The sequence below is a fragment of the Paraburkholderia ultramafica genome (assembly GCF_902859915.1).
In the GTDB taxonomy this organism is placed as follows: domain Bacteria; phylum Pseudomonadota; class Gammaproteobacteria; order Burkholderiales; family Burkholderiaceae; genus Paraburkholderia; species Paraburkholderia ultramafica.
This window is the reverse complement of sequence record NZ_CADIKK010000001.1, coordinates 115344-170161: the sequence shown is the minus strand read 5'-3', so window position 1 is coordinate 170161 and position 54818 is coordinate 115344. Positions and strand designations below refer to the sequence as shown.

The following is a 54818-nucleotide window of genomic DNA, read 5'->3' as shown; positions in this document are numbered from 1 at the left end:
AAATTGCAGTTGCGATTTCACCCTGAGGATCTCCTGATCACACCGGACCCGACGCCGGTTCCCAACTAACTAGCGGCCGTGAACTGAACCGCCCCGGGAATCGTGGAGGCTGGTTGGTTTAAGTTAATGCGGGTTCGGCGACCGGTGTTTCAAGTTGCCGGTAGTAGTTTGCCTCAGCTTCAGCAGGCGGGATGTAGCCGAGGGGTTCCATCAATCGATGATGATTGAACCAGGCCACCCATTCCAGCGTTGCCAACTCGACGGACTCCCGTGTTTTCCAGGTGCAGCGATGAATCAGTTCGGCCTTGTACAAACCGTTGATTGTCTCTGCCAGTGCGTTGTCGTAACTGTCGCCACGGCTACCAACCGAGGGCTCGATGCCCGCTTCGGCCAGTCGCTCGCTATAGCGAATGCTAACGTATTGGGCGGATTCAACCGGTCGTCGCAACACCCCCGAAATCGAAAGGGTGAAATGGCAAAGAAACACGGGCGGTGCCGCCGGGGAATCCGGCCGTTGGTAGGCTCTATCGGGCGCCCTGGCGTCAATCAGAAGCAGAACCTGCAACGGTTCTGGAAAGCAATTGCACAGGGTCTGTCAAGCGAGGAAGCGGCAGCCATAGCCGGTGTGTCTTCAGCGGTCGTTCGACCGTGCAGCGAGCCACCGCGATACGCTCCCGGTTCATCTGCTTCCAGACTTTATCCGCTCCGTAGACCCGCATGTTGGCCTGCCAGACACGCTGGATCTCGGACCGCAGGCGTTCATCGCGTATCGCACGAGCGCAGCGGCGCGACGGATCGCGAAGCTGTGCTGCATGGCGCCGGTAGCCCGACGGGGCAATCCGCAAGACCTTGCAGATCGGCTCGACCCCGAAGGTGCCGCGATGCTGATCGATGAAGGCCTTCAGGACTTCAGGCGGCGGTCAAGCTCCGCCTGGGCGAAAAACGCACTCGCCAGTTTCAGAATCTCGTTGGCGCGGCGCAGTTCCTTGACTTCGCGCTCCAGTGCCTTAAGACGTTCGCGTTCCGACGTGCTCACGCCCTCGCGCTCGCCGCTATCGACTTCATCTCGTTTGACCCACCCCAGCAATGTCTGGCTCGTGCAGCCGATCTTGGGGGCGATGGATTCGATCGCCGCCCACTGTGACGGATACTCGCCCCGATGTTCTTGCACCATGCACACTGCACGCTCCCGGACTTCAGCAGAAAATTTGGTCGACTTGTTCATGGCTCCATTTTCTCAAGAGTTGGAGCCTCCACCAAATCCGGGGCGGTTCATTGAATAGTAAGGGATGGTGCGTTAAGAAGACAAAAAGGGGGATAGGACCATCATTTGATTTCGTCGATGCCGCGATCTTCGATACGGTCCGTGAATGTGGCGACCGCCAACTTGAACAGACGCGAGTAGTGGCGGTACGAGTCGAAGTCGGTGGGCAGCAGGATCGCGTCGGGCGCGAGCGCGGCCGCCTTCATCATGCCCATCGCCGAGAACACGCCAAGTGCGCGCGCTTCGTAAGTGGACGTGGTCACCACGCCGCGGCCCGCATAATCGCGCAGCTTCGCGAAGCGGCGGCTGCCGTCTTCGAGCGTTTGCGGCACGCCGCTGCGGCCGCCGCCGATCACCACCGCGAGGCCGCGCAGTTCCGGATAGCGCAAAAGCTCGACGGACGCGTAGAACGCGTCCATGTCGAGGTGCGCGATGTGGCGGACTGGAGAACTCATGGGTGGCGAAAACGGATGACGGCAACGGCAGCGGACAGTTCATTCTAAGCGCGTGCCGTGCTGCCGCGCGGTATGGCCTGCTGCGTCGGGCCTCGGCCTGCGCAGAACACGATGCGCCGCGCGCCGGCTGCCAAACCGTAATAGTACCTTGCTCCGTCTTCGCCAGCGCGCTGTACGTCGTGTTGCGGCAACGTCGACCCGTTGCCGCAACCGCGTGAGGCGAGCTTGCCTAAGACCGGCGCTTACTGCTTGATGCCTTCAGCCTGAATGTGCAGCGTAGTCAGCATCTTGAAGCCGTAGGTCTTGCCGAAGTCGACGCCGAAATCGTCGCGATTGAACGTCGCGGTCGATTCCGTGCCGCAGACTTCGCGCTTGAGCATCGGGTTCACGAAGCACTTGAACGAATCGATCTTCAGATTGACCGGCTTGGTGATGCCGTGCATCGTCAGCGTGCCGATCACTTCCACCGGCTTGTCGCCGTCGAAGCGGATCTGCGTGCCCTTGTAGGTGGCGCTCGGGTACCTGGCGGCATCGAAGAACTTGTCGGTGACCAGTTCCGCGTCGAGCTTGTCGTTGCCGATATCGACCGAGTTCATGTCGATCGTCACGTCGACCGTGCCGGTCTTCGCCAGGCGATCCAGCACCACGGTGCCGCTGCCCTTCCTGAACTTGCCGCGCCAGGTCGAAATGCCGCCGAAGTGGTCGGTCTCGAAGCTCGGCGACGTGTGGGTCGGGTCGAGCTGATAGGTATCGGCTGCCATCGCGTTGAACGACAATGCAGCGGCCAGCGCGCCCGCGGCGAGCAAAAATTGATTCTTCAAGGTGTTCTCCAGGTTTCAGAAAGTGCTGTGAAGCTTCGGTGTTGTGCGTTACTTCTTTGAAGCGACGAGATGAAATTTGATGACGACTTCGTCGGCGACGACCGACGTGTCTTTCCATTCGCCCGTGCCGACGTCGAACTGCGAGCGCTTGATCGGCAACGAGCCGTCGAAGCTTTGCGTGGCGCCCTGGCTCGCGATGACGACCGGCACCACGACGGTTTGCGACTTGCCCTTGATGGTGAGCTTGCCGGTGATCCTGTACTGGTTGCCGCCGGCCGGCGCGATCGCGCTCGACACGAAGGTCGCGGCAGGCCAGCTTGCGCTATCGAACCACTCCTTGCCTTGCGCCTGCTTGTTGTAGTCGTCGGCGCCGAGGTCGTAGCTGCCGGTGTCGATCGACACGTTGGCGCTGCCCGCGGTCGGCCTGGCCGGATCGAAATTCAGTTGCGCCGAGAACTTCCTGAACTTGCCGTCGACCGGCACGTTCATCTGCTTCGTCGTGGCAACGACGGTGCTCTTGCTCAGGTCGACGTCGGCGTGCGCGAGGCCCGCGCCGGACAGCGCAAGGGCGGCGAGGCCGGCGAGCGTCGCGCGATGAACGGATTGAAAAGTGGTTGATTTCATGGTGGTACGCATCCTATCGAATCCGCGTGCGTTGATTGCACACCGCTGGGAATTAGATTGCCAACAAGTCGTGGCCAATTGACGGCCACGCGTATGTCGGTTGATCGTGACGATCGTTACTTGAGGAACGGAATCATCCGGGCGAGCAAGCCGTCGCGATCGACGAACTGATGCTTGAGCGCCGCCAGCACGTGCATGACGACGAGCGTCAGCAGCGTGTAGTTGAGCAGCACGTGGACCGTGCGCAGCGTGGCCTTGAGCGCCTGATCCGGGCCGATGAGCGTGGGCAGCGGCACGATGCCGAGATACACCACCTGAATGCCGGACGCTGAACTGTAGAAGTAGCCGGACAGCGGGATCGCCAGCATCAGCAGGTACAGCACGCCGTGCACCAGATGGGCGGCAGCCTTCTGCCACGCGGGCGTTGCGCTGTCGAGCGGCGGCGCGCGGTGGCTGGCGCGCCACAGCACGCGGGCCACGGCGAGCACGAGAACGGTCACGCCGATCCACTTGTGCCACGAGAAGTACTTCAGCTTGGTGGGCGTGAAGCCGGGGATATCGGTCATGATCCAGCCGATATAGAAGCCGCAGACGATCAGCGCCGCGATCAGCCAATGCAGCGCAATGCTTGCGCCGTGGTAGCGTTCAGAACCGGAAGGACGTGATGGCATGTTTTTGTGCTCTTGTGCTCGTTGATTGCGAGGTGTCGCGAGTGAATGCGGATGGTAGGGAGGCCAATGAAAACTGAATAGGCGGGCAGAAGGGAACAGATTGTTGTAGCGGTGACGCTAATGTGATTGAAATACGCGCGCTGTGGTAATTTTCCGGCTGAGTCGCAAACGCCTCGTCACCACACCGCGCGGCACCGCGCTCGCGCACCACCAACCATCCAGGGCCTATGTTGTGAATTCCGTTTTCCTGTCTTGGGGCATCGCCGCAATCGCCACGGCCGGCGTGATCACCCGGCCGTTCAAATGGCCTGAAGCCGTGTGGGCCGTCGCCGGCTCGCTGTTGCTGGTGTCGCTCAGGCTGTTGCCGCTGCATCTGGCGATCGAGGCGATCGGCAAGGGCACCGACGTCTACCTGTTCCTGTTCGGCATGATGCTGCTGTCGGAAGTCGGCCGCCGCGAAGGTCTGTTCGACTGGGTCGCGGTGCTCGCGGTCAATCACGCGCAGAGTTCGCCGCGCAAGCTCTTCGTGCTGGTGTACCTGGTCGGCGTGGTGATCACCGCGTTTCTGTCCAACGACGCCACCGCGGTCGTCCTCACGCCGGCCGTGTTTGCCGCCGCCAAAAAAGCGAAGACGCCGCCGCTGCCGTTGCTGTTTATCTGTGCGTTCGTCGCCAACGCGGCGAGCTTCGTGCTGCCGATTTCGAATCCGGCCAACATCGTGCTGTACGGCAATCACACGCCCGCGCTCGGCGCCTGGATGATGCGCTTCACGTTGCCGTCGTTGCTGTCGATCGTCGCGACCTACGTGATGTTGCGCTGGACCCAGCGCGACGCGCTCGCCGGCATCTGCGAGGCGAATCTCGAAGCGGTCGAACTGTCGTCGAGCGGGCGGGTCGCGCTTGCGGGCATCGCGGTGACCGCGGGCGTGTTGCTGACGGTCTCCGCGTACGATATCGCGCTCGGCATGCCCACCGCGATACTCGGCACGCTGACCGCGCTGGTCGTGCTGATTCTGGAGCGCAAGTCGCCGCTGCCGATGATCCGGGAAATCTCGTGGAGCGTGCTGCCGTTGGTCGCCGCGCTGTTCGTGCTGGTCGAGATGCTCGATCACACGGGTGTCATCACGACGCTGGCCACGACGCTGCGGCGCGCGACCGGGCACAACGAACTGGCGACGGCGGGCTGGGCCGGCGCGCTCATCGCGTTCGGCAGCAATCTGATGAACAACTTGCCGGCCGGGCTGATCGCCAGTTCGACGGTGATGCAGGCGCAGAGTCCGGAGCGTGTGATCGACGCGCTGCTGATCGGCGTCGACCTCGGCCCGAATCTGTCGATCACCGGCTCGCTCGCGACCATCCTCTGGCTCAACGCGATTCGCCGCGAAGGCGAGGACGTGAGCTTCCTGAAGTTTCTGAAGGTGGGCGCGCTGGTGATGGTGCCGGCCCTCGTGCTGGCGCTCGGCGCGCGGCTGCTGACCGGTTAAGCGGGGCGGGCGCGGCTGCCGCCGGATGGCTTGCGGGCCGCCGCGTCGTTGCGTGGCAAGCGGCTTGGCGTCATGACTGCGTAGCTGCCGCGCACTGCGGTGGCGCCGCACTGCGCGTTTCTTCCGCCGCGTGTAGCGAGCGTAGCGTCGCTTCGAGCCGTTCGACGCGCACGCGTTGCGCCTGCATCATCGACGAGCGGTACAGCACGCGCAGCCGCTGGTGCCAGTACGACAGAGGAAAGCGGTCGCGCGTGGAGATCAACCCGAAGACGACTTCGAGGTGGGCTATTTCCTTGTCTATGTCTTGATAACTCATCTGATGTTTCCCTTAAGTGTGGACGACGCTAGCCAACAGCGATCAGCAAACGACGTTCCCAGCCGGGCTGACGCGCGCCGGCGGCGGGCTGTCTTGCCGCCGGATCAAATCTTCAGCAGTTTGCCGGAGCCCTGCATTCATCGGCATTGCGCGGCAGGTCGGCGGTGTTTCAGGACAATGGGAATTCAGCATGCATTCGTGTGTAACGCATGTTCTGTGCTGGTCCGGGGACCTTTGTCTTTGTTGCAATCAACTTATCGAATTGGGACACGCTGAGCGCACTTTGTGACCGGTCTGCCTGCGGGCAGCGCTCAACACGCTTGGTGCGCTTCGCGCCGCGCAATCAGCGCGGCATCGTCATGAGCGGCTGCGCGTAGGTCACGGTTGGGGCAGGCACGACCGCGTAGTTGGTTGGCGGGGGCACGACGACGGTGGTGTAAATGGGCACGGGTATCATCGGCGGCACGGTGACGGTTGCCGTGACCGGAACCGCCAAGGGAGCGGCAACCGGCGGGGGCGCCGTCACATACACCGGATTGACCGGCACGGAGTAATAAACCGGCCGCGGCGGCGGTGCGTAGACCACGGCAGCGGGCATATACACGACGACCCCGGCGAATGCGGTCGATGAACAGGCGAGACCGATGGCGGTAAAAGTAGAGGCGCAGGCGAGACGGATAGTCACTTGGTACTCCTGAAGCGTTGAGTGGCGCGTCTGCTGTCGAAGCAGCGGGCCGGGTGGTCCGGATTCGCGTGGAAGCTCGCCCGTTCCGTGGATGCGCTGGTGGCGCTGATGCTGCTGGCGGCACATGCGGTGCTTGCGATGCCTGCTGCGCCGGCAGACGAAAGATACGCAAAGCGCCGTCAAAACGGCACGACAAACTCATTTCATTCGATGTCACGACGAAGCGGTGTCCGTCATGTGGGCGGTGCGCGTATGTATGAAGTACTTGTTGCGTCTCGCGGGCGAATCCGCGTGACGGCCGGCGCGGGTACTCGCGAAGACTCATGACATAAGTCGACATGATTCTGCATTTGCCAGCCGGCGACGCATCCACAAGAATTCGGCCTGTCATCGAAACGGATCGCGGCATCAGCAGGCGACGCACGATGGCTCAATCGAAGGAGTCAGTCATGAAGAAGTTGTTCGCCGCCGTGCTGCTGTGCTGCGCTTCCACCGTCACGTTCGCCCAGAGCGTCGCGCCGCAAGGCGGCAACCCGCAGCGGATGGAACGCATGGTGCAGCAGTTGCAGGTGCGCTTTTCGAATGCCAACACCACGCACGACGGCAAGCTCACGAAGCAACAGGCCGAAGCTGGCATGCCGATGGTCGCCAAACATTTCGACGAGATCGATACGCAGAAGGCGGGCTACATCACGTTGGCGCAAATCGAAGCATTCATGCAGGAACGCGGGGCGGCGCACTGAGCCGCGCGGGCATCGGCGGAATCATAGGGGCGTGGCGCGGCGCAACGTGCCGGCTGGGCCGCTTGCGCGCGAGCCCCAGCGCCGGCACTCAGCGCCGCGAGCCCATCCGGTCGAACCATCGGCCGTACCTTGATGCCTGAAAGAACGCGCGATGAAACCTGCCACGTCCCGCCGTCTGCGCATCGTCAGCGTGTCACTCATCGTCTCGCTCTGTACTTCGCTGACCGGTTGCGTGACAGTCGGCCCGGATTTCAAACAGCCGGACGTGACGCTCGAAGACCAGTGGTTCGAGAGTTTGCCGCACGGTGCGCAGACCACGCCCGCCGCGCAGGCGGCCTGGTGGACCGCGTTCAACGACCCCGTGCTCACGGCGCTCGAACAGCGCGCATATGAACGCAACCTGACGTTGCAAGTGGCCGGCCTACACATCTTCAAGGCGCGCGCGCAGCTCGCGATCAGCGAGCAGAATCTGCTGCCGCAGTCGGGCACCATGTCGGTGGGTGCGAGCCATATCAACACCAGCGGCGTCGGCCCGATTCCGCCGGCGCATCTGTGGGCCGAGCATCTGCACGTGAATGCCGGCTGGGAGCTCGACTTCTGGGGCAAATATCGCCGGCAGATCGAATCGGACCGCGCGCAATTGCGGGTGTCGGAAGCTGCGTACGACAACGCGCTGGTGTCGCTGTTCGCGGACGTCGCCAATGCGTACATCGACCTGCGCGCGCTCGAACAGCGCATCACGGTCGCGCAGCAAAACCTGAAGTCGGTGCAGCAGAGTCTCACGCTGACCCAGGCGCGCTATAAGAGCGGCGCGTCGAGTCAGCTCGATGTCGAACAGGCCGCCACGCTGGTGGCCGAAACCGAGGCGCAAATCCCGCCGCTCATCAAGGCGCGCGCGCAGGATCGCGACACGCTCGCGGTGCTGCTCGCCGATCCGCCCAGCGTGGTCGACGCGCAGCTCAAAGGCGGCACGTCGATCCCGGTGCCGCCGACGCAGATCGACGTCGGCATTCCCGCCGATCTGCTGCGGCGCCGGCCCGACGTGCGTCAGGCCGCGCTCAACGCGGCCGCGCAATCGGCGCTGATCGGCGCGGCCAAGGCGAAGCTGTACCCGTCGCTGTCGTTGACCGGTTTGTTCGGTCTGACGTCGGGCGGACAGCATGGCATCGGTCTGACGCAATGGGGCAGCAAGACGATCGGCCTGTTTTCCGCGGTCATCACGTTGCCGATCCTCGATCGCAGTCAGTTGAAAAACGCGGTGCGGATTCAGGACGCGACGTTCCAGGAAGCCGTGTTCGATTATCAGAACACGGTGCTGCAAGCGCAGAAGGAAGTGGAAGACGCAATCTCGGGGCTGCGCACCACGCTCGATGCGCTGGCCGCTTCGTCGCGTGCGTTGGATGCTTCGCAACGCGCGTTGACGCTCGCCAACGCACAGTACCGCTCGGGCTCGGTCACCTACGACTCGGTACTCGACGCATCGCGCTCGGCATTGCGCGACGGCGATTCGCTCGCACAGAACCAGGGGCTCGCCGCGCTCGCGGCGGTGTCTGCGATCACAGCGGGTCTTAACGCGAACGATCAGGTCGTGACCGGCGGCGCGCTGGCGGTGTCGCCCGGCGTCAAGGTGCAGGTGGTCGCCGCGGCGGCGCAGGGCCACTCATGATCCGCTTCTTCGTCGAGCGTCCGGTCCTCGCCAATGTGATCGCGTTGATCGTGATGCTGCTCGGCGCCGTCGCGCTGATCAATCTGCCGATCGCGCAATATCCGCCGATCACACCGCCGACCGTGCAGGTGGTTGCGCGTTTCCCCGGCGCGAGCGCCGCGACGCTGATCAACCGGGTGGCGCTGCCGATCGAAACGCAGGTGAACGGCGTGGAAAACGCGCTCTACATGCAGTCGACCAACACCAACGACGGCACGTACACGCTCACCATCACCTTCGCCGTCGGCACCGATGTCGACAAGGCCCAGGTGCTGGTGCAGAACCGCGTGCAGGCCGCCACCGCGCAACTGCCGCAAGCGGTGCAGCAGCAGGGCGTGACCGTGCGCAAGCGCTCGACCGCGATCCTGCAGCTGTACACGCTGGAGTCGCCGGACCCGCGTTACGACTCGTTATTCCTCAGCAACTACGCGGTGATCAATCTGCGCGACGCGCTCGCGCGTTTGCCGGGCGTCGGCGACGTGACCGTGTTCGGCACCGGCCAGTACAGCATGCGCGTGTGGCTCGATCCGCGCAAACTGAGCCAACGCAATCTGAGCGCCGCCGACGTGATGCAGGCGATCCAGAGCCAGAGCAAGGATGTCAGCGAGGGCCAGCTCGGTTCGGAGCCGAACGCCGGCGGCCAGGCGTTCCAGCTCACGGTGACGATGCAGGGCGCGCTCTCCACGCCGTACGAATTCGACAACATCATCATCAAGGCCGATCCCAACGACGGCGGCCATTTCGTGCGGATTCGCGACGTCGGGCACACCGAGCTCGGCTCGTCCAGCTACGGGCAGTTCTTCAACCTCGACGGCAAGCCGGCGGCGGGCATCGCCATTTATCAGTTGCCCGAAGCGAATGCGCTGCAAGTCGGCAACGCGGTGAAGGCGACCATGGCGCGTCTCGCGAAAGACATGCCGAAGGGCATCAGCTACCAGTTGCCGTTCGACACCACCACCTTCGTGCGGCAATCGGTGATCGACGTGTACAAGACGCTGTTCGAAGCAGCCTTGCTGGTGCTCGCGGTGATCCTGCTGTTTCTGCAGAACTGGCGCGCGATGCTGGTGCCCGCCACGACGATTCCGGTGACCATCATCGGCACGTTTGGCGCGATCTACCTGCTCGGCTTCTCGATCAATCTGCTGACGCTGTTCGCGATCGTGCTGGCGATCGGCATCGTGGTCGACGATGCAATCGTGGTGGTCGAAGGGATCACCCAGCACATCGAGCAGGGCAAGACGCCGAAGCAGGCCGCGATCGACGCGATGCACGAACTGCTCGGGCCGATCGTCGGGATCACGCTGGTGTTGATTTCCGTGTTCCTGCCGTCGGCGTTTCTCGGCGGCGTCACCGGCCAGATGTACCGGCAGTTCGCGCTGGTGGTGGTGGCGACCACCGTCATCAGCGCGATCAACGCGGTGACGCTCAAACCGGTGCAAAGCGTGCGCTGGCTGCGGCACGCGCGGCCCGGCAAGCCGAACGTCGTGTATCGCGTGTTCGACAAGGGCTATGCGCGGGTCGAAAGCGTCTATGTGCGCGTGGTGTCGTGGTTCGTCCAGCGTTGCGGCCTTGCGCTCATGATTGCGCTGGTGCTCGGCGCGGCGTCCGCGTTCCTGCTGACACGCGTGCCGACCAGTTTCATTCCGCTCGAAGATCAGGGCTACATGCTGATCGCCGCACAGCTCGCCGACGCGGCGTCGCTCGAACGCACCCGCGAGGCGAGCAGGCAGATCGAAAAGCGCATCGGCGCGATTCCCGGCGTGAGTCACGTGGTGTCGATCGGCGGCATCTCGCCGCTCGACAACAACGCGTCGCTGGCGAATTCCGCGCTGATCTACGTGACGCTCGACGACTGGAGCGCGCGCGGCAAGGGCGAAGACCTGCGCTCGCTGTATATGCGCATGAATAGCGAACTGGCGAAGCTGCCCGACATCCGTTCGCTGGTGATCGTGCCACCGCCGATCCAGGGCCTGGGCAATAGCGGCGGTGTGCAGATGCAGGTGATGCTGACCGACGGCACACAGAACTACCGGCGTTTGCAGGACACCACCGACACGCTGATCGCGAGCGTCGCGAAACGGCCCGAATTGCAGCGCGTGTTCAGCCCGTTTCGCGCAGCGGTGCCGACCGTCGAGCTCACGCTGGATCGCGCGAAGGCCGAGTCGCTGCAAGTGCCGGTCGGCAACGTGTTGGGCCGACGGCGCGTTTCGCCGTCAGCCCGACGACATTCGCCGTTTGCAGATTCGCAGCAACAGCGGGCATATGGTCGAACTCGGCACCTTCATCGACGCGCATCCCGGCGTCGGCCCGGCGGTGGCGACGCTGTATAACCTCGCGCCGGCCGCGGCCATCAACGGCAATCCGGCGAACGGCTACAGCACCGGCGACGCGATCGCCGCGTTCGAGCAGGAAGCCGCGCGCATCCTGCCGGCCGGCATCGGCTATGAATGGACCGCGATGTCGTATCAGGAGAAGCTGGTCGGCAATTCGGCGTACTGGGTATTCGTGATGGGCGTGTTGCTGGTGTTCTGCGTGCTGGCCGCGCAATATGAAAGCTGGCTGCTGCCGTTGGCCGTGGTGCTCGCCGTGCCGCTCGCGTTGCTCGGCACGGCCGGCACGCTCGCGCTGCTCGGCGCGGCCAACAACCTCTACACGCAGATCGGCCTCGTGTTGCTGATCGCGCTGTCGGCGAAGAATGCGATCCTGATCGTCGAATTCGCGCGGCATCTGCGCGCGCAAGGCGTGGGCATCGCCGAGGCCGCGGTGGAGGCGGCGCGGCTGCGGTTCCGGCCGATCATGATGACCTCGTTCGCCTTCATTCTCGGCGTGGTGCCGCTCGTGATCGCGACCGGCGCCAGTGCGAGCGCGCGCCGATCGCTCGGGATTGCGGTATTTTCGGGGATGCTCGCTTCCACCTGCATCGCCGTGCTGTTCATTCCGTCGTTCTACGTGCTGTTGCAGCGTCTTGCCGAACGGCATGCGGCGCGCGAGACGCCGCGTGGGACGCCGCCTGAGACGTCGCCCGACGCTTAAACCGAGGAGCTTTCGCATGGATCGCCCCGCCAAGATCATCGTGCTCGATGACGAAGTCGAACTGCGCAACATGCTGCAGCGGTTTCTGCGCAGCCACGGCTTCGACGTGCGTGTCGCCGAGGACGGCAAGCGTCTGGACCGCTATCTGGAACGCGAGCCGTTCGATCTGCTGGTGCTCGATCTGATGATCGGCGCCGAGGACGGCCTTGAGATCTGCGCGCGTTTGCGCGCGCAAGGCCAGACCTTGCCGATTCTGATGCTGACCGCGAAGGGCGATCCGCTCGACCGGGTGGTCGGCCTCGAAACCGGCGCCGACGACTACCTCGCCAAACCGTTCCTGCCGCGCGAACTGGTGGCGCGTATCAATGCGCTGCTGCGCCGCCAGAAGATCGCCTCGGGCGATGTCACCGTGACCTCGCAAAGCGTGCGCTTCGGCGACTTCAGTCTCGACGTCGGCAAGCAGCAACTTTCGCGCGCGGGTGCGCTGCTGGAGATTCATTCGGCGCAGATGCTGCTGCTGGTTGCGCTCGCGTCGTCGCCGAACCGGCCGGTGAGCCGTGACAACCTGCTGGCGCGCGCGCGCGGCCGCGATCACGATGCGCTCGATCGCAGCATCGACGTGCAGGTGCTGCGCCTGCGGCAGATCGTCGAGGACGATCCGTCCAAGCCGCGTTTCATCAAGACCGTGTGGGGCGTCGGCTACATGCTGGCCGCGGACGTCGAGTGATGGCGCGCTCGCTGCTGCAACGGGCGCTGCCGAGAACGCTGCTCGCGCGCAATATCGCGTTGCTGATCGTGCTCGTAATGCTGAGCCAGGTGTGCGTGCTCGGCGTGTTGCTGCATTACGTGCAGCGGCCTCGCGTGGAGCGCGCGGCCGCCGTGTTCGCCACCTACGTGACCACGCTCGACAACCTGCTGGCTGCCACACCGGCTGGCGCGCGCGCCGCGCTGACCGCGCGTCTCGACGCGCACACGCAACTGCCGGCCGAAGCCGTCGCCGCGCCGCCGCCCAGTCTGCTGCGCGCGTATCGCACCTATCAGCGCAACGTGTTTCTCGACAGCCTGCGCGCGCATCTGCCCGCCGACATGCCGGCGCGCTGGCAAACCGAAGGCGGGGAGCGCCTGTGGATTCGCATGCACGCGCCGGCCGATGCGCCGCACACGCCGTACTGGATCGCGTTGCCGCTTCCCGAGGACGCGCAGGGCAACGGGCTCGAAGTGGCGATTTTCCTGTCGCTCGGTTTGGGCGTGCTGGCCGCGCTGGCCGGCTACGCGATCCAGCTGCACCTGAACGAGCCGCTTCAGGAGTTGACGCGCGCCGCGCGCCGCGTGAGCGCCGGCGAAACGCCCGCACCGCTGCCGACCGACGGCCCCACCGAAATCGCCGCGGTGAGCCGCGCTTTCAATCAGATGACGCAGGCGTTGCAGGAAGCCGACGCGACGCGCGCGTTGATGCTGGCCGGCATCTCGCACGATATCCGCACGCCGCTCACCAAGCTGCGCCTGTCGATGGCGATGGCGATGCCGAACGGCAGCGACAGCAGTTTCGTGGTCGCCGCCGAGTCGTATCTGGACCAGATCGAGACGATCCTGCAGCAGTTCATGGATTACGCGGGCAGCGGCGAACGCGAGGCGCCGCAGCCAGGCGATCTGAATGCGTTGATCGAACGGCTCGCGGGTGATTTCGCGGGACTCGGGCACGAGTTCGAACTGTCGCTCGCGAACCTGCCGCTGCTCGCGTATCGGCCGATCAGCATGATGCGGCTCTTGATGAACCTGATGCAGAACGCGATCGTGTACGGCGGCACGGGTCTCGCCGTGCGAACCTGGACGGCCGGGGGCGCGGTGACGGTCGCGGTCGGCGATCGGGGCAAGGGTCTGTCGGCGCAGGAACTGGAGCAGTTGAAGGCGCCGTTTCAGCGCGGCCGCAATGCTCGCGCGCATAGCGGCGGCACGGGGCTGGGGTTGTCGATCGTCGAGCGGATCGCGCGGCTGCACGGCGGCAGCTTGCAGTTTCATCCACGCGACGGCGGTGGGCTGGAGGTGTGGGTGGTGTTGCCGGTGGCGGCTATTTGACGGCGGTGCGTTGCGACGACCGGTTCATCGGTGCGTCGCCGTCGCCGCCGCCGTCGCGCCCGCCGAATCTGCAGCGCTCACTCCCGATCCAGCCACGCGTCCAGCCCGACGCGGAACGCCACGCCCGCGATAACCGGCACGGTCAGCATCAGGATGATTCCGAAATTGGGAATCTCGTCGCCATACATGACCGTGCTGTAGAGCACGACGCTTGCCACGATCGCGAACACCACGACGCCGACGGTGACCATCAGCAGGTTGCGCGAAGTAATGGACAGCGTCTTGCGCTGCACCTCGTCCGGCGGGGGGCTGGCGGCGGGGGCTTCGTCGTGTTGGGCTGGCATGATGATTCTCGTGGCTGGAAAAATGCTGCGTAAGGAGCGACCGTCATTGCCGCTCCGGGGAGGGCGCGCGCAACGCATCATATCCGCACACGTTCCGGCCACGCGGATCACGCCGCGCCGACCAGCAGTCCCGCCGCCACGATCGCCAGCACGAGCGCGGCAATCGCGCTGAACCGGTAGTCGCGTTGATGCAGGAACACCCCTAACATCAATATAAGCCGCATTATCGGCAGCAGGATGAAAAGCGCAATTCCCATGGTCACGATAGACATGCCGGCCGCTGCCGGATGGGCGCCGCCGTGCGAGCAGGCGATCACCGAAACGATGCTGGCGCCGATCGCGACATGGATATCGAGGTGGCCGAACATCGTCAGCACCGGCACGATGAAGATGCCGCTCGCCATGCCGAGCATGCCGCCCAACGCGCTCGCGCCGAGCGACACCGCGAAGAGCCACAGCGTGTAGTGCAGGTCCAGCGCCGCCGCCGCGCCGCTCATGGGTCTTGCGGCTTGCGCCGGGCGAGGCGGGTGACGAACTGGATCTGGTCGCCGCGGTAGTACAGCTTTTCATAATCGACCGGACGGTTGCCGTCGCAATACGACGTGCGCTCGATCAGAAAGATCGGGCTGCCGGCCGCGATCTCGAGCGCCCGCGCGACGGCCTTGTCGGCGGCGATCGCTTCGAGCCGGTATTCCGCCTCGATCAGCGGCAGCCCGTACTTCTCTTCGAGCAGCGCAAAGATCGGCTCCGCCTCCAGATCGTTCTCGATGATCTTTTCGCCGATGTCTTTCGGCAGCCAGGTTTCGTCGAATGAGAGCGGCGTGCCGTCGGCGATGCGCACGCGCTGGATGTGCACGACCTGCGCGCCAGGTTTCAGCGAGAGCTTGCCGGCGACGGCTTCGCTGGCGGCTTCGATCCGCTTGGCGAGCAGCCGCGCGCTCGGCTGGCGGCCGTGCGCGCGCATGTCTTCGACGAAGCCGCTCAGTTCGGTGAGCGGCTGGGTGAGGCGCGGTTGCGTGACGAAAGTGCCTTTGCCGCGGCGAATTTCGATCAGTCCGCGCGCAATCAGGTTCTGCACCGTTTTTTGCAGCGTGGTGCGGCTGATGCCGAAGCTCGCGAGCAGGCTGGCTTCGTTGGGCAACTGGGTGCCCGGCGGGTAGGTGCCGTCGGCGATGCGCGCGGCAAGCGTCGCTTCGACTTGCGCGTAGAGCGGGAGTTGAGTGGGGCGGTCAGTGGCCATGCGAGACATCATGACGTCATGATGTCTCGGCGTCAAGCCGGGTTTTCGAGGGGCGGGCCGGATGTAATGTGTTCGAGTTGTGTGGCGCGGGCGCCTCTCTCCGTCATTGCTAATGCGCCGAACTCACCCGCAACAGCGCAAACAACAACGACAGCACCACCACAATCACGCCCGTGGCAACAACCAGGCGGTCAGCTAACAGTCGGCGCATCGCAACTCTCCTAGACGAAGCTATAGCGTTCGGAATGGTATCGGGCGAGCGGCACGTTCATCTCGCCCAGCGCGGTTTCGATCGCATCCATCATCACGTCCGGCCCGCAGATAAAGTACTCGTGCTCGGCGTACTCCGGCGGTAGATGACGTCTGAACACTTCAGCGGTGATGCGTCCGCTTTCTCCGCTCCAGCCCACCGGCGGCTCAGAGAGAACATAGACGATCTTCAGGTCGACGCGCGTTTTCAGCGTCTCCAGTTCCTCGAGGAAAGTCAGCGATTCCCAGCTCTTGCTGCCATACAGCAGAACGAGCGGACGCCTGTCGCCGCGATCGGCCAGCGTGCGGATCATGCTCATCATCGGCGTGATGCCGATGCCGCCCGCGATCAGCACGTGCATGTCGGTCGGATTGCCGATCGTGAAAGCCCCGTACGGCCCGTCGAGATAAACCCGCTGCCCGGCCTGCACCGTCTTGATGGCGCTGGTGAAATCGCCGAGGTCGCGGATCGTCATTTCGACGCGGCCGCCGGCGGCTTCGGCGCTCGATGAAAACGAGAACGGGTGCCCGGTGATGCGGAACGGGCTCGCCCATAACGTGAGCCAGCCGAACTGGCCTGGCTTGAAGCGCAAGCCCGCGTGACCTTCGGGCTGCATCACGAGCGTGGTGGTGTCGCCGCGTTCCGTGCGCACCTGGGTCACGCGATAGGGACGCCGCAGCATGAACAGCGGCTTGAACAGGCGCACATAGAACAGCAAGCCGATCCAGAAGATCGTCATGCCTATCCACAGGATCCGCTTGAGCGGATCGACCAGATAGAAGCCCCAGCCGACCATATGCAGCATGCCGGCGGCGATCGCGATCAGCGCGAGCACGATATGCGACCGATGCCAAAGCTCGTAACGGATCTTCAACTGTTGGCGCCACAGCGCCATGACGACGAGCAGGATCAGCGAGCCGATCGACAGCACCGCGAAGCGCGCGCCCCACGGGATATCCCAGAGCGAGTCGGGCAGCGCGAGCGACGGCGAACGGATCGCGATCAGAATCAGCGGATGCGCGACGACGAGGCCCACCGCCAGCAGCGAAATGCGCCGGTGGAAGTGATAGATGACGTCCTCGCCCCACGGCTCGGTGACGTGCCTGAAACGCGCGGTGAGGCCGAATTGCAGCCCCATCATCGCGAGGCCGGAATAGCCGAGCGCCACCGAGAACTCGGTGGCGAAATTGCGCGCGGGCGGCAGGTTGCCCGCGAGCAGCGCGAACAGCGGGGCGAGAATGAACAGCAGATAGATGGCGGACCAGATGGCCTTGTGCACGAGATCGCGATACTGCATGAAATCCCTCTCTGTTCCAGTAGCGAAGCTGGTTCAGCGGACCGTGGCGCTGGCCGTCGTCCGGGTGACGTCAAACCGGGGCGCCAGTCCTGAAGCTCGCAGCGACCCGCGTCGCTCAGATACACGTGGTAAGCAGAAGCGCGGGCCCGAACGTGATGACCGTGGCGGCCAGCGCCGCGATCAAGGTCCAGATGACGACGGTATGCATGAACGTGCTGATGCGCTCTGGGCCCGGGTCGCGAATGGCCGCCGCGCGATAGCGCCACAGCCAGCCGATCGCGATCAGATGCAGCAGCAGCACGATCGCGAGGCTCATGCGCAGCGGGCCGGTCGACCAGCCGAACGCGCAGCCGATCGCATGCAGCGCATACAGGATCACCAGCGCAACACACCAGATGGTGAAGCCCACGGCGAGCCACCACATGCGCCGCGGCGGCAACGGACGCCCGTTCATGGCCGGGCTCCCAGCATTGCCACCAGGCCCGGCAACGCGAGCACGAGGCCCAGCGCGATGATGCCCGTCGCCACTGTGTAATCGATCCATAAGCGCGTGAGGCGCAGGTCGGTGAGCCGTCGCGGCGAAATGAAACCGGCCCCGATGCGCAGAACATTGCTGATCAGAAACAGCAACCCGATGCCGGCATGGATCCCGACATAGGTGAGCAGCGCCGCGGCCGTCGCGCCGAGCGCGTGCTCGGTCGGATGCGGCGTGACGCCGGCGATCAGCGCGACATCGGCGGCTATCGCGATGACCAGCGCCAGCACGCCGACGCCGATCCAGCGATGCGGCAAACGCTCCGCTGCGGCGGCGCGCAGTGAGCCTCGCGCAGCGGCGGCCGCGATGGCTAGCGCGACGACCGTGACGAGCGCGAGCAACCGGCCCGGCTCGGGCGTCGCCGCAGCGGGCCAGTTCGGCGCGGCGATCCACAAATAGAACGTGCCGAACACCAGCGACGTGAACAGCGTGCCATTGGCAACCAGCGTGCAGATCAGCGCGAGCCATGCCGGCGCGCCGGCCACTTCGGTATGCGGCGGCACGCTGACGCCCCGGCCCACCGGCAGCGGTCCGTAATCGCGCGTGTGACCGGCGCTCTGGCCGGCGTAAATGAACAGCCCGAAGGTCACGAACGCAAAGGCCAGCGACAGCAGATAGAACTTGAACAGCATCGCGAGCACCGCCGCGCAGGTCACGAGCGCGGTGACGAGCGGCAGATAAGTCGCGCGCGGCAGCACGATCAGTTGCTCAGGTTCGCCCGATGTCATATGCACGCCGAGCGCTTCCTGCCAGCCGTTGCGCGTGAAGCCGAGATAGCCGTCGCCGCGCGCGAGCAGCGCCGCCAGCTTGGCCGGTGCGACGCCTTCCGTTTCGGCGCCGACCTGCGGGATCGATGCAAACGCATACGGTGCGGGGGGAATCGGCATCGCCCATTCGAGCGTGGTCGAATCCCATGGGTTGCGCCGCACGCGACGGCCGAAGCGCAATTGCACGATGATGTCGATCACCACCAGCGCGAAGCCGATCGTCATCACGAAGCTGCCCACCGACGACAGCAGATTGAGCCAGTTCCAGCCCTCGTCGCCGCGATACGTGAAGATGCGCCGCGGCATGCCGAGCAGTCCGGTCAGGTGCATCATGAAGAACGTCATGTTGAAGCCGATGAAGACGAGCCAGAAGGCCGGCAACGACAACCTGTGCACGGCGGTGCGGCCGGTCAGCAACGGCAGCCAGTAGTAGAACGCCGCCAGCATCGGAAAGGCGAGCGCGCCGGCCACCACATAGTGCATGTGCGCGACCACGAAATAGGTGTCGTGCGCCTGCCAGTCGAACGGCACCATCGCGAGCATCACGCCGGTCAGCCCGCCCGCCGTGAACACGAAGAAAAAGCCGAAGATATACAGCATCGGCACGTCCCAGCGCGGCCGGCCGTGCGACAGCGTGGCGAGCCACGCGAAGAACTGGATCGCGGTCGGCACCGCGACGATCGCCGAGCCGGCCGAGAAGAAGGCCAGTGCGAGATGCGGAATGCCCACCGTGAACATGTGGTGGACCCAGATGCCGAAGCTCAGGAACGCCAGCGCGATGATCGCGGCGACGATGGCCCGATAACCGACCAGCGGCCGTCTCGCGAAGACCGGGATGATGGTCGACAGCACGCCCGCCATCGGCAGGAAGATGATGTACACGTCCGGGTGGCCGAACAGCCAGAATAGATGCTGCCAGAGCAGCGCATCGCCGCCGCGCCGCGGGTCGAAGAAGGGCAGGTCAAACGCGCGCTCGACCTCGAGCAGGATCGAGCCGAGGATCAGCGGCGGAAAGGCGACGATCATCATCATCGCCGTGACGAGGATGTACCACGCGAAAATCGGCATGCGGTCGAGCGACATGCCCGGCGCGCGCATCTTCAGGATCGACACGACGATCTCCATCGCCAGCGACAGCGCCGAAATCTCGACGAAGGTGATGCCGAGCAGCCACACGTCGGCGTTGATGCCCGGCGTGTAGACGTTCGAGCTGAGCGGCGTGTACATGAACCAGCCGCCGTCGGGCGCGACCCGCATGATCAGCGACACGGTCAGGATCGTGCCGCCGAGCAGGTAGCACCAGTAGCCATAAGCGGTCAGCCGCGGAAACGCAAAGTCGCGCGTGCCGAGAATCTTCGGCGTGAGGTAGACCGCGAAGCTCTCCACCATCGGAATCGCGAACAGGAACAGCATCATCGAGCCGTGCATCGTGAAGACCTGGTTATAGGTCTCCGCGTCCATGAAGGCCGCGTGCGGCGTCGCGAGTTGCACGCGGGTCAGCATGCCGAGCACGCCGGCAATCGCGAAGAACAGGAACGAGGTGATCATCATGCGCATGCCGAGGACCGTATGGTTCACGGCGGCCAGCTGTTGCACTCCCGGTCCGGTGGCCCAGATCGCGGCAAGCTGGCGGTGCAGCCGCAACGCGCTCCCACCTTGTGACGGCGGCTCGACGGGCACACTCATTTCTTCACCTCCCCGGTGGCGGCCGCTTCTTTGACGGCGGCGGAAAAGTCTTCCGGACGATCGACAATCACCGTGAAGTGCATCCCTGCATGCCCCAGTCCGCAAAACTGGTTGCATAGCCCTTCGTACTGACCGGGTTGATTGGCCTGCACGCGCAGACGCGTGGCGTGTCCAGGTATCGCGTCGATCTTGCCGGCGAAGCGCGGAATCCAGAACGCGTGCACGACGTCCTCGCTGGTGACGACGATGTCGACGGGCGTCCCCGCCGGCAGATGCAGAACGTTCTGCGTTTCCATTCCCCCCTGATCCGGATAGCGGAAGGTCCAGCTCCATTGCTTGGCGATCGCGTCGATGCGCGCCGGCGCATGGCCCGGCAGCGGCAGCAGCCGTTCGCCGGCGAACAGCGCATAACAGATCAGCGGTATCAGGATCACGGCGGGCAGCACCAGACCGCCGAGCACGATCCAGCGCGCGGGCGACACACCCGAACCCCAGCCGGGTCGCCGGATCACCATCACGAACAGCACGAACACCAGCGCGAACAGCACGGCCGAGCCGGCCAGCATCACCCACCACAGCCCGGCGATCGACGCCGCAGCGGGTCCGGACGGCGCCAGCGTCGACAGCGGGCCGGCGCAGCCGGACAGCGCCGCGCTCAGTCCCGCCGTCAATCCTGCTTGGACCGCTACCCGCAAGAAGCTATGATGGTTCGCAGGATCACGCATCCAACGCGAGGGAGACTGACCATGGCAAAGAATGGCGATGCCGGATCGCACGGCAAGAGCGAGGTGCTGCTGGAGCTGTTGCGGCTCGATGCGGGTTCGGCCGTCGCATTCGTTGGCCATCCGATTCACGTGATGATGGTGCATTTCCCGATCGCGTTCGTCGTCGCCACGCTTGGCGTGGACGTCATCTACTGGTGGTCGGGCGATCCGTTCTGGGTGAGGGCAGGCCTCTGGGCAGCGGGCTTCGCGTTCTGGAGCGGCGTGGGCGCGAGCCTCGTCGGCACCGCCGAGCTGCTGCTCGTGCGCGGCATCCGGCTCAGGGAGGCCAGCTGGTCCCACGCGGTCGCCGCGATGACGCTGGTCGCGGTCGCGGGCGCCAACTGGGGCGTGCATCTCTACTATCCCGAGCAGATCCTGCCGCATGGGCTCGCACTGTCGGCGCTCGCCACGGTGATGACGGGCTTCGCCGGCTGGCATGGGGGCAAGCTCGTGTTCGATCATGGCGTCGGCATTCTGGTTTCGCCGAAGGACTGATGCAGCCATCGGGCGAGTCCGCCGGGCTCGAACAGATGCGGGGCGAACAGGGTTGAGTCGATGTGCGGCTTGGCCAGCACGACCCAGACGATCGCGACGATCACCACCACGTAGGCGGTCGTCAGCGCGATCGACGACAGCTTGCCGAAGTGGCCGTCGGGCAGGAACAGCTGGTGCATCACGAGGCCGGCCAGCACGTGCAGCATCGCCATGATGCCGACCAGCACCATCTTCACCGAGAACCATTCGACGAAGGTGGCTTGCAGGAAGATCAGCGCCGTGCCGCTCGCGATCGCGACAAAGGCGGCGGGCGAAGTCAGTTCCACATAGACCAGTCTCGTGATGCGGTGCAACCGGTCGAGCTCGGGCCCGGTTGTCAGCGTGCGGCGTTGCCAGAACAGAAAGGGCAACACGATCAGGCCACCTGACCAGATTGCGATCGCGCCCAGATGGATGAACTTCAGGAGGGTCGTCACAGTGCAGGCTCTCTGGCGCCCAGGCTGGACCAGACGATCCAGAGTCCCGCTGCGAGATAAGGGATCATCGCCAGCACCCACATCAACAGTCCGGCAAGCTGCTGGTCGGCGAGCGGGGTGATGCCCCACGCGGCGCTGCTGGCGAAATGAACGACATACAGCGGTGCGGGAGCGAAGACGATCAATGCGCCGAGCAGACCCATCTGCCCGATCGTCGCGACGAGCGCCAACAAGGCGGCGCCGGTCTGCACCGACGGTGCAAAGACGGCACGCCACATCAGCCAGGCACTGCCAAGCAGTGTCATCTGCATCAACCAGTAAGCGGGCACGGTGGCGAGCCCCCACGCATACGGACCGGGCGCGTGCCAAAGCCAGACGAGCACCGCATGCGCGGCGACCACCGGGACAAGCGGCGGATAGCCGATGCGCGGCAATGGAAACGCGCGGGCGAGCAGCGGCGCGACGGCCGCAATGAGAATGATGTGGTGGGTCACGCGCGCCGAAAACAATGCCGACGACAGCGCGCACAGCGGGGAGACAAACACGACGGCCATCAGCGCTATCGCGGCCCAGCCCGCTCGCACATCGGTGGAGCGGCCGCTGGAGACGACGAACGCGAGGGCGGCAAGCGCGGCGAGCAGCAGCGGGTCGGTGTTCCAGCGCAGCCAGAGATCGTCAGGGACGGCGGCGGGCCCACAGTAGGCGACTAGAAGATAGCGCATGACGCGATATCGTCCGGTCGTCCGGGTTCAATGCGATCACACGTGTCCCGCTCTTTTCTTCGTGATCCGCGCCCGCTGGTCGTGTGGGAGAACTGATCGCCGACCAGCACGCTCACCGGGAGACTTTCCGCATCTGACATTTCGGTCACCTTACACGTCGTTGCGTCGAACGCGTTGGAAAAACCTGGAACACCATCGAAACGGCTCGCGATCTGACTGACCGCGAATGTACTTTAGCTCAAATAACGTGCTTTAGGGCCAGCTATGCGTGGATAGACAGATGCTGGCAGCTTTACAACGGCCATCCGCGTGAGCGCTGACTCAAGCGCCTGGCGCTTTGCCGGCGGCGTCCCTGGCGGATTCTTGAGCTTGAGCGGCGGCGGTGTCTGTGCGGGTTTGTTCCTGGAGATGGAGCAAGGCGGGAGACAGGAAGCAGCCCATGACCGCGGACAGGATGATGAAGATCGCGGCTGCGTCGACCAGCAGTCCGAAACGTATGAAAATGTAGAAGCAGCACAAAAGATTCAGCAAATGCAGGAAGAGGCCCAGCGCGGTGACTCCCTTGGGGAAGGCTCTGATGAACACCGCGAACCGCGATTGCTTGCGCGGCACATACCAGATGATCAGCAGACCGAAGCCCATGATGAAGGCGCTTTCGGCCCATTTCAGCCAGGTGGGACGGAGCAGGAAACGTCCCTCGAAGATCGTCTCGATGACCTGCGCCTGAATCTCGATACCCGGCACCAGTTCCCCCAGTGGGGTCGTGCGCATGTCGGTCACGCCGGCGCCGGTCAGTCCGACCAGCACCAGTTTGTCCCGGAGGCGTTCCGGTTCCACGGTTCCCTGCAGGATGTCGCGGGCGGACACGTAGCGGCTCAGTGTCGAGCGGATGGACGCGAAATGCAGCCAGATGTCGCCGCGGGGTTGCGTGGGCACCTGCACATCGGCGACACCTACCGCCTGCACGCCCGATGTGTCGGCAAACACCTCGATCGCCGATGAGTCCGTGGCGACGCGCAGCATCTCCAGCGGCAGACTGGGAACCAGCTTCTCGCCGAGGCCCATGATGAGCGGGATATGCCGGACCACGCCCTGTTCGAGCGCGACGCTCAGCATCGCTTGCCCGTGAGCCGCCGCCTGCAATTGCGGCAGGCTGGCGAGCACGAAGTCGTACCGCTGCACGCGCGGGAGTGGGTCGGCGCCGTGCAGGAGGATCGGAGCGCTGCGCAGATCGGTGCTGGTCGTGAGGGTGGCGTGATCGAGCGCGGCCGCACCCAGGATGGTCGGCGCCGCGTGCAGCGATCCGGCGAGAATCGCGTCGTGACCCGGCAAGGCCCGCAACGCGGCGGCCAGCGCCGCGGCCGTTTTCGGCAGATTGTCGGCCACCTTGTCGGGCGAGGTCTGATCCGGCTCCGGCATGTAGATGTCGAGACCGATGGCCAGCGGCTTGTGCGCCGCAATGGCGTCGATCAGAACCGCGAGCCGGTTGCGCGGCCAAGGCCATTGACCGACGGATGCCAGCGTCTCCTCGTCGATCTCGACAATGGTGACGGGTTGTGCTGTCGGAGTCCGCGGGTAGTGACGTTGAAATTGGTCGAACAGAAGTTGCCGGGCCGTTTTGAAGGAGTCCGGAAGCGCATCGTCGAGCGCCCGCACGAAAGCCGGACGCGCCAGGTTGCTCGGCCATTCGCTGGACAGGTTGAGCAGGCTCAGGCCGAACAACACCACCAGTGCCACCGGACGCCCCTGGGCCGCCTTCATCAGTTTCCTGATTGGGATACTCCAGCGGTCGTAATAGCGTTTCATCGAAGGGAAGGCCATGCAGCGACGATGACCGGGCGGGTCATTGAATGGTGATGACGACCCGCCGGTTCATGTGGTTGGGCACACCATCCGGCGTCGGGACCAGTGGCTCGCGCTTGCCCCGGCCAGCGGTCTCGATCTGGCGGGCGGGAATGCCCTCCTTGACCAGAAACGCCGCGGCACTCTCGGCCCGCCGCAGCGACAGCCGGTCATTGAACTCCTGCGAGCCAGCCAGATCGGTGTGACCGATCACCACGACCTGAGGCGCAGGCCAGGTGGCCAGCACGGCTTTTAACTTTTTGACCGTGGCGGGTGACTCCGGGGCCAATTCGGTGGCCGAGTCGAAGAGAAAGAACAATGTAAAGGTCATCGGGCGAGGCGGCCGGGCAGCGAGCAGTTCACCATAACGAGCTTGTACACTGGATTGGCTATCCATGGTCTTCTCTATCGCGCCGTTGCTCGCTACGTCGACTCCGGCGTAAGCCTTGTCGATCGTTTGCTCTGCGTGGGCGCTGCGGACCACGACCGCTCCGACTTTGCCTTCCGGATCAGGCAATAAAATAATCCGGTCCGGCGGCGTGCTGCATCCGCTCAGCAAGGCCAGCGTGACGAATGCCGCTGCCGCTGCCGATACCCGCCGATGATGTCGGCTGATGATCTTCAACGTGCACTCCCCCCGGTATCGCCGACTTCGATGATGAATTCGGTGCCGCGCACACCTAGCGTGGTGGTCGGCGTGCTGAAGCGCACGGAGTCCGGATTCGCCTTGGCCAGCTTGCCGGAAATCACGGCCAGCGAACCGCGTTTGACGGTGGCGTCGAGCACCCCGTCATGGGTCGTGCTATTGAACGCGAACTTGTTGAGTTCGAGCGAGGTATTGGCGCCCGCCGAGAGTTGGGTCGTGTCGCGCAGCGTGATGCCGACCGACGATTGCGGGCCGGTCACGATGCGATCGCTGCTGTAGACGTCGCTGCCGATGGCTGCGCCCGAACTGCCACCAGCCCGCTCGATCTGCACCGTGCCCTTGACGGTCTTGACGACGCCGGCGGCATCGGCTGCCTCGCCTGCAACTGCATCGGTGACCGTCGTGCTCCCGCAGGCAAGCATCAACGCATAGGCGATGGATTGGAGACGCATCGGCGGCACCTGATGGCGTAAGCGCTACTTTCCACGGCGCAGCGCGGCTTGCCGATGTCGACGTGGTGTTGTGACCGATAATTGCCCGACTGCTCGCAGAGCTGGGGCTGCTGAAGGACGTGCAGAAATGCGGGTTCCCGAAGCGGGAGGCGTTTCTGCGGTATCGGCAAGAGTATGGCGGCTGATCCAGATGACTCTGTGCGCTGCCGCGCATATCGCCAACGGACACATTTCTGGCGCCTGGTTTGTGGCAGGTTTGTGACTGCTCGCGACTGTTTCCTCGCCAGCAAACCGAACGAACAGGATTGCGTACGGTAGTAGCTTACCGGGCGTAATATGAGCGCGTCATGTAGTGGAGACCCGTTATGTTCCACGATCCTATTCAAATCCCCGCGTTTATCGAATTGACCTTGCTGGCGATCGTGCTGATCGTCGTCAGCATAGTCCGCGCGCGACAGCGGCGGGAGCGACAACGCAATCGCGTCGACCGTGGTACGAACGCGGGCGGATAGGGCGTCCGTGGGGCATGCCGGAGCGCATTCGCGCGATAAGAAAATTAGAAGTGAGATGAGGGCATTTGCGATAACCGCGCGACGCCCCCTATGGCAAAATCGCCGCGCGAGCGTGGCCTTTGCGGTGAGCGCCACGCACAGCGAATTCAAGGGAGACGGAGGTTCGCCGCAGCGATGCGTGCCGTGACAACCTCGCTTACGGAGGCGTCTTCCGGAACAGAAGAACATGCACGCTAGCAACGCGCTCTCGGACTGCACTCCCATGCAGCGGGCCAGCGATCGAAGGCGAAAGCCAATAAAAAGACGGTGGGGCAATATCCATGTCGACCTATAAAGAGCCGCCACGCGTTACCGCCGGCCTGTCCCACGCACAATCCCCGTCTCTGCCGCTCGGATTGACATTGCGTCGCTGGAGCCTGCGAGTGCAGTGGACGATTGTCGCGCTTAGCGCCATCGTCGCCATCGCGGCGGCGTGCTGGTATGGCAGCTATGGCGCCGCACTGGGATTGGCGCAGTTCCTGGTGATTTTCGGCCTGTTCGGAACGGGCCTGATCCAGGCGACCTCGACCTTGCGGGCCCAGTTGAATGCGCTATGCGACGGCGAGTCTGATGCAGGCCCGTGCCGATCGGCTGAGCGCAGGCTGGCGCTTCGAGCGCAGCTTTGGCTTTACGGTGTTCTCATCGCATCGGCTCGCGGCGGATATTCACTGGTGTGAATGGCCGAGGTCCGTCGCTACTTGTTCGGGGCCGGCTCCATGCTCTGTTCCGGTGACGGTTCGGTGCTGTTTTCCGGGGCCGGCGGGACTTCCTCTTCCAGAAGCGGCTCAGCGCTCTGCACGACGGGCGGCTGAACGCTCTTGACCACGGCAGGCGGCTGAACGCTCTTGACCACGACGGACGGCTGAGCTTCTGACACGGGCGCGCTGTGCACGTCGGTGCTCGAGCCCGCGCTCAGACCCGTGCCGACGTTCGAGGTCGTGGTGCTTGCAGTCTTGAGGATGCCGTGCGCGTCGAACAGGAACACCGTCGCCGACGAGCGCGTGTCGGCACCGCCAATCAGCGACCCGATGAACGGAATATAGCTCTCAGGATGCGGCCTCGATGTCACGTACGTGTAGACCAGCAACGTCGAGCCGTCGTCCAGCGCGGTCTGAACCGCCGCCGGTCCGAGCCTGGCCGTCACGTCTTGCAGCGTCGTCACGCCGGGCTTGAAGTTCGACATCTGTTCAGGTCTCACTTCGACCCCGGCCGACATGCAGCCGGCAAGCAGCGCGCCGCACAGCAGCCCAACTACCAGTCCATGTTTCATGTTGCCCCCGTATTGATCATTCTATGACGACGGAGGCGGGGCGGCACGCGGCGATAAATACCCGGCGGGCCAAGGAGCGTGGTCGGGTGGAACGCGCTCATCGAAAACGGTTGAGCGGTCGGCGGGGCGGGCGTTTCTGCATCCCTCACTGGTCATCGCCGGCATCGGGTGTCAGCGCTGTCCTGCCTCCTCGCGGCAGGTGCCGAAGCATACTTCGAGGCAACTGCGCGACGCTAGTGGCGATCCGGCGACGAGCGAAAATGCCCCTCGAGCACATCGGCAAGACGATTTCACATCGCTGGATGATCGTCTATGCGGATCATCGCTAAAGCGACACTGATTATTTCCGTCTGATGGATGGTCCAGTGTAGTTTTTTTGCGACTACCGTTCCATTCAGATATCGCGACGGGTACGTCCTGCAAGCCTTGGCGAGCAGACGGAAATCATCACACAAGACACCCGATTTGCATCCGCAGCGAGTCTGGGTAGCATGAGGAAACACGTCAGCGTCCCCAACGTTCGGCGTGTGTGTTTGTTCGCCGCAGCTTCGCCTGCGGCTTTTTTTCGTTCTATAACAGGGGCGGACCTTGACCGGAGCATCCGCCGCCAAAGCCCAACCGCACCCACTAATTCGACAATGACAGATAAGGCGAACTGAGCGGCGACGGCGGGAACGGCTGCAAGCCCGTCTGCCTGGTGAAACTGTAGCGCACCTACACCGCCGCGAGCCACTCGCGACATTGATAAGCATTGCCGAGCGAAGCGATCGCCCCGAACGCCAGTTGAGGCGCCAGTTGATATTCGCCCACCGCGCTGAGCGAATACGCCACGCCGGTCTTGCTCTGGCCGGGATAAACCGCGCCACTGTCCACCCCGCTGCCGGCGCACGCCGCATTGTCAGCCGCCGCCCCTTGCCGGCGCGAGCCGTCGACCCCATTCGAGCCCGCCAGGTGTATTAACCGATGATTTCGCCGCTCTTCTAGCCTTTTACGTTTCGTGGTAAATGCAACGTTTCGAGATGGCGCGCAGGCCGCATGGATTCGTCGTCACACGGTTCTTGCAGAATCTTGCCGACGCGCTGCCCACCCAAATTCTTCGCAGGGCAGATAAGCTTACGAACTTGTAACGCGTGGTCGCGCATGCAATGGCGCAGTTCAGTTCGCGCATTAATCGCGCGTATCAAGCGCGAGTTCTGGCCCAAGCAAAGCGCTTCGCGCCGTCGTCACGCTGTTCGATTCATTCAACTGCAATGCTCAATCCACTCACTATTCTGCTGGTCACGGTTTTATCTAGCGCGATGGCGATGGCCGTGCTCGGGTCGTTATGGCGCGCGACGATCCCCGGCGTCGGCTACTGGATCTCGTCCAACGCGGTCGCGATCGTCGCGCTGCTCGCGTTCGCGCTGCAAGGACATGCGTCGCGCTGGCTGACCTTCGTGGCGGCCAACGTGTTGCTGGCCGTTTCGCTGCTGCTGGTGGTCGAAGGCTGCCTGCGTTTTCTCGGGCACCGCGCGCGACCCTGGCCGGCTTATGCGGGCCTGGTCGCGGTGCTGATCGGCATTGCCTACTGGACCTTCGTCGTGCCGGACTTCAATGCGCGGGTCGCGCTGGTGTCGGCGTTTCACGCGAGCCTCTACGCGGCGCTCGCCGCGATCATGCTGCGTGGCCGCCCGTCGAACCGGCCGCGCTACAGCTATTACTTCCTCGCGGTGGCGGCGCTGCTGTTTTGCGCGGGGCATGCGTCGCGCGGCGTCATGTACGGCTTCGGCATGCTGAAGCAGTCCGGCTTGATGCAGGTTTCGCCGTCCAACATCGTGTTTCTCGCGCTCGGGATTCTCGCGCCGCCGTGTCTGTCGATCGGCGTGGTGATGCTGGCGCACGACCGCCTCGCCGAGCGGCTGGAACGGCTCGCGAATCTCGACGACCTGACGGGCGCGCTGTCGCGCCGCGCCTTCCTTGCGATCGGCGGCGCGCTGCTGAACGCGTCGCTGCGCAGCCGCTCGCCGCTGGCGATGGCGATCATCGACATCGATTCGTTCAAGGCCGTCAACGACACCCACGGCCACGCAGCGGGCGATCAGGTGCTGGTCCACTTCACGGCGTTCGTCGCCGGCAACCTGCGGGTCGGCGACGTGTTCGGCCGGCTGGGCGGCGAGGAGTTCGGCGTGCTGTGCCCGGCGACCACCACCGCCGAAGCGGTTACGCTGCTGGAGCGTCTGCGCGAACGGCTCGCCGCAACCGCGGCGGCCGACTTGCCGCGTGGACTGAGGTACACCTTTAGCGTTGGCGTGGACCAGCATCGGCGCGACGAATCGCTCGCCCAGTTGATGGCCCGTGCCGACGGTGCGCTGTACGCCGCCAAGGAATCGGGCCGCAATCGCGTGATGGCGGCGGCGTAGCCGGTCGAGAGCGGGCAACTTCTCCCTCTATTTGCGGCAGCGGGCATAAATATTTGTCAGATTTATGCCGATAACCATTGGCGAAGTGACCGGAACCAGTCTGATATCTATCAATATGTCTGCCACCTCAACGCAGCACCTGCCCGATCCTGGTGTGCGCGATCGCTTTCACCGGCGCTCGCTGGAACACCAGCGCCCGCTATCCACCGTGACGATGGCGTTCACGGTTGTCGCGTTCCTGTGCATGGTCGGTGCGCGCAACCTGGTCGACGGCCCGGCGCCGCCGCTGGCCTACCGGCTGTGCTGCGCGCTCGCGCTCGGACTGCTGGTGCTGGCGATCCCGAGTGCGAAGTCGAGCTGGGTATTCGGCGCAATCGGCGTCGCGTACATGCAGGTCCTGGTGGCCGGCCTTGCGCTGAACGCCGCCGGGCTCGCGCAGCCGCTGCTGTGGGTGCTGCCCGCGCTGGTGGTGATCCCGATCTGCGCCGCGCCGCTGTGGCTCACGCCGACGCACTTTTTCGTCGGCAGCGCGCTGTTCTATGCGACGGCGTTCGCGCTGCTGCTCGGCGAGCCGCGTGCGTACGATGTCGACGCGGTCGTGTGGATGTGGATCGCGGTGATCGGCATACCGACTTCCGTGGTGTTTCACTTTGGTTTTTATCGCTTCCGGCGCAACCACTTCCTGCTCGAAAGCCAACTCGCGCAACTCGCGGCGACCGATTCGCTGACCGGCCTGCAAAACCGCCGCGCGTTCGTCAAGCAGGCCGCGCGCCGTCTCGACACCATCGCGCCCGACGCGCGGGTCAGCGCAATTTTTCTCGACCTCGACAACTTCAAGTCGTTGAATGACCGTTTCGGTCATGCGCTCGGCGACCACGCGCTGCACCAGGTCGCCCAGGTGCTGATGGACCAGACCACCGCCGACGACAGCGTGAGCCGGATCGGCGGCGAGGAGTTCGCGGTGCTGCTGCTCGGCGGCTTGACCGGCGCGCTGCAACTGGCCGAGCGGATGCGCGGCGCGATTGAGGCGATCGAACGGCCGGACGGCCACCTGACCGCCAGCTTCGGCGTGGCCGAACACCGGCACGGCGAAAGCATCATGGTGCTGCTCGACCGTGCCGACGAAGCGTTGCGGCGCGCGAAGCACTCGGGCAGAAACCGCGTGTGCGCCGAACGCGCGCTGCAACCGTTCACCGGCGACGACGCGCGTGCCGGGAGCGGGGCGGCGCAGCGGCATCGGTGGGAGGACTTTTATCTGATCTCGCACTTCCAGCCGCTCTACAGTTTGTCGCATCAGAAGCAGGTGGGGTTCGAGGCGCTGCTGCGCGGCGAGCAGGACGACGGCACGCTGGTGCCGCCGGTGGTGATGTTCGCGCCGAAGCCGTCGCAGGACGAAGGCGCGCTCGACCGTGCGAGTCATGCGGTGCACCTGGGCAACGCATGCCGGTCGCTGCCGGACGACGCGTGGCTGTTCCTCAACATTCTGCCGGCCACGTTTATCGCCGATGGTTACGCCGATCAGCTGGCCACGATCGTACGGGCGTCGGGACTCGAAACCGACCGGGTGATTCTCGAGATTCTCGAATCGCATGGCGGCAGTGTCGACGATATGTCGCGGGCGGCGGCTTTGTACCGCGAGCACGGCTTCCTGATCGCCGTCGACGATTTCGGCGCCGGACAGTCGAATCTCGACCGGCTGTTGCGGATTCGCCCGGACCTCGTCAAGCTCGACGGCGAACTGATTCGCGCGACCACGCACGGCACCGAACAGCCGATCCTGCCGAAGCTCGTCTCGCTGCTGCACCAGGCGGGGATGCTGGTGGTGGTCGAAGGCGTGGAGACCACCGAGGAGTTGATTCTCGCAGTGGAGTCGAATGTGGATTTCGCGCAGGGCTATCTGCTCGGCCGGCCGGCGGCGGAGATTGCGCCGCCGGAGTCGGTGCACCGGCAAATCGACGACGCATTCGACGTGATTGCCCAAGGCCGGGCGCATCAGCATGCGTTGTTCGAATCCGAAGTGGAGCCGTACCGGATCGCGTTGCGGCTTGCCGCCGATGCGTTGCTGGCCGGCGTCGTCATGGACGACGCGTTTGCAACGCTTGCGACGTTCGAACGCTGCATCAGCTGTTTCATTCTCGACGATTCAGGCCGGCAGATCGGTTATGAGGTGGCGGGGCCGGCGTGGAGCAAGGAGGGGGCGTCGCTGCATCCGGTAGCGAATCCGCGGGATGCGCGCTGGGATCATCGGCCGTATTTCCGCAATGCGGTGCTGTTGCCGGGGGTGGTGGTCACCAGTAATCCTTATCTTTCGCTGGCAAGCGGCCGGCCCTGTATCGCGGTGACGCTGGCCGTGCAGTTCGCGGCTGAGCGCTCCGTGATCGGCGTGGAACTGGACTGGTCGGAGCTGGGGTTGCCTTGGCCTGCGGGGGAGTAGCGCTTTTCTCTCTGCTCTTTTCCCTCTTCCCACTACGCAGGCTTGGCCGCTCCCGGCTCGGGAGCCGGCTCAATATCCGCCTTTAGTCGGCGCGGCCACTGCCGCCGTTTTCTTGTACGACGCCGCCAGATCTGCCGCCGCACGGCTCAACAGACTCGTATCCGTCCCGACCGCGACGAAGGTCGCGCCCGCCGCGAGATATTCCGCGGCAATCGCCGGATCGGGCGCCAGCACGCCCGCCGCTTTGCCCGCGCCGCGCACGGTCTCGATGCCGCGGCGAATCGCTTCGCGCACGCTCGGGTCGCCCGGCTTGCCGAGCAGGCCCATCGACGCGCTCAGATCCGACGGCCCGAAAAACACGCCGTCGATGCCTTCCACGCGTGCAATCGCCGCCAGATTCTCCATGCTTTGCACGGTTTCCGCCTGCACCAGCACGCACAACTCGTCGGCGGCCGTGTTCAGGTAGTCGGGGATCCGGTTCCAATGCGACGCGCGCGCCAACGCGCTGCCCACGCCGCGAATGCCGTGCGGCGGATAACGCGTGGCCGCCACCGCATCGGCGGCTTGTTCGGCTGTATCGATCATCGGCAGCAGCAGCGTTTGCGCGCCGACGTCGAGCAACTGCTTGATCAACGCGCTGTCGCTGCGCACCGGACGCACCACCGGATGCGACGCATACGCGGCCACCGCCTGCAATTGCGACAGCGTGCTGCGCACGTCGTTCGGCGCATGCTCGTTGTCGATCAGCAGCCAGTCGAAACCGGCGGTGGCCAGCAACTCGGTCACGTAGGCGTCGGCGAGCGCGGCCCACAGGCCGAATTGCGGCCGGCCTTCAACCAGCGCGCGCTTGAATGTGTTGTGCGGTAAGGACATGTCGATCCATTCAGATGAAATTCAAACCGATGCCGCCCAGCGGACCATAGTCGACGTGGAACGTGTCGCCCGCGCGCGCGGGGATCGGGCTCGTGAACGAACCGCTCAGGATCACGTCGTGCGCGTTCAAGGCTTCGTCGTACGGGGCGATCTTGTTGGCGAGCCAGGCCACGCCCGTTGCCGGGTGATTCAACACCGCCGCCGCCAGTCCGCTTTCTTCCACGGTGCCGTTCTTGTAAAGCAGCGCGCCGACCCAGCGCAGGTCGACATCGAGCGGACGCACCGGACGGCCGCCGAGCACAATGCCCGCATTCGCGGCGAAGTCCGAGATCGTGTCGTAGACCTTGCGCGGCGCTTTGGTTTCGCGGTCGAACTGTTCGATGCGCGCGTCGATGATTTCCACCGCCGGGCTGACGTAAGCGGTGGCGTCCAATACATCGAACAGCGTGACGCCGGGGCCCTTTAGCGGCTTGCTGAGCACGAACGCCAGCTCGACTTCCACGCGCGGCGCGATGAAGCGGTCCGCGCGGATGTCGTGGCCGTTTTCGATGAACATACTGTCGAGCAGCGGCGCGTAGTCGGGTTCGTCGATCTGCGACGAGCGCTGCATCGCGCGCGAGGTCAGCCCGATCTTGCGGCCCTTGATGACGTGGCCTTCGGCCAGCTTGAGCTTGACCCACTCGCGTTGAATCGCGTAACCGTCCTGAACGGTCATCTGCGGATACTGGGCGGAGAAGTGGCGCAGCTGAGTGCGGTTTTTCTCGGCGTGGTCGAGTTGGGCCGCGAGGTCGCGGATGGTCTGTTCGTCTAGCATGATGGTTTCTCTATGAGCCGCCGCCGGGCCTGAATATCAGGTATCGGCTCCCGGGTAGTCAGGCTTCAGGTTCAGGTATTGCCCTTGAGCCGCGCGTGCAGATTGTTGTGCTTCCACGTGCCGGCTTCGCTGAACTCGTTGATCTCCAGCGACAACGCCAGACCCTGCTGTTCGAACTCCGCCGCGAAGTGCTGTTTGATCAGTGCGAACAGCGCGTCTCCGGTGGCTTTTTTAGTGGCTTCGGAGCGGCCCGCGCCGATCGTCAGATTCGCATGCAGGAACGCGGCGTCAGGGCGCCCGTCGGCGATGCAGTACTGCTCGCAGCGCAATGCGCGCACGCGGATGCCGCCGAGCGGATAGACGCGCTGATCGTGGTCGCGTTGCGCGTCGAGGCAATGCGCGAGCGCGTTGCACAGTTGGCCGATGCGGTCCGCGCCGGCGAGATTGGCGCTGTATTCGAGTGTCAGATGCGGCACGGCAGGCTCCTTTCTCTGGAAGTTAAGCGGGCAGCGGCGTGACTGGGAAGATCGCGTTGATCTGGCCGGTGCCTGAACTGCCGAAGTACGGCGTGACCACTTCCACCTTGCCGTCGTAACGATCCCAACCGAGTGCGCCGAGCAGCATCGCGGTGTCGTGCATGCCGCCTTCGCCCCAGCATTTCTCGTTGTACAGCGGCAGCATTGCGCAGAAGGTCTTCCAGTCGCCGGCCTCCCACAACTCGACCACGCTGCGGTCCATCCGTTCGAGGAACGGGTTCCACACCTTGTGCATGAACTGCTCGGCCGTGCCGTTGTTGGCGAAGTGATGACTGAGCGACCCGCTCGCCAGAATCGCGACGGTGCCGTCATAACGTTCCTCGATCGCCTTGCGCACCGCGAGGCCGAAACGCGCGCTGGTTTCCAGGTCGTGCCACATGCACCAGCCCGAGACCGACACCGCCTTGAAATGCTGATCGCCGTTCATATAGCGCATCGGCACCAGCGTGCCGTATTCGAGTCCAAGTGTGGTCTCGCTGTGCGCGCGGCTCTTCACGCCCATTTCGTTGGCGACTTCCGCGATCAGATTGCCGAGTCCGACATTGCCCGGATACGCGTACGGCATGTTCCTGATGAAATGCGGCAGCTCGTTGCTCGTGTACACGCCTTCGAATTTCGGTGCGCAATTGATGTGGTATTCGCTGTTCACGAGCCAATGCACATCGAACACGACGAGCGTATCCACGCCCAGTTCGCGGCAACGCCGGCCGATTTCATGATGGCCGTCGATCGCGGGCTGACGGCAACCTTTATGCGGACCGTCGAGTTCGGACAGATATAACGACGGGACGTGAGTCACTTTTGCTGCCAACGCGAGTTTGCCCATCGTGGTGGTCTCCTGTTCTGTGTGGCTGGTTCCGCGCGAGGCACGCTGCACCCGCGCGTCGATCCACTCCGCTTCAATGCGTCACACGCCCCAGCGCGGAATGTGATGCGAGCCGAGCGACACGCAGACGTTCTTCGGTTCGAGGAACACTTCGTAGCTCCACGTGCCGCCTTCGCGGCCCACGCCCGAGGCCTTGGTGCCGCCGAACGGCTGGCGCAGATCGCGCACGTTCTGACTGTTGACGAAGCACATGCCGGCTTCGACGGCAGCGGCGACGCGATGCGCGCGGCCCGTGTTCTCGGTCCAGATGTAGCTCGACAGGCCGTATGAGATGTCGTTGGCGAGTTTGATCGCATCGGCTTCGTCGTCGAATGGAATCAGGCATGCGACCGGGCCGAAGATTTCCTCCTGCGCGATGCGCATGCGGTTGTCGACATCGACGAAGACCGTCGGCATGACGAAGTTGCCTTTGCGCATCGCGTCGGGCAAGCCGGGTGTATCGAGGCCGCCGCACGCGAGCGTTGCGCCTTCTTTCGGACCCAGTTCGATATAGCTGCGCACCTTCGCCAGATGCCCCTGGCTGATCATCGGGCCGACAATGGTGCCGTCGGCGAGCGGATCGCCCACGGTCAAACGCTTCGCGCGTTCAATGAAACGCTCGGCGAAACGCGCGTAGATCGAGCGCTGCACCAGAATGCGCGAACCTGCCGTGCAGCGTTCGCCGTTGTTCGAGAAGATCATGAACACGGCGGCGTCGAGTGCGCGTTCGAAGTCGGCGTCGTCGAAAATCACGAACGGCGACTTGCCGCCGAGTTCCATCGAGAACTTCTTGAGCCCCGCCGTTTGCACGATGCGATTGCCGGTCGCGGTCGATCCCGTGAACGACACCGCGTGCACATCGGGGTGCGCGACCAGCGGTTCGCCGGTTTCCTTGCCGAAGCCGTGCACGACGTTCAGCACGCCGGCCGGAATACCGGCTTCGAGGGCGAGCTGGCCGAGCATCGACGCCGTGAGCGGCGACAGTTCGCTCATCTTCAGCACGGCCGTGTTGCCGAACGCGAGGCAGGGCGCGACCTTCCATGTGGCCGTCATGAACGGCACGTTCCACGGCGAGATCAGCGCGCAGACGCCGACCGGATGAAACAGCGTGTAGTTCAGGTGAGTATCAGTGGGATACGTATGGCCGTCGACGCGCGTGCACATTTCGGCGAAGTAGCTGAAGTTGTCGGCGGCGCGCGGCACGAGTTGCTTGCGTGTTTGCGAAATGGTCTGGCCGGTGTCCTTCGTTTCGGTCTCCGAGATTTCCGGCACATGCTTCGTAATCAGTTCGCCGAGCTTGCGGACCAGCTTCGCGCGTTCCGCGGCGGGCTTGCCGGCCCAGGCGGGAAACGCGTGTTTGGCCGCGCGCACGGCGGCGTCGACTTCTAGCGCGCCACCGCGGGCGACTTCGGCGAGCACGTCCTGGGTAGCCGGATTGACCGTTTCGAAATAGTCTTTCGCGGCGCAGGCTTCGCCGTTGATCAGATGGTCGATTCGCATTGGGTTGTCCTTTCTCTTTTTGCTGTCGATCGGAGTTGGCGCTTCAGCGCTTACTCCGATCCCATGCAAGGCGGTCGATCGGAGTTGGCGCTTCAGCGCTTACTCCGATCCCATGCAAGGCGGTCGATCGGAGTTGGCGCTTCAGCGCTACTCTGATCCCATGCAGAGCACATAGGCTCACGCGCGGCCGAAGTCCGCGTCGGATGCAATCGTGTTGACGAGACGGCCAAGGCCGTCGATTTCGCAGACCACTTCGTCGCCCGCATTCACGTTGACGATGCCTTCCGGCGTGCCGGTGAGAATCACGTCGCCGGGCGCGAGGGTCATGAAGCCACTCAGATATTCGATCAGCGCCGGGATGCCGGTGACGAGATCGCGCGTGTTGCCGTGCTGTTGCCGCGTGCCGTTCACGAACGTGCGCAATTCCAGTTGCGTGACGTCGTCGATATCGGCGGCGTCGACGAACCATGGACCGAGCACCGTGCCGCCGTCGCGATTCTTCACGCGCAGGTTGGGGCGGTAGTAGTTCTCGAGGTAGTCGCGGATCGCGTAGTCGTTGGCGATCATGTAGCCGGCCACATGCTGCATTGCGTTTTCGCGCGTGACGTTGCGCGCGGTCTGGCCGATCACGACCGCCAGTTCGCACTCGTAGTGCATGAACGTGACATCGGCGGGACGCCGCGTGACGCCGCGATGACCGAGCACCGTACCCGGTCCTTTGAGAAACACGAGCGGCTCTTCCTGCTTGTTGAACTGCAATTCCCTGGCGTGTTCGGCGTAGTTCAGGCCGAGCGCGAAGATCGTGCCGACTTCGATTGGCGCGAGCCAGACCATTTCGTCCTCGCGACGCACGCGGCCATCCGCGAGGCGCACGCCATCGACGTGCGGATACGCTTCGTGAATCGCCCCGGCATACGCAACGCGGCCGCGCATCATTGCTGTTCTCCATCGTGTTCTGGTGCGCGGACAAACGACACCGTGAGTGGCGGCAATGCGCCGATCGAAAGCGTGGCCGTGTCGCCGATATGCGCGACCGGCGAGCCGTGACGTACACCCAGCGTAATGACGTCGCCTGCGCTGAGCGTCATGAAATCGCTGACGTCGGCGAGCAATTGCGCGACGTTGCGCACCGACGACGCGTTGCTTGCCGTGAAGGTCTCCGCGCCATTGAGCGAGACCTTGATGCCGAGAGCGTCCGGCGCCGTGACATGACGCGCCGCCACCACAGCCGGGCCGACCACACAGAAGCCGTCGCGCGCACGCCAGCGCACCGAAGGCCGGTACACGCTCGCATGTGGCACGCTCAGATCGGCGACCAGCGTATAGCCGGCGATGTAGTCAGCCGCTCGCTCCGCGCCAACGCGTGTTGCCGTGCGGCCGATCACGATACCCAGCGACGCGCCGACTTCCACCCCCAACGCGTCGTCCGGCACGACAACCCGCGCGCGATGGCCGGCGAGCGTGTTGCGAGGCTTCAGATAAAGAATCGGGGCCTTCGGCGGCGCTTTATACGGCGCGGCATGCACCGCATCGCCTAACGCATCCAGAGCGGCGTGGTCGTTCAGCAGGGTCCCGTAAACCGCGCCGCGCACCGGCGCACGGCAGGCGATGCCGCGTGCGAGCAGCGCGGCCACGGCGCGCGCGTCCACGTCGCGAGGCAGCGCGTCGCCTTCGGGATGCAGCAGGTGATCGGCAAGGGCAAACATAAATGAGCGGCCTCGTGGAAAAATCTCGGCGAAAACACTAACATGTTAGTAGTATTGCGCTTGATATCATTCACGGTCAATAGTCTGTCGGTTGATCGCGGGTTTTCCCTTAAGCTTCGACGGCTGCATTTATTCTTTTCTAACAACATGTCCGCTGCCACCCGAGTTTTGCACCGCAACCTGCCCATGCTGTTGTTGCGCGCCAGAGAAAAAATGATGGAGCGTTTCCGTCCATTGATTACCGCTCATGGATTGACGGAACAGCAATGGCGCGTGATTCGCGCGCTCAACGAACACGGCCCGATGGAGCCGCGCCATATCTCCGATATCTGCACGATCTCGAGCCCGAGCATGGCCGGTGTGCTCGCGCGCATGGAGAGCATGGACCTGGTGATCAAGGAGCGTTTTGCGGAAGATCAGCGCCGCGTGATGGTGTCGCTGACGGACACGAGCGTGGAACTGGTGCGGGTGATTTCGAAGGATCTCGAAGCGCACTATCGCGAGCTGGAGCGCAAGGTGGGACCGGAGATCGTCGAGCGCGTGTATCGCGCTGTCGACGATCTGCTGGCGGGCCTTGGAGAAGAAGACGAGTGACGGGCGGCTCCGAGGCTCTGGGGCCGCACGTGCTTCACCAACCCTGAAAACGTCGCCACTCCACGCTGCTGCCGTCCGGCGCCACCGCGTGATACTCGGGAAACTGCGCGCCGGTCGCGCACGCATGATTCGGCAGAATGCGCAGCTTCATGCCGATCGGGAAGCGCTGCTCGATGTCGTCATCGTGCGCGCCCGCTTCGGTCGACGACAGAATCCCGTGCTCCTGGTTGGCGCCGCACACCAGGTAGCCGGGCAGCAGCGTGCCGTTCAGCAGACATGGCTGGCCATAGCCGAAATCATGCGACTGCTTCGACGTGCCGCGATCCCGGCTCATCGCCATCCAGCCTGCGTCGAGAATCGCCCAGCCCTTGTCCGCCTGATGGCCGATCACGGTGGCGAGCACGCTGAGCGCGATGTCGTCGAGCGCGCACACGCCGACGTTGTGCATGACCAGATCGAACAGCACGTAGACGCCGGCCCGCACTTCGGTGACGCCGTCCAGTTGCGTGGCGGCGAGCGCGGTCGGTGTCGAGCCGACGCTGACCGCCGGGCACTCGATGCCGGCGTCGCGCAGCCGTTGCGCCGCGCGCACGCAGCCCGCGCGTTCCTGCTCCGCGAGCGCGGCGAGCTCTTCTCGCGTGTCGAGCTCGTAGCTCGAACCCGCATGGGTCATCACGCCGCCCACCTTGACGCCGTTCTCATGCAGAATCCGGCCGACTTCGAGCAACGTGTCCTGTTCCGGCGTGATGCCCGAGCGATGCCCGTCGGTGTCCACTTCGATCCACACCTCGAAGGTTTCACCATGCTGGTCGCCGAATGCGGCGATCGCCGACGCGGCGGTCGGGTTGTCCACCACCAGCTTCAGATCGCAGCCCTGGCGGCGCAGCGCCAGGGCTCGCGGCAACTTCGAAGGGGCCATGCTGACCGCGTAGAGAATGTCGTCGACGCCGGCGGCAAAGAAAGCCTCCGCTTCCTTCAGCGTCGACACCGTGATGCCGCGCGCGCCGGCGGCGATCTGCGCGCGTACCACGTCGATACATTTGGTGGTCTTCACGTGCGGCCGGAACGCGACGCCCAGCGTGTTCATCTGCGCCTGCATTCGCGCGATGTTCTTCTGCATACGCGCGAGGTCGATCAATGCGGCGGGGGTTTCGATCTGTTCGAGTTTCATGCTTTCACCGGGGATTGAGGTGGTTTGGGCTTAGCGGCCGAAGCGGCTGAGCCACGGGACCAACTGGTCGAGCGTCGGCGCCTCGAGTTCGGGCGGCTGTGCACCCGCGACGAGCGGCAGGCCGACGTGGTTGTGCCAGTATGTTCGCAAGCCGACGACGGCGGTGCCGAACATGTCGTAGCTGGAGCCGGCCACGAACGCGGCTTCGTGGGCTTTGACGCCGAGTCTTTCGAGCGCGAGCCGGTAGGGTTGCGGGTCCGGTTTGTAGACGCCGGCTTCTTCGGCGGTGACGATCGCATCCCAGCGGATCGGCAACAGGTTGGCCGCCTGGGTGCCGAGGCGAGTGGAGCAATTGGTGACGATCGCGAGCTTGCAGTGCGGTTCGAGTGCCCGCACCGCGTCGAGTGCGCCGTGCCAGGGCTTCAGTTTCAGCCAGTCCGCTTCGAGTGCGAGCGCGGCGGATTCCGGCAGGCCGACTTCCGTGGCCGCGTCGCGCACGAGTTGTTCATACGCGATGTAGCGGCCGCAGCCATACGTCAGACGCAAATAGGCGGCACGCCATGCGCGGCCCGCCGGTTCGGACCCCGCCGCGTGGTTCCATGAGGTCCACGAGTCGAGCAGGGCGGTCAGTAGGTCGAAGAGGACCGCTTTGGGGTAGGCGGCGGGAACGGATGCGGAAGTCATGATCTAACCGGCTGTGGGCGGTGAGCTGATTATAAAGTTTCGTTGGTGGCCAAACGTTCAGACGAAGTAACTCATAGATTCAGTCAAACTGAATTCATGCCGGATCGCATTAAATTCGTATGGTTATCGCCGCCACGGCGGCAGCAGTGATGTTTCCGTAACGAAGCCGACAGCTTGACCCGCTAAAGTATGTGCCTCCGTCGTGTGGCGCGGGCAGCGTCCGCTTTCCATCGAATTGTTGTCGCTTTCACTAGAAGAGAAGTCCAATGCCGATGTCACAAGCGCCGATGAATGGCCCGTCAAGCGCCGCTGGTGAGCCTGCCTCCAGGTCGAACGAGCCGGCTCGCCGTCCCGACGATGTCGCGCGGAAAAGTGCCTTGAAACAGGCGGTATTTCTGCACACGGGCTGGCGCAGCGCGGGCACGTGGGTCTGGTCGCGTCTGCGCGAGCTCGACGCGGTAACCGGATTCTATGAGCCGCTTAGCAACGTGCTCGCCGAGCTGAGCCTCGCCGATGTTTCCGCGTCCCGTCCCACGCTGACCTCGGGGCACCCGCCGCTCGCCGCGCCGTACTTCGACGAGTACCGGCCGTTTCTTCAGGAAAGCGCGCGCGGCGTAGCCGGATATCGCAAGAGTTTCAGCATCGATCGTTTCGCGAGCGTGCCGGATGCGGAATTCCCCGCGTTGCACGCCTATTTGCGCAATCTGTGCGAGCGCACCGTCGAACAACGCAGCGTGCCGGTTTTCAAGTTTTGCCGCTCGTCGGGCCGGCTGCCCTGGTTGAAGGAAGCCTTTCCGCAGGCGATGCACGTGGGCGTGCTGCGCAATCCCGCATCGCAGTTCGCGTCGGGGTGGCTGCTCAGTCAGCAATGGAGCAATCCGTTTTTCGTCGCCGCGCCGTTTCGCGTGCTCGGTCTGAATCAGTCGGATCCGCTGGTCAGGCAGGCCATCGACGTCTGCGGCGTGAGTTTGCCGCCCGCGGCGTCGATGTCGGATGACGCCTATGCAATGGCGTGCGAGCAATATGCGCGCACGGCGGAAGGCAATAACGCTTATCGCGCGTTCGTCGCGTTGTGGATTCTCTGTGCGTTGCGGGTGACGCAGGGCGCCGATCTGCTGATCGACATCGACCGGCTTGGGCAGTCGCGCGGCTACGCGGCCTGTTTGCGCGCCGGGTTCGAATCGCAAAGCGGGTTGTCGCCGGACTTCGGCAGCGCCCGCGATCTGGTCGAAGAGACGCGGCGCAGCGCGGCGCGCATGGCCGGGATCGACGGACGCTCGATGCGCGCCGTGCACTCTGCCGCATTGAAGTTCCTGAAGACGCAGGGTGGCGTCGATGCGGGCCTGGTCGACGTGGTCCGCGAGAAGATGGTGCTGGCCAACGAACTGACCGAGCAGTGGCGCTGAGGGTTCGCTGTGTACGCGGCGCTGCGACTCACCGCGTGCAACATGCGCTACATTGCGCCGCGCGCCGTGACAAAAACCGCACGCGGCGCCAGGCATCCACTAGCTATCTAGCCCGCCGCCGACACCGCCGCCCGCAGCCCGAGCAGATAGCTGTCGACGCCAAAGCCGCAAATCTGCCCTTTGACGATCTCCGCAAACACCGACTGATGCCGGAACGCTTCGCGAGCGTGAATGTTCGACATATGGATCTCGACCACCGGCACCGTCAGAATGGCCAAGGCATCGCGAATCCCGTAGCTGTAGTGCGTCCACGCGCCGGCGTTGATGAGCACGCCGTCGACGTTGTCCGTGAACGCCTGGTGAATGCGCTCGCACATATCGGCTTCACTGTTGGTCTGAAAGCTCTCAACCTGAACGCCTAGTTCCCTGCCCAACGCCTGCAGCTTGCTATCGATTTCGGCCAGTGTGACGGTGCCGTATTGCGCCGGGTCGCGTTTGCCGAACATATTGTGGTTGATGCCGTGCAGCATCACGAACGTTTTCATTGAGCATCCCTGAAGAATGAAATTGCGCGGCATATGCCGCGCGGAACTAGTTGGCCGCCGCGACGGCTGGCGTCGTGTCGACGACCGAACCGGTGTTGGCGGCTTCGGCGATCGCCTCGGTAATGCGCAGATTCTGCAAGCCGTCGCGGGCGCTCACCAGCGGCTCGGCTTCGCGGCGAATGACGCGCTCGAAATGGTCTAGCTGGAGCTTGAGCGGATCGTCGCGCGTCATCGCGGCGACGCTCACGTCGAACGGCTTCCACCACGAACGGTCCTCGGCTTTGCCGTACGTTTTCAGGCGCATCGTCGGCACGGACAGCGAGCCGAACGTGCCCGCAATCACGTAGCAATCTTCGTCCGGGTACGACGGATAGGCCTTGTTTTCCTGCGACGTCTGTTCCCAGCTGCGTGCACTCGCGGCGGTGTCCGACAGCATGAAGCTGCCGAGCGCGCCGCTGGCAAAACGCAGGTTGATCGCAACCGTGTCCTCGACCGGAAAGCCGCGCGTCGCACGCGACGAAAAAGCCTGCACGGCGACGATATCGCCGCACAGCATGCGCAGGTTGTGCACCTCGTGAATCATGTTCAGCAGAATCGGGCCGCCGCCTGGCTGGCGCCGCCATTGCGCGTCGGCGAAGTACTGGTCCGGCTTGAAGAACACCGCGCTGCCCATCACCGCGACCAGTTTGCCGAGCCGGCCTTCGTCGATCAGTTGCCGCGCGCGCGCCATGATCGGGCTGTGCGCGCGGTGATGGCCGATCAGCAACGGCACGCCCCTGCGTTCGACTTCGCCGACCAGCATTTCGGCTTCGTCGACGCTCGGCGCGATCGGCTTTTCGAGCAGCGTCGGCACGCCGGCCGCGAGACAGATCAACGCATGCTCCACATGCAGCTGGTTCGGCGTCGCGAGAATCACGCCGTCCGGACGATCCCGTTCGAGCAGTTCGTCGAGCGTCCGGTAAAGCGGCACGCCAGCGTGGGCCGCGATCGGCCCGGCTGCCGGCGACGGATCGACGATCGCCGACAGCGCGCACGTGCCGCTTTGTTGCGCGACCGCCATGTGAGCGCGGCCGATGTAGCCCGCGCCGGCCACGGCGATCCGGGTTCTGTTCATGAAACGTGTCCTCTGCGGTTGCGATGAGATGGGTCAGGCGGCAGCCCTTATGCGATGGCTTTTTTCGCTTCGGCCATCGTCTGGGCGCGCAGCGCGTCATAGCTGTGCTTGTCGATCGGCACCGCTTTGGGCTCGCCCAGATCGCTCAGCTTGACGCGGAAGTTCTCGCGTGCGCTCCATGCGGTCACCGCCGCGATGATGGTGATCCCGAACGTGATCGCGCCGATGGTGAGCGGGATGTTGTTCGATCCGGGCGGCGCGACGTAAGCGAACAGCGCCGGCAGCAGCGCGGTGATCGTCGTGCCGATGTTCTGGCCGATCGCCATTGCGGAGACACGCGAGCGGGTCGGGAACAGCTCCGGATAGAAACTTGGGAAGATGGCGTTATAGCCTTGATAGATGATGCCCCACATGAGGATCGACATGACCATCGCGAGCGGCACGTTCTTGATACTGATCGCGTAGAGGTACGCGAACGAGAGCAGGCCCGCGCCGAGCGCGCCGACGATGATCGGCAGGCGCCGGCCGATCCGGTCGGACAGATTGCCCACGTACGGAATCACCAGCACGGCGACGATGTTGCCGACCACCGGAATCCACAGATAGACGCTCTTCGAAAAGCCGATGCCGTAGGACTGCTGCACCGCGTACGCCGCGCCGAAGATGGTGGCGACGACGGGAATCACGTTCATCAGCGAGCAGCCGACCACGCGCAGCATGTCCCCCCAGTTGTAGCGGAAGGCTTCGATAATCGGCGACTTCGGCACGTTGCCGCTGGCGTCTTCCTTCTCGAAGGCGGGCGTTTCGTCCACCGCGCGGCGAATGATGTAGCCGGCGATCAGCACGACCGCGCTGAGCAGGAACGGAATACGCCAGCCCCATGCGTTGAAGGTACTTTCATTCATGTAGTAGGCGAGCGGCAGGAACACTGCGGCGGCGAGAATCTGACCGGCCTGCACGCCTTGCAGCGTGAAACTCGCGTAATAGCCGCGTCGTCCGAATGGCGCGTGTTCGAGAATCATCGAGCTCGCGCCCGAGATTTCACCGGCGACGGCGAAGCCCTGAATCAGACGGAGCACCACCAGCAACGCGGGAGCAAGCATGCCGATGCTGTGGTAGGTGGGCAGAAAGCCGACCGCCATCGTCGAGAAACCCATCAGGAACATGCAGACGAGCAACACGTTTTTGCGGCCGTGGGTGTCGCCCCAATGCCCGAGCACGAGCGCGCCAATCGGCCGTGCGACGTACCCGACGCCATAGGTTGCGAGCGACGCGACGATCGCGATCTTCGGGTTGCCCGATGGAAAGAACAGCTGAGGGAAGATAAGGGCGGCTGCCTGAGCGTAGATGAAGAAATCGTAGTACTCGAGCGCCGAGCCGATCCAGCCGCTGGCCGTTGCTTTGCGAGCCTGCGAGCGATGCGCGTGGGTGCTCGCCGATGCGTTCGTTTCCATATCGTCTCCTGAACAGAAATGTTTTTGTCAGCTTCTATGGCTGACTCATTGGCGTACCGAAATTGAAACAATGCAAGCCAGGACTTTCCTGGGCGCTCTGCCGCCAGTCCTTGCCGGTTGCCGCGCTGCGGCATTGACCGGTTGCGATGATCTGATCGGCGGCAGAGGGTTAACCAGTGCCTGGGTGTCCGGAGCATTCAGCCCGATCTGCCCTGGCTTGCCCGATCAATTCGTTACGGCTAGGGTAATGTGCTTCTGCACCGACACAATGCGACCAGATGGAAAATCAGAATGCGCTCACAGCCAGCAATGAGTCGTTCCTGCGCGATCTTCAGCTGTTCTGCAATATCGCGCGGCGGGCCAGCTTCGTCGCGGCATCGACCGAAATGGGCTTGTCGCCGTCGCATGTGAGCAAGCGGATCGCGATGCTGGAGGCCAGTCTCGGCGTGAAGCTGTTCCAGCGCACCACGCGCCGGGTCAGCGTGACGACCGACGGCGAAGCCGCTTTGCAGTGGGCGCAGAAAATACTTGACGACGTGCAGGGCATGGCCGACGCGTTCGCCGATCGACGTACCGAGTTGCGCGGCCTGCTGCGCATCAGCACGAGTCTGCGGCTCGGCCGCAAACACGTGTCGCGGATTCTCGCGATGCTGCGCGAGCGTCATCCGAATCTCGAGATCTGGCTGGAGTTGCTGGACCGGCGTGCGGATCTGGTCGGAGAGAACTTCGATATCGACGTGCGCGTGGGCGAGGTGCATGAGCCGCACCTGATCGCGCACAAGATGGTGGAGAGTGCGCGGATTCTTTGCGCATCGCCGGCTTATCTCGAACGGCGTGGCGCGCCGGTCGATCTGGCCGACCTGACACAGCACGACTGCCTGCTGTTTCGCGGGCGCGATGATCGCTTCGGCGTCTGGCGTCTGAGCGGGCCGAATGGCGAAAAGAGCGTGAAGGTGACGGGCACGGTCGCGTCGAATCTCAGCGACATCGTCGTGCAGTGGGCCAAGGACGGTTATGGCGTGGTGATGGTGTCGATCTGGGATGTGGCCGAGAGCCTGCGCGCCGGTGAACTGGTGCGGGTGTTGCCGGACTACCAGCAGTCCGCCGATGTGTGGGCTGTGACGGCGGAGCGCCTGTCGTCGTCGGCGAAGATTCAGGTGTGCATCGAGTTCCTCAAGGAGCAGTTGACGAGTGGACCGTATGCGCTCGTTACGCGCGGCGTGGGTGGGTTTTGAGCGGGCAGGTGGCCCCCGCTCCAATACAGTTGCCACGCAAAAAGCAATACAGTGAGGCGCGGTTTTATTGCGCTGTGTCGGGAATATGACCGGCGCCGTCGATACAGTTGGCGGGTCTTGATGGAGCCAGCCGGCAAGCGGATCGCCGCTCGCGCGCTGTGCGATCTGATTTTCTTGCGGCCGGTGGCGATGCCCCGAGGCCTATCCCGAACCCGAGGTAAGGACATGAATGTAGCCAACGAACAAGCGAAGCTGTCGGTGCAGCAACTGGGCCATTACATCGGCGGCGCGCCGGTTGAGCCGACCAGCGGCCGCTTCAAGGACGTGTTCAATCCCGCAACCGGCAAGGTGACCGGCTCGGTCGCGCTGGCATCGGTTGAAGAGGTGGACGCGGCCGTCAAGGCTGCGAAGGCCGCGTTTCCCGCGTGGAGCGAAACCGCGCCGCTCAAGCGCGCCCGCATTCTGTTCAAGTTCAAGGAGCTGCTGAACCAGCATCACGACGAACTGGCGATGCTGATCACGCGCGAACACGGCAAGGTGTTCACGGATGCGCAAGGCGAAGTGGTGCGCGGCATCGAGGTGGTCGAGTTCGCGTGCGGCATTCCGAACCTGTTGAAGACCGACTTCACCGACCAGATCGGCGGCGGCATCGACAACTGGAATCTGCGTCAGGCTCTGGGCGTGGTCGCGGGTATCACGCCGTTTAATTTCCCGGTGATGGTGCCGATGTGGATGTTCCCGGTCGCGCTCGCGTGCGGCAACACGTTCGTGCTGAAGCCGTCGGAGCGTGATCCGTCGGCGTCGCTGCGGATCGCCGAATTGCTGAAGGAGGCCGGTCTGCCGGACGGCGTGTTCAACGTCGTGAACGGCGACAAGATGGCCGTGGATGCGCTGATCGAGCACCCCGACGTCGCGGCGCTGTCGTTCGTGGGCTCCACGCCGATCGCCGAATACATTCATACGCAAGCGTCGAAGTACGGCAAGCGTGTGCAGGCGTTGGGCGGGGCGAAGAATCACCTGGTCGTGATGCCGGACGCCGATCTCGACCAGGCCGTCGATGCGCTGATCGGCGCCGCATACGGTTCGGCGGGCGAGCGCTGCATGGCGATCTCGGTGGCGGTGGCGGTCGGCAATGTCGCCGATCAACTGATCGACAAGCTGGTGCCGCGCGTCAAATCGCTCGTCATCAAGAACGGCGAGCACCTCGATGCCGAGATGGGCCCGTTGGTTACCGCCGAACATAAGGCCAAGGTGGCTGGCTATATCGCGTCGGGCGAGGCGGAAGGCGCGCAGCTGATCGTCGATGGCCGCGCGCATCCGGTGGCGGGCGAGGCGGGCTTCTTCATCGGCGGCACGCTGTTCGACCATGTCGGCACGCAGATGAAGATCTACCAGGAAGAGATCTTCGGCCCGGTGCTGGCGGTGGTGCGGGTGCCCGACTTCGCGAGCGCGGTCGAGTTGATCAACGCGCACGAGTTCGGCAACGGCGTGTCGCTCTTCACCTCCGACGGCGGCGTCGCGCGTGCGTTCGGCCGGCAGATTCAGGTGGGCATGGTCGGCATCAACGTGCCGATTCCGGTGCCGATGGCGTGGCACTCGTTCGGCGGCTGGAAGCGTTCGCTGTTCGGCGATCACCATGCGTACGGTGAAGAGGGCGTGCGTTTCTATACCCGCTACAAGAGCATCATGCAGCGCTGGCCGGACAGTATCGCGAAGGGCGCCGAATTCACGATGCCGGTCGCGAAGTAAGTCGTCGTGCAGCGCTGTGCTGCAATGACAAAGCCGCGCCTGATTCTTCAGGCGCGGCTTTTTTGCATCGAGCCGGCGGCGTCGCTTAGACGCTCGGAGAAGTGTCTTCTTCCGCTTCGCTCAGAACGGCGCTCTGCACCGCGGCAACCGGGCCGATGTAAGAGGCCGCCGCGGACGCCGCCGGCCGTGGATCGTCGATGCTGTAGCGCAGCCGTCGGCTTTCGACATACACGCGCAACTGGCGGTACGTCATCAGATAAAACAGCCCGACGAGCGCCGGCGCAAAACGTTGGAGACGATCGCGCCACTCGCCCAGACCCGGTAATTGAAATTGCGCAGCGAACGGAACGTGCCTGTCACCGGATGGTTCTCCTTTGCAGGGAGCCGGCGGCGGGCAGGCTGGCGCGTGCGCACATGCGCGCTTTCATGCGCGCGAGCTCTCGAGCAGATCGAGGACTTCCTGCGTCGTGCCGGTTTCGCCCAGGCGCGGGAAGATGCGCGTGATGCTGTTGGCGTGCGCGTCCGCATTCATGTCGGTCATCGCGTCGACGACGAGCGTGACGTTCAGTCCGAGTTCGCTTGCGTAACGCGCGGTGGATTCCACGCCGATGCTGGTCGCGACGCCTACCAGCACCACTTGCGTGACGCCTTGCTCGCGCAGATACGCTGCGAGGTCCGTGTTGGTGAACGCGCCCCAGGTGCGCTTGGTCACCAGATGATCCGACGGCTGCTGCTTCAACTCGGGCAACAGATCCGCGAAGCCGGCGGGGAAGTCGCCGGTATGGCGCCCCTGGTCCGTGCGGCCCGGCGCGCCCGCGGCGACGTTGACGAGCACCACGGGCAGGCCGTGACGGCGAAACGCGTCGAGCAACACGACCGAGCGTTGGACGATTTCGCTCGCGGGATGAACCGTGGGCAATGCGACGATGCCGCGCTGCAAATCAATGACGACCAGTGCGGTCTTTGCATCAAGTGTGGTGAGTGCCATGGGGTACTCCTGCGAGTTACGAGTCGATCAGGCGTTTGAGCAAGTCGACGCCAATTGCGAGTTGTTGCTGTTCGGCCGCCGAGAAGCGGGTCTGGATGGTGCGAAACAGCCAGTCTTCGCGTGCCGCCCGGCTCGCCTTGATTTTCTTGCGAAAGGCTGGGGTGAGGGAGAGAACCGTCTGTCGGCCGTCATTCGGGTCGGGCGCGCCGCTGACGAGCCCGGCGGCCTTCAGAATCGACAGTGTTTCGCCCATGGATTGCGAGCGCATGCCCTGAGCGCGTGCGAGCGCCGTGACCGTGGCTGGACCTTCGCGCTCCAGCAGACCGAGTACCTGCACCTGCGTAGGCGTGAAATCGCCCACGTGGGACTCTTCGCGCAAACGGCGGCGCAGCTTGCCGACCAGCACGCGCAGGTCTTCCGCCATCGCGTGCAGCGCGTCGGGTTCAGCCGGAAGGGCATTCTTGCTCATACGATGGCAGATGTGAAGGTTGCCTGCGAAGGTTACCTTCGTATATCGCTCGAGTCAAGTTGGCGGCGCCAACGCGAAGTCCCGCAGCACAGATGGCGTGATGACGATCCCGGCGATTTCGGCGATCCTGGCGAACTCAGTCGGCGCGCAGGCGCCGGTGGACCACGCGCCACGCCGTACCGCCGAGCAACATCGCGCCGCCGAGCAGAATGCCCAGCAACACGATCGAACTCATATGTTCGCGCACCATCGGCATGTTGCCGAACAGGAAGCCGGCCGCCATCAGCGACACGACCCATATCGCCGCGCCGGCGCTGACCAGCCACACGAAACGCGAGAACGTCATGCGCGAGACGCCCGCGACGAACGGCGCGAAGGTGCGCACCACGGCGATGAACGGCGACAGCAGAAAGGTCAGGCCGCCGCGTGCCTCGCTGAAATCGTGCGCTTTACGCAGCGCACGCTTGTTGAGCCAGCGATAGTCGGCGGTATAGACTTTTTCGCCGACTGCATGGCCGAGCGCATAACCGACGATGCTGCCGCCCACCGTCGCCACGAACAGCACGGGAACCACGATCCACGCATTCAGCGCGCCCGTGGCCGCAAGCGCGCCGCAAATGAAAATCAGCGGATCGCCGGGCAGGAAGAACAACGGCAGGAAGCCGTATTCGACGAACACGACGAGAAACAGCAGCGCGTACACGCCGGTGCCGAATTGCCCGATCAGGGCGTTCAGGTGCTGGTCGAGGTGCAGCGCGACCTGCAGCAGATTCAGGAGGTCCATCTTGGGCCGAAGGGGAATCAGATGTCAGGAGTGTAGTCCCGTGGCGGCGCGTGCACTTGTCTATTTGTCGATTGGGATGTCAATATCGGGCAGTGTTTTCAACCATGACGGCCGGCATGCGGCGACCACGCAGCCGGCGCACACTTCGAAACGCCATGCAGCACGCACCCACTGTCACCTTCCGTTTTGCCGCAGCGCACGATGCAAGCGCGATTCGTACGATCGAATTCGAAGCGGGCCAGCGCTTTGTCAGCGTCGGCATGACCGGTATCGCCGATGCGCCGCCGATGGTGCTGGCGCTCGTCGAGCGCAAGATCGCCGCGCGCGAGATCATCGTCGCCGTGGACGCCGATGCGGCGTGCGCCGGCTTCGTGATGTTCGAGCCGCAGCCCACGCGCATCTATGTTCAGGAACTCGACGTGCTGACCTCGCATGCCGGGCGGCGCATCGGCGCGGCGCTGATCGAACAGGTCGCGCAACTCGCGCGCACGCGGCAACTGATGCAACTCATCCTGTCGACGTATCGCGAGGTGCCGTGGAACGCGCCGTACTATCGTCGGCTTGGGTTTCGCGATATCGAAGAAGCCGAACTCGACGTGGCGCTGATCGCGCGGCGCGACGCGCATATCGCGCAAGGGCTCGACGAATCGAAGCGCGTGTTCATGCGGCGTGATCTTGCGTGACGTGTGGGGTTCAAGCGTGCCTGCTGAGTTTGTGCTTGTCGTGCGCGGCATGCGGGTGAACCGGCAGCGGGCAAAAAAAAGCGCGTCGGGTATGACCGAAATATCGTTCGGTCATACCCGCCGCGCGGTTTTACAGCGTACTGCGATTCATGCGCCGCTTTAACTTTAACGAAGCGGCTCGGCCTGAGCTGACTACGCAGCGCATTGCACTGCGTTGCTCAGCACGCGTGGCCGCTTATTCCACCGCTTCCAGCGTCGGATAGTCCACGTAACCGGCTTCGCCGCGTGCATAGTAGGTCGCCGGATTCGGCTTGTTCAACGGCGCGTTCGTCGCGAAGCGGCGCACCAGATCCGGATTGGCGATGAACAGTTGACCCCATGCCACCGCGTCCGCTTCACCCGCGTCGAGCACCTGCTGCGCGGTTTCCCTGGTGAACTTTTCGTTCGCGATGTACGGGCCGCCGAATGCCTGCTTCAGTTGCGGGCCGAGGCGGTCGTCGCCGAGCGATTCGCGCGCGGCGATGAACGCGATCTTGCGCTTGCCGAGTTCGCGGGCCACATAACCGAAGGTGCCGGCCGGGTCCGAATCGCCCATCGCGTGCGCGTCGCGGCGCGGTGCGAGGTGCACGCCGACACGGTTCGCGCCCCACACGCCGATACATGCGTCGGTGATTTCGAGCAGCAGACGCGCGCGATTCTCGATCGGGCCACCGTATGCATCGGTACGCTTGTTGGTGCTGTCCTGCAGGAACTGGTCGAGCAGATAGCCGTTCGCGCCGTGCACTTCAACGCCGTCAAAACCCGCCGCCTTGGCGTTTTCCGCGCCTTTGCGGAATGCTTCAACCACGCCGGCGATTTCATCGAGTTCCAGCGCGCGCGGTGTCACGTACGGACGCTCCGGACGCACGAGGCTCACGTGACCTTGCGCCGCGATCGCGCTCGGCGCGACCGGCAGATCGCCGTTCAGGAACAGCGGGTCCGAAATACGGCCGACGTGCCACAGTTGCAGGAAGATCTTGCCGCCGGCGGCATGCACGGCGTTCGTGACGAGCTTCCAGCCTTCGACCTGCTCCTGCGACCAGATGCCCGGCGTTTCCGCATAGCCGACGCCTTGCGGCGTGACCGAGGTGGCTTCGCTGATGATCAGGCCGGCCGTCGCGCGCTCGGCGTAGTACCTCGCCATCAGCGCGTTCGGCACGCGAATGTCTTCGGCGCGTTGACGCGTGAGCGGCGCCATGATGATGCGGTTCGACAACGTGATATCGCCAATTTGCAGCGGATCGAAAAGAGTCGGCATAAGAGTTCACCTTTGGCGGCGGGCGCGGCCCGAGCCTGAAAAAAACAACGTGATGAAAGAAGCGCGCGGCGACGCGAATGAAGCGCTCAGAGCCTGGAGTTCATATGTTCGAGGAACGCCTGGATGACGGGCTCGTTGCGCTTGAAAAACACCCATTGACCGACCCGCTTCGACGTGACGAGCCCCGCGCGCTGCAAGGCCGCAAGATGCGCCGACACGGTGGACTGCGACAGGCCGCAGCGCGCGTCGATCTTGCCCGCACACACGCCGTGATCGAGCGGCAACTCCTGATCGGCGAAATGCGCGTACGGCTCCCGCAGCCAGCCGAGAATCTCCCGGCGAACCGGGTTGGCCAGCGCTTTGTGGATCGCGTCGATATCGGGCGTCATCGGGATTCGTTTCAAGGGTTTCAACAACCGGCAGGCGGGACGCCGGTGGCGTCGACGCAACTGCATCGCTACAGTGCGAATTATATATCGGAATTTAACGATATAGGTGGAGGCACTACTGGCAAGGGGGGCGATAGGTGTTCGCGTGAAATAAACGGGACGAGTCGAGTGTTCTTGGAGACGCAACGCCGAAAACCGAACCAATCCAAAATGGCGGCCGCCTTGATGAACGTGCATTAGTACGTGCGCCAGCCGCCGGCGACAAAAGGCACTGCGCTTTCTGGAATACCTCGCCAGGCAAAGCGTTATGGAGGGTAAAGATCCGGCGAAACTCCCTTCGTCGCGCAACTCGAGGTTCCTATGCCTGACCACTACAATCTGCTCGTCTACTACGATGGATCACCCGAATCAAGATCAGCGTTGCTGCGCGTTAGCCGTTTAGCGTATGCGTTGAGTGCTACTGTTCATGTACTGTCGTTAGTGGATCTCGGTTGGGCTATCGGTTCCAGTCTTGGAAACTTGTCGGACGTGGCGTGTCTGCAAATCGAAGGGGCGGTAAAGCAGACCCTGCAGGAAGCGCTGGATCATTTATCAGAGAGTGGAACGGTTGCACGCGGGTATGTTGCCGCAGGCAGCGTGGTCGATAACATGGCCAGGTATGCCGGCTTGCTCAACGCGGACCTGCTTGTGCTGGGTCACCGGAATCCGCGTGGAATGGCAAGGTGGTGGGGCCAGCCATCCAACCACGCGGAACTTGTGAAACGTGCCGCAGGGCGTGCTGTTATTACCGTGCCGTTGGACTAGACAGTCATCCTCGACGCGGCATGCAGCACCGCAACCCTTCCTTTTCCGTATCCAGCGCCGCGATTGGAATAGCCGCGCGACTTCAGCTGTTATGTGTGGGCGGCCATGACCGACCGGCAATTGGACGGTGGGCGCGCTCTCTCCACACTTACGGTGTTCGCTATGCTTAAATCACTCATCTCCCGCCGTCGCCTGATTGCAACCGGATCGCTGGCCTCAATCGGTATCGCGCTCTCCAGGTTCGCGTTCGGCAATACGACGCTGGATTCATCGGCTGGCCTGCAAACCGACTCGAAGCCGATGGCGGGCATCGTTCCCGCCCATCCTGGCGATTCGCCGCAAACGCTGCCGCCGCTGCCGTACGCGGAAAATGCGCTCGAGCCGACTATCTCTGCGCGCACGGTGGGGATTCATTACGGCAAGCATCATCGGGCGTACTTCGACAATCTGCACAAGCTGCTGGCCGGCACGCCGCTCGAGCAGGCGTCGCTCGAACAGATCATCATGCAGTCGCACGATCAGCCCACGCTTGCCGACGTGTTCAGCAACGCGGCGCAGGCGTGGAATCACAATTTCTACTGGAGTTCGCTGAGTCCCGCCGCGACCGCGCCCAGCGCGCAACTTCAGGCAGCGATCGAACGCAAGTTTGGTTCAATCGAGGCGCTGTCGAAAGTTCTCGTGACAACCTCGGCGTCGCAATTCGGCAGCGGCTGGGGATGGCTCGTTGTCGATCGCGGCGAGCTTGCAGTGATCAAGACAGCAAATGCGGAAACGCCGTTGACGCGAGGTCTTGTGCCGCTCCTGACCGTCGACGTTTGGGAGCATGCGTACTATCTCGACTATCAGAATCGCCGTCCAGACTACCTCGTGGCAACCGTCTCGCGTCACCTGAACTGGGCGTTCGCATCGGCTAACTTCGGGCGCGTCTAAGCCGGCATTGGCGGCATCGCGTGCGCTTCGTTGTTCATTCAAGGTGAGAGCCATGTTCAGAAATACTCTGCAAGCAGGCGTTGTGATCGCTGTCGCCGTGTCGACATTGAGCGCCTGTGCGATGACGCCTTCGGGTCCTTCGTCGTCTTCCATCGATCCGCCTCAGGCCGAACGCGTCATGA

General features: G+C 64.0%; 58 protein-coding genes, 3 pseudogenes and 1 other annotated feature (2 of these 62 cut by a window edge). Of the genes and pseudogenes, 22 read left to right on the top strand and 39 right to left on the bottom strand.

Translation table 11 applies throughout. The features are described from left to right. A protein-coding gene (locus HV744_RS00845; RefSeq protein ID WP_175147682.1) for a thermonuclease family protein crosses the window boundary here: on the top strand, positions 1–69 show its end. The gene continues 963 nt to the left of window position 1, outside the view; 69 of the gene's 1032 nt are visible here — the last part of the coding sequence; its start codon lies beyond the left edge, outside the window; the stop codon is at positions 67–69. 49 nt (positions 70–118) lie between these two features. Here the strand turns inward: HV744_RS00845 and HV744_RS38370 are convergent. The 5 genes and pseudogenes from HV744_RS38370 to HV744_RS00815 form a co-directional block, all read right to left on the bottom strand. Continuing rightward, a pseudogene (locus HV744_RS38370) lies at positions 119–1225 on the bottom strand (transposase). Further along, positions 831–947: a sequence feature (AL1L pseudoknot), on the bottom strand. It overlaps the preceding pseudogene by 117 nt. 107 nt (positions 1226–1332) lie before the next feature. Then, a pseudogene (locus HV744_RS00830) lies at positions 1333–1719 on the bottom strand (DNA polymerase Y family protein); the annotation flags it as partial. Between the two features lie 242 nt (positions 1720–1961). Then, a complete protein-coding gene (locus tag HV744_RS00825; RefSeq protein ID WP_175147681.1) occupies positions 1962–2540 on the bottom strand; it encodes a YceI family protein in 579 nt (192 codons plus the stop codon). A gap of 48 nt (positions 2541–2588) precedes the next feature. Continuing rightward, entirely contained in the window at positions 2589–3176 is a 588-nt protein-coding gene (locus HV744_RS00820) for a YceI family protein (RefSeq protein ID WP_425497643.1), read from the bottom strand. 104 nt (positions 3177–3280) lie between these two features. Continuing rightward, positions 3281–3835 (bottom strand): cytochrome b, encoded by a 555-nt coding sequence (locus tag HV744_RS00815; RefSeq protein WP_175147679.1) that lies wholly within the window; start codon positions 3833–3835, stop codon positions 3281–3283. A 232-nt stretch (positions 3836–4067) separates the two neighbouring features. Between HV744_RS00815 and HV744_RS00810 the strand changes: the two genes are divergently transcribed. Further along, complete coding sequence (locus HV744_RS00810) at positions 4068–5318, top strand: arsenic transporter (RefSeq protein ID WP_175147678.1); 1251 nt, start codon at positions 4068–4070, stop codon at positions 5316–5318. Positions 5319–5388: 70 nt separating this feature from the next. Here HV744_RS00810 and HV744_RS00805 read toward each other — a convergent pair whose 3' ends face one another. Both HV744_RS00805 and HV744_RS00800 read right to left on the bottom strand, forming a co-directional pair. Next, entirely contained in the window at positions 5389–5634 is a 246-nt protein-coding gene (locus tag HV744_RS00805) for a hypothetical protein (RefSeq protein WP_175147677.1), read from the bottom strand. 343 nt (positions 5635–5977) lie between these two features. Then, positions 5978–6319, bottom strand: coding sequence for a hypothetical protein (locus HV744_RS00800; RefSeq protein WP_175147676.1), 342 nt, complete (start codon positions 6317–6319; stop codon positions 5978–5980). Positions 6320–6340: 21 nt separating this feature from the next. On the opposite strand from HV744_RS00800, the gene HV744_RS00795 reads away from it, so the two are divergent. From HV744_RS00795 to HV744_RS00770, 7 genes are all read left to right on the top strand, one after another. Beyond that, positions 6341–6646, top strand: coding sequence for a hypothetical protein (locus HV744_RS00795; protein ID WP_175147675.1), 306 nt, complete (start codon positions 6341–6343; stop codon positions 6644–6646). Positions 6647–6768: 122 nt separating this feature from the next. Then, a complete protein-coding gene (locus HV744_RS00790; protein WP_175147674.1) occupies positions 6769–7062 on the top strand; it encodes an EF-hand domain-containing protein in 294 nt (97 codons plus the stop codon). A 151-nt stretch (positions 7063–7213) separates the two neighbouring features. After that, entirely contained in the window at positions 7214–8728 is a 1515-nt protein-coding gene (locus HV744_RS00785) for an efflux transporter outer membrane subunit (protein WP_175147673.1), read from the top strand. Continuing rightward, positions 8725–11097, top strand: coding sequence for an efflux RND transporter permease subunit (locus HV744_RS00780; protein ID WP_281363619.1), 2373 nt, complete (start codon positions 8725–8727; stop codon positions 11095–11097). The genes HV744_RS00785 and HV744_RS00780 overlap by 4 nt, the downstream gene beginning before the upstream one ends. Continuing rightward, on the top strand, positions 11003–11800 hold the full coding sequence (locus HV744_RS37945) for an efflux RND transporter permease subunit (protein ID WP_281363618.1): 798 nt from the start codon (positions 11003–11005) through the stop codon (positions 11798–11800). The genes HV744_RS00780 and HV744_RS37945 overlap by 95 nt, the downstream gene beginning before the upstream one ends. 16 nt (positions 11801–11816) lie before the next feature. Beyond that, positions 11817–12527 carry a response regulator gene (locus HV744_RS00775; protein WP_175147672.1) on the top strand — a complete coding sequence of 237 codons (711 nt, stop codon included), beginning with the start codon at positions 11817–11819 and terminating at the stop codon, positions 12525–12527. Then, positions 12527–13876: an ATP-binding protein gene (locus tag HV744_RS00770; protein WP_175147671.1), complete on the top strand. Its 1350-nt coding sequence runs from the start codon at positions 12527–12529 to the stop codon at positions 13874–13876. Before HV744_RS00775 ends, HV744_RS00770 begins: the two co-directional genes overlap by 1 nt. Positions 13877–13953: 77 nt before the next feature. Here HV744_RS00770 and HV744_RS00765 read toward each other — a convergent pair whose 3' ends face one another. The 7 genes from HV744_RS00765 to coxB form a co-directional block, all read right to left on the bottom strand. Next, positions 13954–14220, bottom strand: a complete 267-nt coding sequence (locus HV744_RS00765; protein WP_175147670.1) for a hypothetical protein — start codon at positions 14218–14220, stop codon at positions 13954–13956. Between the two features lie 107 nt (positions 14221–14327). After that, a complete protein-coding gene (locus tag HV744_RS00760) occupies positions 14328–14717 on the bottom strand; it encodes a DUF1634 domain-containing protein (RefSeq protein WP_175147669.1) in 390 nt (129 codons plus the stop codon). Further along, complete coding sequence (locus HV744_RS00755) at positions 14714–15460, bottom strand: GntR family transcriptional regulator (RefSeq protein WP_175147668.1); 747 nt, start codon at positions 15458–15460, stop codon at positions 14714–14716. Before HV744_RS00755 ends, HV744_RS00760 begins: the two co-directional genes overlap by 4 nt. 221 nt (positions 15461–15681) lie before the next feature. Continuing rightward, on the bottom strand, positions 15682–17007 hold the full coding sequence (locus tag HV744_RS00750) for a ferredoxin reductase family protein (RefSeq protein ID WP_175147667.1): 1326 nt from the start codon (positions 17005–17007) through the stop codon (positions 15682–15684). Positions 17008–17122: 115 nt separating this feature from the next. Then, complete coding sequence (locus HV744_RS00745; RefSeq protein ID WP_175147666.1) at positions 17123–17461, bottom strand: hypothetical protein; 339 nt, start codon at positions 17459–17461, stop codon at positions 17123–17125. Beyond that, the gene (gene ctaD / locus HV744_RS00740) at positions 17458–19995 is read right to left on the bottom strand and encodes a cytochrome c oxidase subunit I (RefSeq protein WP_175147665.1); all 2538 of its coding nucleotides are present in this window, start codon (positions 19993–19995) and stop codon (positions 17458–17460) included. Before ctaD ends, HV744_RS00745 begins: the two co-directional genes overlap by 4 nt. Beyond that, a complete protein-coding gene (gene coxB / locus HV744_RS00735) occupies positions 19992–20690 on the bottom strand; it encodes a cytochrome c oxidase subunit II (RefSeq protein ID WP_175147664.1) in 699 nt (232 codons plus the stop codon). The genes ctaD and coxB overlap by 4 nt, the downstream gene beginning before the upstream one ends. A 51-nt stretch (positions 20691–20741) precedes the next feature. Between coxB and HV744_RS00730 the strand changes: the two genes are divergently transcribed. Continuing rightward, the gene (locus tag HV744_RS00730) at positions 20742–21254 is read left to right on the top strand and encodes a DUF2231 domain-containing protein (RefSeq protein WP_175147663.1); all 513 of its coding nucleotides are present in this window, start codon (positions 20742–20744) and stop codon (positions 21252–21254) included. On the opposite strand, the gene HV744_RS00725 is transcribed toward HV744_RS00730, so the two are convergent. The 5 genes from HV744_RS00725 to HV744_RS00705 form a co-directional block, all read right to left on the bottom strand. Continuing rightward, the gene (locus HV744_RS00725) at positions 21218–21730 is read right to left on the bottom strand and encodes a CopD family protein (RefSeq protein WP_175147662.1); all 513 of its coding nucleotides are present in this window, start codon (positions 21728–21730) and stop codon (positions 21218–21220) included. The genes HV744_RS00730 and HV744_RS00725 overlap by 37 nt on opposite strands. After that, entirely contained in the window at positions 21727–22452 is a 726-nt protein-coding gene (locus tag HV744_RS00720) for a cytochrome c oxidase assembly protein (protein ID WP_175147661.1), read from the bottom strand. Before HV744_RS00720 ends, HV744_RS00725 begins: the two co-directional genes overlap by 4 nt. Before the next feature lie 321 nt (positions 22453–22773). Continuing rightward, entirely contained in the window at positions 22774–24258 is a 1485-nt protein-coding gene (locus HV744_RS00715; protein ID WP_175147660.1) for a CHASE2 domain-containing protein, read from the bottom strand. 37 nt (positions 24259–24295) lie between these two features. After that, on the bottom strand, positions 24296–24919 hold the full coding sequence (locus HV744_RS00710) for an OmpA family protein (RefSeq protein ID WP_246278884.1): 624 nt from the start codon (positions 24917–24919) through the stop codon (positions 24296–24298). Beyond that, positions 24916–25392 (bottom strand): FecR family protein, encoded by a 477-nt coding sequence (locus tag HV744_RS00705; protein ID WP_175147659.1) that lies wholly within the window; start codon positions 25390–25392, stop codon positions 24916–24918. Before HV744_RS00705 ends, HV744_RS00710 begins: the two co-directional genes overlap by 4 nt. Before the next feature lie 365 nt (positions 25393–25757). On the opposite strand from HV744_RS00705, the gene HV744_RS00700 reads away from it, so the two are divergent. Both HV744_RS00700 and HV744_RS00695 read left to right on the top strand, forming a co-directional pair. Then, positions 25758–25904: a hypothetical protein gene (locus HV744_RS00700; protein WP_175147658.1), complete on the top strand. Its 147-nt coding sequence runs from the start codon at positions 25758–25760 to the stop codon at positions 25902–25904. A 320-nt stretch (positions 25905–26224) separates the two neighbouring features. Further along, positions 26225–26620 (top strand): hypothetical protein, encoded by a 396-nt coding sequence (locus tag HV744_RS00695; RefSeq protein ID WP_175147657.1) that lies wholly within the window; start codon positions 26225–26227, stop codon positions 26618–26620. A 17-nt stretch (positions 26621–26637) separates the two neighbouring features. On the opposite strand, the gene HV744_RS00690 is transcribed toward HV744_RS00695, so the two are convergent. Beyond that, positions 26638–27213: a hypothetical protein gene (locus HV744_RS00690; RefSeq protein ID WP_175147656.1), complete on the bottom strand. Its 576-nt coding sequence runs from the start codon at positions 27211–27213 to the stop codon at positions 26638–26640. A 627-nt stretch (positions 27214–27840) separates the two neighbouring features. Continuing rightward, a pseudogene (locus HV744_RS00685) lies at positions 27841–28143 on the bottom strand (cellulose synthase subunit BcsC-related outer membrane protein); the annotation flags it as partial. A gap of 320 nt (positions 28144–28463) precedes the next feature. Here HV744_RS00685 and HV744_RS00680 point away from each other — a divergent pair. Then, positions 28464–29612 carry a GGDEF domain-containing protein gene (locus HV744_RS00680; protein WP_175147655.1) on the top strand — a complete coding sequence of 383 codons (1149 nt, stop codon included), beginning with the start codon at positions 28464–28466 and terminating at the stop codon, positions 29610–29612. A 115-nt stretch (positions 29613–29727) separates the two neighbouring features. Further along, positions 29728–32046 carry a bifunctional diguanylate cyclase/phosphodiesterase gene (locus tag HV744_RS00675; protein WP_175147654.1) on the top strand — a complete coding sequence of 773 codons (2319 nt, stop codon included), beginning with the start codon at positions 29728–29730 and terminating at the stop codon, positions 32044–32046. 69 nt (positions 32047–32115) lie between these two features. Here HV744_RS00675 and hpaI read toward each other — a convergent pair whose 3' ends face one another. From hpaI to HV744_RS00640, 7 genes are all read right to left on the bottom strand, one after another. After that, positions 32116–32919 carry a 4-hydroxy-2-oxoheptanedioate aldolase gene (hpaI, locus tag HV744_RS00670; protein WP_175147653.1) on the bottom strand — a complete coding sequence of 268 codons (804 nt, stop codon included), beginning with the start codon at positions 32917–32919 and terminating at the stop codon, positions 32116–32118. Positions 32920–32929: 10 nt separating this feature from the next. Next, positions 32930–33733, bottom strand: a complete 804-nt coding sequence (gene hpaH, locus HV744_RS00665; protein WP_175147652.1) for a 2-oxo-hept-4-ene-1,7-dioate hydratase — start codon at positions 33731–33733, stop codon at positions 32930–32932. Between the two features lie 71 nt (positions 33734–33804). Then, a complete protein-coding gene (locus HV744_RS00660) occupies positions 33805–34209 on the bottom strand; it encodes a 5-carboxymethyl-2-hydroxymuconate Delta-isomerase (protein ID WP_175147651.1) in 405 nt (134 codons plus the stop codon). 22 nt (positions 34210–34231) lie between these two features. Further along, complete coding sequence (hpaD, locus tag HV744_RS00655) at positions 34232–35095, bottom strand: 3,4-dihydroxyphenylacetate 2,3-dioxygenase (RefSeq protein WP_175147650.1); 864 nt, start codon at positions 35093–35095, stop codon at positions 34232–34234. An 81-nt stretch (positions 35096–35176) separates the two neighbouring features. Beyond that, the gene (gene hpaE / locus HV744_RS00650; protein WP_175147649.1) at positions 35177–36634 is read right to left on the bottom strand and encodes a 5-carboxymethyl-2-hydroxymuconate semialdehyde dehydrogenase; all 1458 of its coding nucleotides are present in this window, start codon (positions 36632–36634) and stop codon (positions 35177–35179) included. A 177-nt stretch (positions 36635–36811) separates the two neighbouring features. Further along, entirely contained in the window at positions 36812–37570 is a 759-nt protein-coding gene (locus tag HV744_RS00645) for a fumarylacetoacetate hydrolase family protein (protein WP_175147648.1), read from the bottom strand. Continuing rightward, a complete protein-coding gene (locus HV744_RS00640) occupies positions 37567–38340 on the bottom strand; it encodes a fumarylacetoacetate hydrolase family protein (RefSeq protein ID WP_175147647.1) in 774 nt (257 codons plus the stop codon). The genes HV744_RS00645 and HV744_RS00640 overlap by 4 nt, the downstream gene beginning before the upstream one ends. Before the next feature lie 186 nt (positions 38341–38526). Here HV744_RS00640 and hpaR point away from each other — a divergent pair, with 186 nt between their 5' ends. Beyond that, positions 38527–38934 (top strand): homoprotocatechuate degradation operon regulator HpaR, encoded by a 408-nt coding sequence (hpaR, locus tag HV744_RS00635; protein ID WP_175147646.1) that lies wholly within the window; start codon positions 38527–38529, stop codon positions 38932–38934. 34 nt (positions 38935–38968) lie between these two features. Here the strand turns inward: hpaR and HV744_RS00630 are convergent, their stop codons facing one another. Together HV744_RS00630 and HV744_RS00625 are read right to left on the bottom strand one after the other, a co-directional pair. Further along, on the bottom strand, positions 38969–40105 hold the full coding sequence (locus HV744_RS00630) for a DSD1 family PLP-dependent enzyme (RefSeq protein ID WP_175147645.1): 1137 nt from the start codon (positions 40103–40105) through the stop codon (positions 38969–38971). A 30-nt stretch (positions 40106–40135) separates the two neighbouring features. Then, complete coding sequence (locus HV744_RS00625; RefSeq protein ID WP_175147644.1) at positions 40136–40789, bottom strand: HAD family hydrolase; 654 nt, start codon at positions 40787–40789, stop codon at positions 40136–40138. A gap of 266 nt (positions 40790–41055) precedes the next feature. Between HV744_RS00625 and HV744_RS00620 the strand changes: the two genes are divergently transcribed. Then, positions 41056–42195: a hypothetical protein gene (locus HV744_RS00620; RefSeq protein WP_246278883.1), complete on the top strand. Its 1140-nt coding sequence runs from the start codon at positions 41056–41058 to the stop codon at positions 42193–42195. Between the two features lie 107 nt (positions 42196–42302). Here the strand turns inward: HV744_RS00620 and aroQ are convergent, their stop codons facing one another. The 3 genes from aroQ to HV744_RS00605 are packed head-to-tail and all read right to left on the bottom strand — an operon-like array spanning position 42303 to position 45308. Then, positions 42303–42740 carry a type II 3-dehydroquinate dehydratase gene (aroQ, locus tag HV744_RS00615; RefSeq protein WP_175147642.1) on the bottom strand — a complete coding sequence of 146 codons (438 nt, stop codon included), beginning with the start codon at positions 42738–42740 and terminating at the stop codon, positions 42303–42305. Positions 42741–42786: 46 nt separating this feature from the next. Continuing rightward, positions 42787–43854, bottom strand: coding sequence for a Gfo/Idh/MocA family protein (locus HV744_RS00610; protein ID WP_175147641.1), 1068 nt, complete (start codon positions 43852–43854; stop codon positions 42787–42789). Positions 43855–43901: 47 nt separating this feature from the next. After that, on the bottom strand, positions 43902–45308 hold the full coding sequence (locus tag HV744_RS00605; protein ID WP_175147640.1) for an MFS transporter: 1407 nt from the start codon (positions 45306–45308) through the stop codon (positions 43902–43904). Positions 45309–45586: 278 nt separating this feature from the next. Here HV744_RS00605 and HV744_RS00600 point away from each other — a divergent pair, with 278 nt between their 5' ends. Together HV744_RS00600 and HV744_RS00595 are read left to right on the top strand one after the other, a co-directional pair. Next, complete coding sequence (locus HV744_RS00600) at positions 45587–46543, top strand: LysR family transcriptional regulator (protein ID WP_175147639.1); 957 nt, start codon at positions 45587–45589, stop codon at positions 46541–46543. A 225-nt stretch (positions 46544–46768) separates the two neighbouring features. Next, positions 46769–48292: a CoA-acylating methylmalonate-semialdehyde dehydrogenase gene (locus HV744_RS00595; protein ID WP_175147638.1), complete on the top strand. Its 1524-nt coding sequence runs from the start codon at positions 46769–46771 to the stop codon at positions 48290–48292. An 85-nt stretch (positions 48293–48377) separates the two neighbouring features. Here HV744_RS00595 and HV744_RS00590 read toward each other — a convergent pair whose 3' ends face one another. From HV744_RS00590 to HV744_RS00575, 4 genes are all read right to left on the bottom strand, one after another. Further along, positions 48378–48545 carry a hypothetical protein gene (locus HV744_RS00590; RefSeq protein ID WP_175147637.1) on the bottom strand — a complete coding sequence of 56 codons (168 nt, stop codon included), beginning with the start codon at positions 48543–48545 and terminating at the stop codon, positions 48378–48380. Between the two features lie 171 nt (positions 48546–48716). Then, on the bottom strand, positions 48717–49280 hold the full coding sequence (locus HV744_RS00585; protein WP_175147636.1) for an isochorismatase family protein: 564 nt from the start codon (positions 49278–49280) through the stop codon (positions 48717–48719). A 16-nt stretch (positions 49281–49296) separates the two neighbouring features. Beyond that, entirely contained in the window at positions 49297–49749 is a 453-nt protein-coding gene (locus HV744_RS00580) for a MarR family winged helix-turn-helix transcriptional regulator (RefSeq protein ID WP_175147635.1), read from the bottom strand. Between the two features lie 136 nt (positions 49750–49885). After that, positions 49886–50533, bottom strand: a complete 648-nt coding sequence (locus HV744_RS00575; RefSeq protein ID WP_175147634.1) for a VTT domain-containing protein — start codon at positions 50531–50533, stop codon at positions 49886–49888. Between the two features lie 155 nt (positions 50534–50688). On the opposite strand from HV744_RS00575, the gene HV744_RS00570 reads away from it, so the two are divergent. Then, the gene (locus HV744_RS00570; RefSeq protein ID WP_175147633.1) at positions 50689–51216 is read left to right on the top strand and encodes a GNAT family N-acetyltransferase; all 528 of its coding nucleotides are present in this window, start codon (positions 50689–50691) and stop codon (positions 51214–51216) included. Positions 51217–51451: 235 nt separating this feature from the next. On the opposite strand, the gene HV744_RS00565 is transcribed toward HV744_RS00570, so the two are convergent. Together HV744_RS00565 and HV744_RS00560 are read right to left on the bottom strand one after the other, a co-directional pair. Continuing rightward, positions 51452–52513: an alkene reductase gene (locus HV744_RS00565; protein WP_175147632.1), complete on the bottom strand. Its 1062-nt coding sequence runs from the start codon at positions 52511–52513 to the stop codon at positions 51452–51454. 86 nt (positions 52514–52599) lie between these two features. After that, a complete protein-coding gene (locus tag HV744_RS00560) occupies positions 52600–52902 on the bottom strand; it encodes an ArsR/SmtB family transcription factor (protein WP_175147631.1) in 303 nt (100 codons plus the stop codon). A gap of 360 nt (positions 52903–53262) precedes the next feature. Between HV744_RS00560 and HV744_RS00555 the strand changes: the two genes are divergently transcribed. From HV744_RS00555 to HV744_RS00545, 3 genes are all read left to right on the top strand, one after another. Continuing rightward, on the top strand, positions 53263–53706 hold the full coding sequence (locus HV744_RS00555) for a universal stress protein (RefSeq protein WP_175147630.1): 444 nt from the start codon (positions 53263–53265) through the stop codon (positions 53704–53706). Positions 53707–54006: 300 nt separating this feature from the next. Further along, positions 54007–54636: a superoxide dismutase gene (locus HV744_RS00550; RefSeq protein WP_246278903.1), complete on the top strand. Its 630-nt coding sequence runs from the start codon at positions 54007–54009 to the stop codon at positions 54634–54636. 52 nt (positions 54637–54688) lie between these two features. Then, on the top strand, positions 54689–54818 hold the beginning of the coding sequence (locus HV744_RS00545) for a DUF3455 domain-containing protein (RefSeq protein ID WP_175147628.1). The gene runs 386 nt beyond the window's last position; only the first 130 of its 516 coding nucleotides appear in the window; its start codon is at positions 54689–54691; the stop codon falls past the right edge of the window.

Excerpts from the sequence above, each read along its gene's own strand:
- HV744_RS00750 (WP_175147667.1), bottom strand. The coding sequence starts at position 17,007 with ATGCAGTATCGCGATCTCGTGCACAAGGCCATCTGGTCCGCCATCTAT.
- HV744_RS00580 (WP_175147635.1), bottom strand. The coding sequence starts at position 49,749 with ATGAGCAAGAATGCCCTTCCGGCTGAACCCGACGCGCTGCACGCGATG.
- HV744_RS00605 (WP_175147640.1), bottom strand. The coding sequence starts at position 45,308 with ATGGAAACGAACGCATCGGCGAGCACCCACGCGCATCGCTCGCAGGCT.
- HV744_RS00590 (WP_175147637.1), bottom strand. The coding sequence starts at position 48,545 with ATGACGTACCGCCAGTTGCGCGTGTATGTCGAAAGCCGACGGCTGCGC.
- HV744_RS00675 (WP_175147654.1), top strand. The coding sequence starts at position 29,728 with ATGTCTGCCACCTCAACGCAGCACCTGCCCGATCCTGGTGTGCGCGAT.
- HV744_RS00720 (WP_175147661.1), bottom strand. The coding sequence starts at position 22,452 with ATGCGCTATCTTCTAGTCGCCTACTGTGGGCCCGCCGCCGTCCCTGAC.
- HV744_RS00820 (WP_425497643.1), bottom strand. The coding sequence starts at position 3,176 with ATGCGTACCACCATGAAATCAACCACTTTTCAATCCGTTCATCGCGCG.
- HV744_RS00695 (WP_175147657.1), top strand. The coding sequence starts at position 26,225 with ATGTCGACCTATAAAGAGCCGCCACGCGTTACCGCCGGCCTGTCCCAC.
- HV744_RS00765 (WP_175147670.1), bottom strand. The coding sequence starts at position 14,220 with ATGCCAGCCCAACACGACGAAGCCCCCGCCGCCAGCCCCCCGCCGGAC.
- HV744_RS00790 (WP_175147674.1), top strand. The coding sequence starts at position 6,769 with ATGAAGAAGTTGTTCGCCGCCGTGCTGCTGTGCTGCGCTTCCACCGTC.
- HV744_RS00595 (WP_175147638.1), top strand. The coding sequence starts at position 46,769 with ATGAATGTAGCCAACGAACAAGCGAAGCTGTCGGTGCAGCAACTGGGC.
- HV744_RS00555 (WP_175147630.1), top strand. The coding sequence starts at position 53,263 with ATGCCTGACCACTACAATCTGCTCGTCTACTACGATGGATCACCCGAA.
- hpaE (WP_175147649.1), bottom strand. The coding sequence starts at position 36,634 with ATGCGAATCGACCATCTGATCAACGGCGAAGCCTGCGCCGCGAAAGAC.
- HV744_RS00610 (WP_175147641.1), bottom strand. The coding sequence starts at position 43,854 with ATGAACAGAACCCGGATCGCCGTGGCCGGCGCGGGCTACATCGGCCGC.
- HV744_RS00770 (WP_175147671.1), top strand. The coding sequence starts at position 12,527 with ATGGCGCGCTCGCTGCTGCAACGGGCGCTGCCGAGAACGCTGCTCGCG.
- HV744_RS00705 (WP_175147659.1), bottom strand. The coding sequence starts at position 25,392 with ATGCGTCTCCAATCCATCGCCTATGCGTTGATGCTTGCCTGCGGGAGC.
- HV744_RS00560 (WP_175147631.1), bottom strand. The coding sequence starts at position 52,902 with ATGACGCCCGATATCGACGCGATCCACAAAGCGCTGGCCAACCCGGTT.
- HV744_RS00730 (WP_175147663.1), top strand. The coding sequence starts at position 20,742 with ATGGCAAAGAATGGCGATGCCGGATCGCACGGCAAGAGCGAGGTGCTG.
- HV744_RS00775 (WP_175147672.1), top strand. The coding sequence starts at position 11,817 with ATGGATCGCCCCGCCAAGATCATCGTGCTCGATGACGAAGTCGAACTG.
- hpaI (WP_175147653.1), bottom strand. The coding sequence starts at position 32,919 with ATGTCCTTACCGCACAACACATTCAAGCGCGCGCTGGTTGAAGGCCGG.
- hpaR (WP_175147646.1), top strand. The coding sequence starts at position 38,527 with ATGCTGTTGTTGCGCGCCAGAGAAAAAATGATGGAGCGTTTCCGTCCA.
- HV744_RS00785 (WP_175147673.1), top strand. The coding sequence starts at position 7,214 with ATGAAACCTGCCACGTCCCGCCGTCTGCGCATCGTCAGCGTGTCACTC.
- HV744_RS00600 (WP_175147639.1), top strand. The coding sequence starts at position 45,587 with ATGGAAAATCAGAATGCGCTCACAGCCAGCAATGAGTCGTTCCTGCGC.
- HV744_RS00575 (WP_175147634.1), bottom strand. The coding sequence starts at position 50,533 with ATGGACCTCCTGAATCTGCTGCAGGTCGCGCTGCACCTCGACCAGCAC.
- HV744_RS00620 (WP_246278883.1), top strand. The coding sequence starts at position 41,056 with ATGCCGATGTCACAAGCGCCGATGAATGGCCCGTCAAGCGCCGCTGGT.
- HV744_RS00550 (WP_246278903.1), top strand. The coding sequence starts at position 54,007 with ATGGCGGGCATCGTTCCCGCCCATCCTGGCGATTCGCCGCAAACGCTG.
- HV744_RS00700 (WP_175147658.1), top strand. The coding sequence starts at position 25,758 with ATGTTCCACGATCCTATTCAAATCCCCGCGTTTATCGAATTGACCTTG.
- HV744_RS00680 (WP_175147655.1), top strand. The coding sequence starts at position 28,464 with ATGCTCAATCCACTCACTATTCTGCTGGTCACGGTTTTATCTAGCGCG.
- hpaH (WP_175147652.1), bottom strand. The coding sequence starts at position 33,733 with ATGCTAGACGAACAGACCATCCGCGACCTCGCGGCCCAACTCGACCAC.
- HV744_RS00565 (WP_175147632.1), bottom strand. The coding sequence starts at position 52,513 with ATGCCGACTCTTTTCGATCCGCTGCAAATTGGCGATATCACGTTGTCG.
- HV744_RS00805 (WP_175147677.1), bottom strand. The coding sequence starts at position 5,634 with ATGAGTTATCAAGACATAGACAAGGAAATAGCCCACCTCGAAGTCGTC.
- HV744_RS00585 (WP_175147636.1), bottom strand. The coding sequence starts at position 49,280 with ATGGCACTCACCACACTTGATGCAAAGACCGCACTGGTCGTCATTGAT.
- HV744_RS00715 (WP_175147660.1), bottom strand. The coding sequence starts at position 24,258 with ATGAAACGCTATTACGACCGCTGGAGTATCCCAATCAGGAAACTGATG.
- HV744_RS00815 (WP_175147679.1), bottom strand. The coding sequence starts at position 3,835 with ATGCCATCACGTCCTTCCGGTTCTGAACGCTACCACGGCGCAAGCATT.
- HV744_RS00755 (WP_175147668.1), bottom strand. The coding sequence starts at position 15,460 with ATGGCCACTGACCGCCCCACTCAACTCCCGCTCTACGCGCAAGTCGAA.
- ctaD (WP_175147665.1), bottom strand. The coding sequence starts at position 19,995 with ATGAGTGTGCCCGTCGAGCCGCCGTCACAAGGTGGGAGCGCGTTGCGG.
- HV744_RS00625 (WP_175147644.1), bottom strand. The coding sequence starts at position 40,789 with ATGACTTCCGCATCCGTTCCCGCCGCCTACCCCAAAGCGGTCCTCTTC.
- HV744_RS00645 (WP_175147648.1), bottom strand. The coding sequence starts at position 37,570 with ATGATGCGCGGCCGCGTTGCGTATGCCGGGGCGATTCACGAAGCGTAT.
- aroQ (WP_175147642.1), bottom strand. The coding sequence starts at position 42,740 with ATGAAAACGTTCGTGATGCTGCACGGCATCAACCACAATATGTTCGGC.
- HV744_RS00690 (WP_175147656.1), bottom strand. The coding sequence starts at position 27,213 with ATGAAACATGGACTGGTAGTTGGGCTGCTGTGCGGCGCGCTGCTTGCC.
- HV744_RS00640 (WP_175147647.1), bottom strand. The coding sequence starts at position 38,340 with ATGTTTGCCCTTGCCGATCACCTGCTGCATCCCGAAGGCGACGCGCTG.
- HV744_RS00760 (WP_175147669.1), bottom strand. The coding sequence starts at position 14,717 with ATGAGCGGCGCGGCGGCGGCGCTGGACCTGCACTACACGCTGTGGCTC.
- HV744_RS00570 (WP_175147633.1), top strand. The coding sequence starts at position 50,689 with ATGCAGCACGCACCCACTGTCACCTTCCGTTTTGCCGCAGCGCACGAT.
- HV744_RS00630 (WP_175147645.1), bottom strand. The coding sequence starts at position 40,105 with ATGAAACTCGAACAGATCGAAACCCCCGCCGCATTGATCGACCTCGCG.
- HV744_RS00780 (WP_281363619.1), top strand. The coding sequence starts at position 8,725 with ATGATCCGCTTCTTCGTCGAGCGTCCGGTCCTCGCCAATGTGATCGCG.
- hpaD (WP_175147650.1), bottom strand. The coding sequence starts at position 35,095 with ATGGGCAAACTCGCGTTGGCAGCAAAAGTGACTCACGTCCCGTCGTTA.
- HV744_RS00745 (WP_175147666.1), bottom strand. The coding sequence starts at position 17,461 with ATGAACGGGCGTCCGTTGCCGCCGCGGCGCATGTGGTGGCTCGCCGTG.